The sequence below is a fragment of the Flavobacterium shii genome (genome assembly GCF_025847235.1).
Taxonomy (GTDB): domain Bacteria; phylum Bacteroidota; class Bacteroidia; order Flavobacteriales; family Flavobacteriaceae; genus Flavobacterium; species Flavobacterium shii.
The window spans coordinates 1-57671 of sequence record NZ_JAOZEW010000026.1 but is presented as its reverse complement, the minus strand read 5'-3'; the positions used below and the strand labels follow the sequence as shown (position 1 = coordinate 57671).

At 32.4% G+C, this 57671-nt stretch carries 59 protein-coding genes and 1 tRNA gene (1 of these 60 running past the window's edge); 31 read left to right on the top strand and 29 right to left on the bottom strand.

The window, feature by feature from the left end; translation table 11 throughout:
* Window positions 1-1048 carry the 3' portion of a sigma-54-dependent transcriptional regulator gene (locus OIU83_RS20405; RefSeq protein WP_264208114.1) on the top strand. Its footprint begins 302 nt before the window's first position, so 1048 of the gene's 1350 nt are visible here — the last part of the coding sequence; its start codon lies off the left edge, out of view; it ends in the stop codon at window positions 1046-1048.
* Window positions 1048-2373, top strand: coding sequence for a sensor histidine kinase (locus OIU83_RS20400; protein ID WP_264208113.1), 1326 nt, complete (start codon window positions 1048-1050; stop codon window positions 2371-2373). The genes OIU83_RS20405 and OIU83_RS20400 overlap by 1 nt, the downstream gene beginning before the upstream one ends.
* A gap of 84 nt (window positions 2374-2457) precedes the next feature.
* On the opposite strand, the gene OIU83_RS20395 is transcribed toward OIU83_RS20400, so the two are convergent.
* The 5 genes from OIU83_RS20395 to OIU83_RS20375 form a co-directional block, all read right to left on the bottom strand.
* Window positions 2458-2784, bottom strand: coding sequence for an MGMT family protein (locus tag OIU83_RS20395; protein WP_264208112.1), 327 nt, complete (start codon window positions 2782-2784; stop codon window positions 2458-2460).
* 22 nt (window positions 2785-2806) lie between these two features.
* On the bottom strand, window positions 2807-3442 hold the full coding sequence (locus OIU83_RS20390; RefSeq protein WP_264208111.1) for a LysE family transporter: 636 nt from the start codon (window positions 3440-3442) through the stop codon (window positions 2807-2809).
* Between the two features lie 50 nt (window positions 3443-3492).
* A complete protein-coding gene (gene trmB, locus OIU83_RS20385) occupies window positions 3493-4170 on the bottom strand; it encodes a tRNA (guanosine(46)-N7)-methyltransferase TrmB (RefSeq protein WP_264208110.1) in 678 nt (225 codons plus the stop codon).
* 289 nt (window positions 4171-4459) lie between these two features.
* Window positions 4460-5827, bottom strand: a complete 1368-nt coding sequence (locus OIU83_RS20380) for an ammonium transporter (RefSeq protein WP_264208109.1) — start codon at window positions 5825-5827, stop codon at window positions 4460-4462.
* A 242-nt stretch (window positions 5828-6069) separates the two neighbouring features.
* The gene (locus tag OIU83_RS20375; protein ID WP_264208108.1) at window positions 6070-6561 is read right to left on the bottom strand and encodes a nuclear transport factor 2 family protein; all 492 of its coding nucleotides are present in this window, start codon (window positions 6559-6561) and stop codon (window positions 6070-6072) included.
* A gap of 277 nt (window positions 6562-6838) precedes the next feature.
* Here OIU83_RS20375 and OIU83_RS20370 point away from each other — a divergent pair, with 277 nt between their 5' ends.
* Window positions 6839-7486 (top strand): hypothetical protein, encoded by a 648-nt coding sequence (locus OIU83_RS20370; RefSeq protein WP_264208107.1) that lies wholly within the window; start codon window positions 6839-6841, stop codon window positions 7484-7486.
* Between the two features lie 91 nt (window positions 7487-7577).
* Here the strand turns inward: OIU83_RS20370 and wrbA are convergent, their stop codons facing one another.
* Complete coding sequence (gene wrbA / locus OIU83_RS20365; protein ID WP_264208106.1) at window positions 7578-8744, bottom strand: NAD(P)H:quinone oxidoreductase; 1167 nt, start codon at window positions 8742-8744, stop codon at window positions 7578-7580.
* A 390-nt stretch (window positions 8745-9134) separates the two neighbouring features.
* On the opposite strand from wrbA, the gene OIU83_RS20360 reads away from it, so the two are divergent.
* On the top strand, window positions 9135-9791 hold the full coding sequence (locus OIU83_RS20360) for an oxidoreductase (protein WP_264208105.1): 657 nt from the start codon (window positions 9135-9137) through the stop codon (window positions 9789-9791).
* Between the two features lie 58 nt (window positions 9792-9849).
* On the opposite strand, the gene OIU83_RS20355 is transcribed toward OIU83_RS20360, so the two are convergent.
* Entirely contained in the window at window positions 9850-10164 is a 315-nt protein-coding gene (locus tag OIU83_RS20355; protein ID WP_264208104.1) for an HPF/RaiA family ribosome-associated protein, read from the bottom strand.
* Between the two features lie 633 nt (window positions 10165-10797).
* Between OIU83_RS20355 and OIU83_RS20350 the strand changes: the two genes are divergently transcribed.
* Window positions 10798-11031: a hypothetical protein gene (locus tag OIU83_RS20350; protein ID WP_264208103.1), complete on the top strand. Its 234-nt coding sequence runs from the start codon at window positions 10798-10800 to the stop codon at window positions 11029-11031.
* Window positions 11032-11072: 41 nt separating this feature from the next.
* Here the strand turns inward: OIU83_RS20350 and OIU83_RS20345 are convergent, their stop codons facing one another.
* The 10 genes from OIU83_RS20345 to OIU83_RS20300 all read right to left on the bottom strand — a co-directional run bounded on the left by OIU83_RS20345 (window position 11073) and on the right by OIU83_RS20300 (window position 25793).
* A complete protein-coding gene (locus tag OIU83_RS20345) occupies window positions 11073-11288 on the bottom strand; it encodes a very short patch repair endonuclease (protein ID WP_264208102.1) in 216 nt (71 codons plus the stop codon).
* A 1-nt stretch (window position 11289) separates the two neighbouring features.
* On the bottom strand, window positions 11290-12963 hold the full coding sequence (locus tag OIU83_RS20340) for a hypothetical protein (RefSeq protein WP_264208101.1): 1674 nt from the start codon (window positions 12961-12963) through the stop codon (window positions 11290-11292).
* Window positions 12960-14852 carry an McrB family protein gene (locus OIU83_RS20335; RefSeq protein ID WP_264208100.1) on the bottom strand — a complete coding sequence of 631 codons (1893 nt, stop codon included), beginning with the start codon at window positions 14850-14852 and terminating at the stop codon, window positions 12960-12962. The genes OIU83_RS20340 and OIU83_RS20335 overlap by 4 nt, the downstream gene beginning before the upstream one ends.
* Complete coding sequence (gene dcm, locus OIU83_RS20330) at window positions 14849-16105, bottom strand: DNA cytosine methyltransferase (RefSeq protein ID WP_264208099.1); 1257 nt, start codon at window positions 16103-16105, stop codon at window positions 14849-14851. The genes OIU83_RS20335 and dcm overlap by 4 nt, the downstream gene beginning before the upstream one ends.
* A 2-nt stretch (window positions 16106-16107) precedes the next feature.
* Entirely contained in the window at window positions 16108-16329 is a 222-nt protein-coding gene (locus tag OIU83_RS20325; RefSeq protein WP_264208098.1) for a helix-turn-helix domain-containing protein, read from the bottom strand.
* Window positions 16330-16515: 186 nt separating this feature from the next.
* Complete coding sequence (locus OIU83_RS20320; RefSeq protein ID WP_264208097.1) at window positions 16516-18987, bottom strand: AsmA family protein; 2472 nt, start codon at window positions 18985-18987, stop codon at window positions 16516-16518.
* A gap of 416 nt (window positions 18988-19403) precedes the next feature.
* Complete coding sequence (locus OIU83_RS20315; protein ID WP_264208096.1) at window positions 19404-20402, bottom strand: Gfo/Idh/MocA family protein; 999 nt, start codon at window positions 20400-20402, stop codon at window positions 19404-19406.
* A gap of 397 nt (window positions 20403-20799) precedes the next feature.
* Window positions 20800-22899 (bottom strand): prolyl oligopeptidase family serine peptidase, encoded by a 2100-nt coding sequence (locus tag OIU83_RS20310; protein ID WP_404827720.1) that lies wholly within the window; start codon window positions 22897-22899, stop codon window positions 20800-20802.
* Window positions 22900-23033: 134 nt separating this feature from the next.
* Window positions 23034-25241 carry a TonB-dependent receptor gene (locus tag OIU83_RS20305; RefSeq protein WP_264208094.1) on the bottom strand — a complete coding sequence of 736 codons (2208 nt, stop codon included), beginning with the start codon at window positions 25239-25241 and terminating at the stop codon, window positions 23034-23036.
* Window positions 25242-25448: 207 nt separating this feature from the next.
* Window positions 25449-25793 (bottom strand): hypothetical protein, encoded by a 345-nt coding sequence (locus OIU83_RS20300; RefSeq protein WP_264208093.1) that lies wholly within the window; start codon window positions 25791-25793, stop codon window positions 25449-25451.
* Between the two features lie 532 nt (window positions 25794-26325).
* Between OIU83_RS20300 and OIU83_RS20295 the strand changes: the two genes are divergently transcribed.
* Window positions 26326-27081 carry a porin family protein gene (locus OIU83_RS20295; RefSeq protein ID WP_264208092.1) on the top strand — a complete coding sequence of 252 codons (756 nt, stop codon included), beginning with the start codon at window positions 26326-26328 and terminating at the stop codon, window positions 27079-27081.
* Here OIU83_RS20295 and OIU83_RS20290 read toward each other — a convergent pair.
* On the bottom strand, window positions 27076-27684 hold the full coding sequence (locus tag OIU83_RS20290; RefSeq protein WP_264208091.1) for a hypothetical protein: 609 nt from the start codon (window positions 27682-27684) through the stop codon (window positions 27076-27078). The genes OIU83_RS20295 and OIU83_RS20290 overlap by 6 nt on opposite strands.
* Before the next feature lie 324 nt (window positions 27685-28008).
* Here OIU83_RS20290 and OIU83_RS20285 point away from each other — a divergent pair, with 324 nt between their 5' ends.
* The 18 genes from OIU83_RS20285 to OIU83_RS20200 all read left to right on the top strand — a co-directional run bounded on the left by OIU83_RS20285 (window position 28009) and on the right by OIU83_RS20200 (window position 41046).
* Window positions 28009-30480, top strand: coding sequence for a bifunctional UDP-N-acetylmuramoyl-tripeptide:D-alanyl-D-alanine ligase/alanine racemase (locus tag OIU83_RS20285; RefSeq protein WP_264208090.1), 2472 nt, complete (start codon window positions 28009-28011; stop codon window positions 30478-30480).
* 85 nt (window positions 30481-30565) lie between these two features.
* Complete coding sequence (gene mscL / locus OIU83_RS20280) at window positions 30566-30934, top strand: large conductance mechanosensitive channel protein MscL (protein ID WP_264208089.1); 369 nt, start codon at window positions 30566-30568, stop codon at window positions 30932-30934.
* A gap of 164 nt (window positions 30935-31098) precedes the next feature.
* Complete coding sequence (locus OIU83_RS20275) at window positions 31099-32088, top strand: aspartate-semialdehyde dehydrogenase (protein WP_264208088.1); 990 nt, start codon at window positions 31099-31101, stop codon at window positions 32086-32088.
* A 121-nt stretch (window positions 32089-32209) separates the two neighbouring features.
* Window positions 32210-32731: an SMI1/KNR4 family protein gene (locus OIU83_RS20270; protein WP_264208087.1), complete on the top strand. Its 522-nt coding sequence runs from the start codon at window positions 32210-32212 to the stop codon at window positions 32729-32731.
* A 28-nt stretch (window positions 32732-32759) separates the two neighbouring features.
* Window positions 32760-33224, top strand: a complete 465-nt coding sequence (locus tag OIU83_RS20265; protein ID WP_264208086.1) for a DUF4265 domain-containing protein — start codon at window positions 32760-32762, stop codon at window positions 33222-33224.
* 10 nt (window positions 33225-33234) lie between these two features.
* Window positions 33235-33906: a DUF2625 domain-containing protein gene (locus OIU83_RS20260; protein ID WP_264208085.1), complete on the top strand. Its 672-nt coding sequence runs from the start codon at window positions 33235-33237 to the stop codon at window positions 33904-33906.
* A gap of 43 nt (window positions 33907-33949) precedes the next feature.
* Complete coding sequence (locus tag OIU83_RS20255; protein WP_264208084.1) at window positions 33950-34450, top strand: hypothetical protein; 501 nt, start codon at window positions 33950-33952, stop codon at window positions 34448-34450.
* Between the two features lie 113 nt (window positions 34451-34563).
* Entirely contained in the window at window positions 34564-34926 is a 363-nt protein-coding gene (locus tag OIU83_RS20250; RefSeq protein WP_264208083.1) for a hypothetical protein, read from the top strand.
* Between the two features lie 36 nt (window positions 34927-34962).
* Window positions 34963-35499 (top strand): GNAT family N-acetyltransferase, encoded by a 537-nt coding sequence (locus OIU83_RS20245; protein WP_264208082.1) that lies wholly within the window; start codon window positions 34963-34965, stop codon window positions 35497-35499.
* A gap of 96 nt (window positions 35500-35595) precedes the next feature.
* Window positions 35596-35970: a DUF1801 domain-containing protein gene (locus OIU83_RS20240; protein ID WP_264208081.1), complete on the top strand. Its 375-nt coding sequence runs from the start codon at window positions 35596-35598 to the stop codon at window positions 35968-35970.
* 1 nt (window position 35971) lies between these two features.
* Window positions 35972-36580 (top strand): DapH/DapD/GlmU-related protein, encoded by a 609-nt coding sequence (locus OIU83_RS20235; RefSeq protein WP_264208080.1) that lies wholly within the window; start codon window positions 35972-35974, stop codon window positions 36578-36580.
* A gap of 2 nt (window positions 36581-36582) precedes the next feature.
* Window positions 36583-36996 carry a tautomerase family protein gene (locus tag OIU83_RS20230; RefSeq protein WP_264208079.1) on the top strand — a complete coding sequence of 138 codons (414 nt, stop codon included), beginning with the start codon at window positions 36583-36585 and terminating at the stop codon, window positions 36994-36996.
* Window position 36997: 1 nt separating this feature from the next.
* Window positions 36998-37507, top strand: coding sequence for a hypothetical protein (locus tag OIU83_RS20225; protein WP_264208078.1), 510 nt, complete (start codon window positions 36998-37000; stop codon window positions 37505-37507).
* 125 nt (window positions 37508-37632) lie between these two features.
* Window positions 37633-37995: a glyoxalase superfamily protein gene (locus OIU83_RS20220; protein ID WP_264208077.1), complete on the top strand. Its 363-nt coding sequence runs from the start codon at window positions 37633-37635 to the stop codon at window positions 37993-37995.
* Window positions 37996-38168: 173 nt separating this feature from the next.
* Complete coding sequence (locus tag OIU83_RS20215; protein ID WP_264208076.1) at window positions 38169-38957, top strand: PhzF family phenazine biosynthesis protein; 789 nt, start codon at window positions 38169-38171, stop codon at window positions 38955-38957.
* Window positions 38958-38972: 15 nt separating this feature from the next.
* A complete protein-coding gene (locus OIU83_RS20210) occupies window positions 38973-39503 on the top strand; it encodes a GNAT family N-acetyltransferase (protein ID WP_264208075.1) in 531 nt (176 codons plus the stop codon).
* A gap of 35 nt (window positions 39504-39538) precedes the next feature.
* The gene (locus tag OIU83_RS20205; RefSeq protein ID WP_264208074.1) at window positions 39539-40225 is read left to right on the top strand and encodes a DUF6058 family natural product biosynthesis protein; all 687 of its coding nucleotides are present in this window, start codon (window positions 39539-39541) and stop codon (window positions 40223-40225) included.
* A 29-nt stretch (window positions 40226-40254) separates the two neighbouring features.
* Window positions 40255-41046: an arylamine N-acetyltransferase family protein gene (locus tag OIU83_RS20200; protein ID WP_264208073.1), complete on the top strand. Its 792-nt coding sequence runs from the start codon at window positions 40255-40257 to the stop codon at window positions 41044-41046.
* Between the two features lie 115 nt (window positions 41047-41161).
* Here the strand turns inward: OIU83_RS20200 and OIU83_RS20195 are convergent, their stop codons facing one another.
* From OIU83_RS20195 to OIU83_RS20165, 7 genes are read right to left on the bottom strand one after another with little or no spacing between them, the layout of a single operon-like run.
* Window positions 41162-42184 (bottom strand): hypothetical protein, encoded by a 1023-nt coding sequence (locus OIU83_RS20195; RefSeq protein ID WP_264208072.1) that lies wholly within the window; start codon window positions 42182-42184, stop codon window positions 41162-41164.
* Entirely contained in the window at window positions 42162-43790 is a 1629-nt protein-coding gene (locus OIU83_RS20190; protein WP_264208071.1) for an NAD(P)/FAD-dependent oxidoreductase, read from the bottom strand. The genes OIU83_RS20195 and OIU83_RS20190 overlap by 23 nt, the downstream gene beginning before the upstream one ends.
* A complete protein-coding gene (locus OIU83_RS20185) occupies window positions 43765-45285 on the bottom strand; it encodes a polyamine aminopropyltransferase (protein ID WP_264208070.1) in 1521 nt (506 codons plus the stop codon). The genes OIU83_RS20190 and OIU83_RS20185 overlap by 26 nt, the downstream gene beginning before the upstream one ends.
* Window positions 45278-45493 carry a DUF350 domain-containing protein gene (locus OIU83_RS20180; RefSeq protein WP_264208069.1) on the bottom strand — a complete coding sequence of 72 codons (216 nt, stop codon included), beginning with the start codon at window positions 45491-45493 and terminating at the stop codon, window positions 45278-45280. The genes OIU83_RS20185 and OIU83_RS20180 overlap by 8 nt, the downstream gene beginning before the upstream one ends.
* An 11-nt stretch (window positions 45494-45504) precedes the next feature.
* Entirely contained in the window at window positions 45505-45684 is a 180-nt protein-coding gene (locus OIU83_RS20175) for a hypothetical protein (protein ID WP_035622103.1), read from the bottom strand.
* Between the two features lies 1 nt (window position 45685).
* Window positions 45686-46918: a DUF4178 domain-containing protein gene (locus OIU83_RS20170; RefSeq protein WP_264208068.1), complete on the bottom strand. Its 1233-nt coding sequence runs from the start codon at window positions 46916-46918 to the stop codon at window positions 45686-45688.
* A 3-nt stretch (window positions 46919-46921) separates the two neighbouring features.
* A complete protein-coding gene (locus OIU83_RS20165) occupies window positions 46922-47338 on the bottom strand; it encodes an S-adenosylmethionine decarboxylase family protein (RefSeq protein WP_264208067.1) in 417 nt (138 codons plus the stop codon).
* 177 nt (window positions 47339-47515) lie between these two features.
* Between OIU83_RS20165 and OIU83_RS20160 the strand changes: the two genes are divergently transcribed.
* From OIU83_RS20160 to OIU83_RS20140, 5 genes are all read left to right on the top strand, one after another.
* Window positions 47516-48343, top strand: a complete 828-nt coding sequence (locus OIU83_RS20160; protein ID WP_264208066.1) for a helix-turn-helix domain-containing protein — start codon at window positions 47516-47518, stop codon at window positions 48341-48343.
* A gap of 256 nt (window positions 48344-48599) precedes the next feature.
* A complete protein-coding gene (locus OIU83_RS20155; protein ID WP_264208065.1) occupies window positions 48600-49565 on the top strand; it encodes a nitrilase family protein in 966 nt (321 codons plus the stop codon).
* A 74-nt stretch (window positions 49566-49639) separates the two neighbouring features.
* Complete coding sequence (locus OIU83_RS20150; protein ID WP_035622114.1) at window positions 49640-50146, top strand: GNAT family N-acetyltransferase; 507 nt, start codon at window positions 49640-49642, stop codon at window positions 50144-50146.
* Between the two features lie 246 nt (window positions 50147-50392).
* Window positions 50393-51013 (top strand): hypothetical protein, encoded by a 621-nt coding sequence (locus OIU83_RS20145; RefSeq protein ID WP_264208064.1) that lies wholly within the window; start codon window positions 50393-50395, stop codon window positions 51011-51013.
* A 99-nt stretch (window positions 51014-51112) separates the two neighbouring features.
* Window positions 51113-52243 carry a Fic family protein gene (locus OIU83_RS20140; RefSeq protein WP_264208063.1) on the top strand — a complete coding sequence of 377 codons (1131 nt, stop codon included), beginning with the start codon at window positions 51113-51115 and terminating at the stop codon, window positions 52241-52243.
* 208 nt (window positions 52244-52451) lie between these two features.
* Here the strand turns inward: OIU83_RS20140 and OIU83_RS20135 are convergent, their stop codons facing one another.
* The gene (locus tag OIU83_RS20135) at window positions 52452-52628 is read right to left on the bottom strand and encodes a hypothetical protein (protein ID WP_264208062.1); all 177 of its coding nucleotides are present in this window, start codon (window positions 52626-52628) and stop codon (window positions 52452-52454) included.
* Window positions 52629-52834: 206 nt separating this feature from the next.
* Between OIU83_RS20135 and OIU83_RS20130 the strand changes: the two genes are divergently transcribed.
* On the top strand, window positions 52835-53233 hold the full coding sequence (locus OIU83_RS20130) for a helix-turn-helix domain-containing protein (protein WP_264208061.1): 399 nt from the start codon (window positions 52835-52837) through the stop codon (window positions 53231-53233).
* Between the two features lie 180 nt (window positions 53234-53413).
* Here the strand turns inward: OIU83_RS20130 and OIU83_RS20125 are convergent, their stop codons facing one another.
* The 3 genes from OIU83_RS20125 to OIU83_RS20115 all read right to left on the bottom strand — a co-directional run bounded on the left by OIU83_RS20125 (window position 53414) and on the right by OIU83_RS20115 (window position 56261).
* Window positions 53414-54949, bottom strand: a complete 1536-nt coding sequence (locus OIU83_RS20125) for a Fic family protein (RefSeq protein WP_264208060.1) — start codon at window positions 54947-54949, stop codon at window positions 53414-53416.
* 290 nt (window positions 54950-55239) lie between these two features.
* Window positions 55240-55326, bottom strand: a tRNA-Ser gene (locus OIU83_RS20120).
* Between the two features lie 59 nt (window positions 55327-55385).
* The gene (locus OIU83_RS20115) at window positions 55386-56261 is read right to left on the bottom strand and encodes a LysR substrate-binding domain-containing protein (RefSeq protein ID WP_264208059.1); all 876 of its coding nucleotides are present in this window, start codon (window positions 56259-56261) and stop codon (window positions 55386-55388) included.
* Window positions 56262-56351: 90 nt separating this feature from the next.
* Between OIU83_RS20115 and OIU83_RS20110 the strand changes: the two genes are divergently transcribed.
* On the top strand, window positions 56352-57584 hold the full coding sequence (locus tag OIU83_RS20110) for an MFS transporter (protein WP_264208058.1): 1233 nt from the start codon (window positions 56352-56354) through the stop codon (window positions 57582-57584).
* The last annotated feature ends 87 nt before the right edge of the window (window positions 57585-57671 follow it).

The following is a 57671-nucleotide window of genomic DNA, read 5'->3' as shown; positions in this document are numbered from 1 at the left end:
AAAAATTGGCGCATTCGATTATGTTCTAAAACCTTGGAACAACGAAAAACTATTAACCACAATTGACAATGCTGTTGATGAAAGTCGAAAAAAATCAAAAAAAGTAATTGCAAAACCCGAAGGAAAGAGATATTTCACAGGAACATCTACCAAAATAAAACAAGCTTATACAATTGCCGAAAAAGTAGCCAAAACTGATGCCAACGTACTTATTCTGGGAGAAAACGGAACTGGAAAATTTGTCTTTGCACAACATATCCATCAAAACTCGCAACGAAAAGACAAACCTTTCGTTCATGTCGATTTGGGCTCTTTAAGTGATAATTTATTCGAAAGCGAACTATTCGGCTATTCCAAAGGTGCTTTTACAGATGCTAAAACCGATACTCCGGGACGATTTGAAACTGCCGCAGACGGGACTATTTTTCTAGACGAAATCGGGAATATTCCGTTGCATTTACAATCAAAACTATTACACGTTTTACAAACAAAATCGGTCACTCGCTTAGGCGAAAGTAAACCAAGACCATTAAACGTTCGGATAATTGCCGCAACAAATAGCGATATAAAAGCCGAAGTAAAGAACAAAACATTTCGTGAAGATTTACTGTATCGTATCAATACTATGGAAATTACATTACCATCTTTGCGAGAACGAAAAGATGATATTGTCCCGATGGCTGAATTCCTACTTACAGAAATTGGAGAAAAATACAATCAAACCAATATTACTTTTGACACCAACGTCGCTAAACATTTAGAAAAATATCCTTGGAAAGGAAACATTCGGGAAATGGAAAACAAAATCGAAAGAGCCTTGATTCTATCCGAAAACAATACAATTTCTGTAACCGACCTGGATATTCTTGATTTTGAAGACTTGGAAATAAATGATGAAAATCCACTATCGGAAATTGAGAAAAATGCCATCGAAAAATCCTTGTTCAAGAACAAAGGAAACATCAGTAAAACAGCCGAAGACTTAGGATTATCAAGAGCTTCATTATACAGAAGAATTGAAAAATATGGTTTAAAAAATATCGAATAATGAAAAACTGGAAACTCTATAACGCCTTATTTTTACGTATTTTTATTATCATAATCATTCTTTTTGCTTCGCTACTTCTTGCACAAAAAGAACTATACTACAATAGTATTTTAGTTGGTGCTGTCGTTATTATTGCTTTCGCAGAAATGTATTTCTTCATCAAAAACAAAATGAGTTTTTACGATAAAACAATCCTCTCTATTCTTCAAAATGATTATTCAACGAATTTCCCCGAAGAACAAAAAAAAGGCAGTTTCAAGAACTTATCTCTTTTGTACGATACCCTAAAAGAAAAACAACAAGAACAAACTTCCAAAGAATTGATTTATCGGTCTATTTTAAACAATATCGATACTGCTACTTTAATTCTGGAAAAAGACAATGACGACTGGAGCATATTCCTCATGAACGATTGTTTCTCCTCCTTATTCAATGTTCCTAAAGTAAGTCATTGGAATTATCTTAAAAATTACCTCCCATCACTTTGCGAAGAGATTGAGAACACTCATTTTAGCGAATTAAAAACCACTGTTAATATCAAAATTGAACAGCAGGATTTACAAACATTCATACTTCAGACTTCATTAACAAAATCACTCAATAAAGAATATTTCATCATTTTACTAGATAGTATCCAGCGTGTTATTGATAAAAAGGAAAAAGAAGCGTGGATTACTTTAATGAAGGTTATTTCGCATGAGCTAATGAATTCTTTAACTCCGATTCGTTCACTTTCTCAAAATTTACTTCAAATAATAGATCAGGAAAAACTCGAAGAAGACGATTTTGATGATATTAAAAGTAGTATTTCTACCATTATAAATCGAAGCGATCATTTGCAGATTTTTGTCGAAAACTACCGAAAACTAGCCATGCTTCCTACTCCAGACAAAAAACCAACATCGATTAATGTACTTTTTAATGATTGCCTAAAAATCATGGCACCAATCTTAAAAGAACAAGGAATTGAACTAATAAACAATATCAATAGTTCCCGTTCTATTTTAATAGATAAAAGCCAAATGGAACAAGTTATCATCAACTTGATTACCAATAGTATTTTTGCTTTAAAGGAAAAACAAGAAAAGAGAATATTCCTATCGGCATTAACCGAAAACAATCGTTTTTTTATCACTATTTCTGATACCGGAAAAGGGATTGAACCCCAAATAAGAGATAAAATATTCCTCCCTTTTTTCACAACCCGAAAAGATGGTGCTGGAATCGGACTTACGCTTTCTAAGAATATTATCGAAGCGCACGGAGGATATTTAAGCTACCAAAGCGATGAGAACAAAACAAACTTTGTGATTTGCTTAATTTAATATATAAGTAATATAAGAACATATAATAACTTAACGCTTAACAGTAGAACTTACATTACTTATATGGTTACCCGTTTACAAAAACTACAACTCAATTTCTGGTTGCCAAAAATGTTTTTCAAAATCTACAACTTGATTGTCTCTAACTTCGATTCCTTCATTTTCGAGTAATTGTTGCATTAGGTTAGTTCCGTCAAAATGGTGTTTACCGCTAAGTAATCCTTTTCTGTTTACCACACGATGTGCAGGAACATCATCCATGTTATGACAAGCATTCATCGCCCAACCAACCATTCTTGCAGATCGTGCCGTTCCCAAAGCTTTTGCAATAGCGCCATAGGAAGTTACTTTCCCGTACGGAATCTGTCTTGCAATTATATATACTCTTTCGAAAAAATTATCTTCAGCCATGCCTTTATTTTTAAGTAAAAAATCAAGCGAAATAATATCGTATAATATTGAAAAGTGTAGTTATCGAAATTAATCCTGTGATACTTCCGATAATAGTATTCATATTTTTAAGAAGGTAATCTGTTTTCCTTTCGATCTTTTCGAAAAAAGCAATATAACAGTAAAAAACCGTAAACGATCCCAATACAGAACCTGCAACAAACACGGAAATAAAGTGATTTTCGAACAAAAACAATTTATAAGAAGCTAGTGTAACACTAACGAAAACGTAGTACGGAATTGGAAAGAAATTAAGAGCCGAAAGTAACATCCCCAGAAAGAAGCGGCTTTTTTTACTGTTATTCTTAATTTTATTTTTTTTCTTTTTAGGCTGTTTTGCAATCCACAGAAAATAAACGGTTAAAACAGCAAATATTCCGAAACCAATCTCACGTAATAAAACGACAACATCTGGTCGCTGATCAATGATTCTTGCTGATAAAATCGCCAAATATACCTGGCAGAAAATAATAAGTACTGCTCCGGCAACAAACCATAATGCATTCTTTTTCCCCTCTTTTAAATTCACTTTGGCTGCTGTCATGTTAATTAGTCCTGGCGGAATAATACCTATGAAAGCCGTTAGAAAACCTAAAAGTAAAGGGATAATAAAAGTCATGCGTTGCGAATCATGTATTAAAAAATGGGGATTGTAATTAAAAAGAAGTATTACGCTTTAATTCTAAAACGAATGTACGTAATTGCCTTATTAATTTCTAAATATTGCTTCTCATAAAATGTCTGAAAAGCTGTTACTTCTTCAGGACTTCCTTCATTTACATACACATTATGGTTGGCATATAAAACCTCATGACCTTCACCATGAAGTAACCCTAGTGTATAACCGTGCATGAATTCACTATCGGTTTTTAAATTTACAACACCGTCTTTTTTAAGGATTTTTTTATACAATTGTAAAAATTCCGAATTGGTCATACGGTGTTTAGTACGTTTGTATTTTATTTGAGGATCCGGAAAAGTAATCCAGATTTCATCTACTTCATTTTCGGCAAAAATATGATTGATTAATTCGATCTGAGTACGAATAAAAGCAACGTTATGTAAACCTGTTTCCACAGCAGTTTTAGCACCACGCCAAAAACGAGCTCCTTTAATATCGATTCCCACAAAGTTCTTGTTTGGATATCTCTCGGCCAATCCTACTGAATATTCCCCTTTTCCACAACCTAATTCAAGCACCAACGGATTATCGTTTTTAAAGAAATCTGTATTCCATTTCCCTTTAAGCGGAAATAAATCGCCTACAACTTCTTCTCTTGTTGGTTGAAAAACGTTATTGAATGTTTCGTTTTCTTTGAATCTCTTAAGTTTATTTTTACTTCCCACTTTTTTACAAATATTTCGGCAAAATTAAGCAATATATACGAATGAATGGCATCGGATTTCAAAAATGAAAAAAACCACCTCTAATAGCTTTTTTCTACCTAAATATTGAGTGTGGTTTTCTATATAAAAAAGGGCTAAACGTATCCTCACAGATTATTTTTTTTGCCACAAATCACACTAATTAGCACTAATTTTAAAACTTTGTACCCTTTGCGTAAATCCTTGTGACCTTGCAGTTAATTTTTCTACCACAGATTAAAAGGATTTTATACCGTTGCTATATACAATTTTAATTAGCCGTTTTTATTTTAGGATCGAGCGTTTCATCATGCTGAGATAAGTCCAATCCGATATGTTCCGACTCTTCCGATACTCGCATTGGGATAATTACATTCGTAAGTTTAAATAAAAGATAAGCTCCAAAAAAAGTAAAAATCGAAACCAGAACCAATGCCATCATATGGTGTGCAAAAACCATCCATCCGCCATGAAGTAAACTTGCTTTATCGCCATGTGCAAAGATTGCCGTAAGAATCATTCCCATAATTCCGCCTACACCATGACAGGCAAAAACATCTAGTGTATCATCAATTTTCTTTAAGAAAGTAGCATTTACGACCATATTTGAAACCAAGGCTGCACTAAATCCAAAAAACATACTCTCGGGAACAGATACAAATCCTGCAGCTGGCGTAATCGAAACCAGTCCTACAACCGCACCGATACAAGCTCCTAAAGCCGAAACTTTACGACCATTGATTCTATCAAAAAATACCCAGGTTAACATTGCTGCCGCAGATGCCGTTGTTGTCGTAGCAAATGCCATTGCTGCAACACCATTGGCTGCCAAAGCCGAACCTGCATTAAATCCAAACCAGCCAAACCACAGCATTCCGGTTCCTAATAATACAAAAGGAATATTAGTTGGAATATGTCGGCTATTTTTTCTTTTCCCTAAAACCAAAACTCCTGCCAATGCTGCAAAACCAGCACTCATATGCACTACAGTTCCTCCAGCGAAATCTTTAACACCAAAATAAGTTCCTAAAATCCCTGTAGGATACCAAACAGCGTGACATAAAGGTGCGTAAATACATATCGTGAACAAACATATAAATAGTAGATAGGAAATAAATCGAACTCGTTCGGCAAATGACCCAGTAATAATTGCTGGTGCAATAACTGCAAATTTCATTTGAAACAAGGCAAATAACATAAACGGAATTGTATTGGCTAATTGCTTATGAGGTAAAACCCCCACATAATCCATAAAAGCAAATGTTGTTGGATTGCCTACAAAACTATAAAAATTTCCTCCCGAATGAATTCCTAATGGTTCTCCAAAAGCAAGGCTAAAACCTACCACAACCCATAGAAGTGTTACAACTCCTAAGCAAATAAAACTTTGAAGCATGGTAGAAATTACATTCTTTTTCCCAACCATCCCTCCGTAAAAAAAGGAAAGTCCTGGTGTCATGATTAAAACCAGACAGCAAGAAGTAAGCATCCATGCAACATCGGCAGGAACAATATGATCTGTAGTTCCAAATTCCGAAAGAACATAATCGGTTCCGCTAACTGTTGGCCACAAAGCACCAGTTATACACACAATACTTATAATAATAAAGGAAATGACCCAGCGCTTTTCTATTTTCATTTTTCAGATACTTTACTTTAACCCTGTTTTTTTAGGGGTCAAAGTTATAAAAAAATAAGTATTCTGCTTTTTAAGGACTAAAAAATAGCAGTCAAGACCAAATTATAACCAATATTTCATTTTTAAAGGCTTTTTATTGAGAGTATTCTATTTTGAGGTTCCAATTAAGATCTGGAATTGCTAATTATATTATAACAAAATTAGAACCTCATTTTATAAAGCATTTAAAAACAACGTCTTTACTACTTTTTGTGAAATTTCTCTATTATTACATCTTCTGCGGGTGCTTTTATTTTAACAACATCATCAACATTATCATTTGGTACGGTCATAGACAAAACATAATGTTTTACTTTCCATTCCTTCCCTACTTTTACCATAACGCCAGATCCGCGACAAATTTTCATTTGCGTATCAAGCAATTCATCAAACCAAGCCGTTTTTCCTGATACATCAAAAAACACATGACGTTCCAATGTTTTAAAATTCCACGTTTTCCCTTTATCAAAAAATGGTTTAGCCCAAACTTTAAAATCTGCTTTATTCCAATTTTCGGTTGCGTCTGTTCCAATAAAAATCGCATCATCGGTCATTAAAGCAAAATAAGGTTCAAAACTAGCGTCGGCTGCGGCTTTATGCCAAGAGTTAAGTGTTTTGTTAATTTTATCCGTGTCGGATGTTTGTGCTTGCGCAAAAGAAGTAATGAATAATAACAGCAAAATTGATTTTTTCATGGTAAATGGTTATTTGTTTTAAGGGTGAAATATAGTAAATCTCGAGTAAAAAAATTAACCGCAAAGGGTGCAAAGATTTACGCAAAGAGCGCAAAGTTTTAAATCCTTTTAATCTGCGGCTAGAATTTAACCGCAAAGTTCGCAAAGCTTTGCGCTCTTTGCGTAGCCCTTTGTGAACTTTGCGGTAAAACAGCAAGCTAAAACCTGTTTTAACAAAGACGGATTACAAAATCGATCAAAAAAACGAGTATATTTGGGAACTTTAAAATCCTACCCCATGAATCCGAAAATCTTTATAAGTACATTAGTCATTTCCTCCGTCCTATTTATTTCTTGTAAAAAAGAACTAGAGCCTCAGGAAAGTACTCCAACCTCTGAATTGGTAAAATTAGGATTGGCAAAAGATACAACAAAAGCAAATTCGACTGTTCAGACACCAGCACCGGCAGCAAATCCAAACACGGTAATGGGTGCCACTGGAGGAATTAATCCTGCACACGGACAACCTGGACACCGTTGTGACGTTGCAGTTGGTGTACCTTTAAATTCTGCTCCTACCCAAACGACGCAACAAGTTACAACACAAACGCAAACCACAACAGCAACGCCTGTAGTAACGACTACATCTCAGCCGACAACTGTTACCGCCAAAGGCATGAATCCGCCACACGGACAAAAGGGACATCGTTGCGATATTCCTGTTGGAGCACCATTGAATTCTCCTGCAACAAAAACAACGGCTACACAACAACCCGCTACTACACAATCTGCATCAGGCACAGTTAGCCAAGAGATGACTGTACCAGCAGCCATTAGCACTAATACACCTAGTTATACAGTAACTGCTCCAGGAATGAATCCTCCACACGGGCAAGAAGGACACCGCTGTGATATTGCCGTAGGTGCAGCATTACCTAAAACATAAAAACAACGAATTCAATTCGATTTCATATAAAAACAGAAAACCCGAATACATTAAGTTGCATTCGGGTTTTCTGTTTTTAATTTAGAGCTATTTATTCGATTTCAAAAATAGCCTGAATTTCTACAGCTGAGTTTATTGGTAACGAAACTGCACCAATTGTTGCTCTGGCATGTTTTCCTTTTTCCCCAAAAACCAATGCTGTCAAATTAGAAGCTGAATTCATGATTCCCGCATGTTGTGTATATTCAGGAGTTGTATTAAAATATCCCGTTAACTGCACACATTGTTTTACTTTATTCAAATCACCTCCACAAGCTTCTTTTAACACTGCTATAACATTAAGCATCGTTTGATATGTTGCTTCCTTCGCTTGTTCCTCTGTAACGGTTGCACCAACTTTACCTGGGTTTAGGATTTTACCCTCTTTTAACGCTACTTGATTAATATATACTTTATGATCCGAAATTGTGTAAGGCACATAATTCCCAACTGGCTTAGGAGCTTCTGGAAGCACAATATTATTATCTTTTAGTGTTTGATTGATATCTATACTCCCTTTACTTTCTACCGAAGTTGTTTTTCCTTCTTTTACGTTTTCCGCATTTTTTAATCCCGAAGCAACTCTTGCCAAAGCTTTACCTTGTTCTTTTGCCAAATTCAATTCGCTTACAGATGGTCGTGTCCCAACAGATCCTGCCAATGATGTTGCTCCAAAAGGTGTGTTCCCCTGAGGAACTGACTTATCTAGAGTAGCTGTTCCCATAATCCCTGTAGGTACAATTACCATTCCGTGAGAAGCAAGGATATTCCAAAACGACAATATTGCTGCTTCTTTTCCTGCACCAGATCCAGCCGACATAAAAACTGTTGCTGGTTTTCCTTCTAAAGCTCTGGAAGTCCAAAGCGGAATACTCTTACTGAAAAAGTAATTCATATCTGCGCTTATATTAGCAAAATGAACTGGACTTCCAAATGCAATTCCGTCATAATTTGTCAATTCCTCAATAGTTGCAATTGGTAATTTCTCAACGTCTGCATTTAATTTCTCTTTTGGATTAATCGAAGCCACACGTTTTATTGTCGCCTTTACATTGGGATATTCCTGAATTCCTTCGGCCATAGCTTTCGCCATTTTATACGTTCCTCCATTTTGAGAATGAACAAGGACAAGCACATTTGTTTCGGATGGTTTTACTTGCGCATTTACACCAAAACCTATAAGAATAACGGTTAATAATACGAGTAGTTGCTTTTTCATGAATTTATTTTAAATGATTTATTAAGTGATACCCAAAATCAAGTTACTCGCTTTTTTCACAAAAAAAATCTCTTGTTTTAGGACTGCAAAATTACTTTATACAATGGCGAAAAGCGTTATTATTATCTTAATTGATGATTTTTTTTCTTAAAATCGCATACAATTATTTCGCAAAGGTGCGCTAAGAAAGCACAAAGTTTTTCATTCTAGAATACTTAAAAAAAGCATTTTATTTGTATAAACACAAGCTATGCGAAAGAAATATGTTTCTTTTTGTAATCTTCTTTTAAAATATAAATCTATGTTTCTATGTGTTAAAAAAAATTCATCTCAAAAGTTAATTATAAAGTAAACCATTAATTTTCTAACTTCGAGCAAACAAATCATCTTATGAAAAAAGTAATTGTTTATGGAGCAAGTGGATTAGTTGGATCTTATATCCTTGAAAATTTACTAAACAACACTTATTATGAACAAATAATAATCGTTGTTCGGAAAGATTTAAACATTCAACATCCAAAACTAAAAACTTTAATCGGTGATTTTAATTCATTGGCTGATGTAGTTAAAGACATAGAAGTTGATGAAGTTTTTATTGCTCTTGGAACTACCCAAAAGAAAACACCTGATAAAAAAGAATACTACCAAATAGATCATGATTATCCAGTATTGGCAGCAAAACTAGCTAAAGAAACTGGTGCGAAATCTGTTTTTCTAGTTTCTGCAATTGGAGCAAATCCAAATTCATCGGTATTTTATGTTAAGATGAAGGGAGAAACCGAAGAAGATATTATTAATCTAAATTTTGATCATACTTATATCTTTCGCCCTTCGATGATTTTGGGAAATAGAAAAGAAAACCGACCTCTCGAAAAAGTTTTTAAAGGAATATTTAAATTGATCAATCCATTATTTATGGGAGGATTAAGCAAATACAAAGGAATAGAAGCAAGTGATATAGCCAAAGCAATGATTAATGCTGCTAATAAACTAAATGAAAAAGTCAAAATACTTCATTGGGAAGAAATGACTGTTTTGTTAAAATAAAAAATGGCATTATCTAAATTTGAGATAATGCCATTTTTACATTTGCTTGGTATATGAATTAGTACTCTTTCATTTTTTCGAAAGTTGTAGTAAGTGATTTTTTAACTTTGCCCAAAGCACCTTGAAAAGCTTTTTCAAGCGTATCGGCGTGTTCTGTAACGGTAATGGGTTGTAATTTTACAGGACGAACTTCAATCACACATTTTTTATCGTTTAGGCTAAATTTCTCTCCGTTTTCGTCTCCGAAATGCACTTCGATGCGGGTTATTTTTTCTTCAAAACGAGTTAAACCTTTTTCTAATTCACCAGAGAAATAAGCTTCTAATCTTTCGTGTCCCTCAATGTTTTTGTCGGTGTTGATCTGAATTTTCATCTTACTATATATTTAATGTTTGATTCTCAAAGCTATCAATTTTTGAATAAAAAAACGAACGAGTTAATAAAACATTATGAAAAATTTCAAGGTTTTTTCGCGTTCATATTGTTATCCCAAAGTATAATTTTTAACACGTTAAAAAAGTCAATAGTGCGGTAACAATTATTACGTCATATTCGTAGAGGCGCACCGCAGTGCGTCTTCACGAGAAACTCCGCAATCTTATATCCAGAACGAAGGCTTACGGTGAATAGGACACGGATTAAACGGATTCTCTTTGCGAAGACGCGGATAAAACGGATTTTTTTCTCTTTTTGTCATTCCGACGAAGGGGGAATCTCATCAATATTGTCAGACTGAGCGATCCTGATCCCGAAACTTCAGGAAGGGAGAAGTCCCGTAACTATATGTAACCCAAAATTACCCATAACTTTTTTGATTGATGATTAAACCGGTGCTAATTCCCCGTGTTTAATTGGTATCTTTGCAGTCCTAAATGTTCAAATTATGATTTTCGAAAAAACTTTTGCCCACGCAGAATGGTGGCGGTATTGGAAACAACCGCAACGCTTTGAACAGCGTAGGACACCTAAAATGCGTGGGTTTTATATTTTCCTAAATGTTCAAACTATGAGTACAAACACCCTTACAAAAGAAACCCAATTGCGGTTAACCGATTTCTTCAACAAATCAATCGACCCGATAAGTATGGCAAAAACAATTAGACAAGTAAATTACATACTTGCTCTAAGCCTAATGCGAGAATCCGAAACACTGAAATTCGAGAAAACAAGCCTTGAAAATGGTTTTTATTGGTTGAATGAATTAGCAGAAACTTTAAATCCTTATTTGGATGCTGAATAGTTAAAATAGAAAAAGCCACTACAAAGTGGCTTTTTAAGTTTTCAATATTTACTGTGAAAGAATTCTGAATGTACGAAAATGACAATTTTCAGTTTTTTAAAGGTAAAGTCTGGTTTGCCAAAAACTTTTTTGTTGTTTTTTCTATATCTATAACCAAGATTCCATAATCCTTTTGCTAAAGTTACTTCGGCTTTTGTTGCCGTGCTTTTGATGGCACGCATGTTTTTGGAACGTTGTTCTGGATTATGGACATCCATTTTAAATAAATATTTTAGGTATAAAATCTTTAATTAAATTATGAAGTAAATCTTTTTTCTTGTCTTCTTTATGAATTGCAATTAGTAAAGTATTTTCTCTTATTTTTATTACTTTACCATTTAATAGCCTAAAATTTTCATTTACAAATTCACTTAAATTTTCTTCTCGAAAATCTTTTTCATAAAATTTAAACTCGCAATCACTAGGAGAATTAAAATATTTCAAAAACTCTTCTCTAAAATAATTTTTAGTACCAATTCTAAAAGCATCTATTTTGTCTGTATTTATACTTGTATAAGATTTCAAAACAAATAGAAAATTAATTCTGTACTGCAAAACAAATAAAGTATCTCTATCAAAGATCCTATCTTCAAAATGAGATGATTTTTTTACTATTTGAAATTTTTTTAGAATTGGGTTGTCAAAATTGCTTTTATCAGTCAAATGCCCATAAATAAAAAAATTTGGGGAAATATTATATCCCTCAGTTATATCATCACGATAGCGAATATCATCATATGGCTTCTTTTTATTTAATAAATCTATATTAAACTGAATTACATTTTTTGCGTATGTAAATTGTTTGTACGTAGATAATTTTCCTGCTAAAGAATCTGATTTATAATATTTAGAATCTCCTATATAAAAGATATTATCTGTGTCAATAATCGATTTGTAATCAAAAATATGATCAATTATTTTACCATCATTATTGTTTTTTAATTTTTCAATTGAAATTTTATTAATTGATTTGTCATATGTTTTGTCTGTAAAAAGTTTGTCAATCATATCTTCAAAAACTATATTATAGTTTCTAACAGAAATAAATTCTTCATTTTTTCTTTTTGGACTGCTTAAATCTGTTTTGTCGAAATATAATTCACATAACTGATATATTCTTTTTAAAGTATCAGCAAAGTATCGATGTTTGATTTTCCTGAGTTTAGCAAGTCCTGTTCTTTGCAATTTCTCAAATTGACTTCCAGTTATAAGTTTGTAGCTTTTATCTATACTAACAGGTAAATCATGTTCCGTTTTGAAGTGATTAAGAATTGAGAAAAAATAACTCAATAATTCTTCTTCATCATTTACTTTTTTCTGTTTATTCCTAATATCAATATAAAGAGGAGAATTATTTGAAATAAGTATAGGTAATGATGTTCTGATTGTTTTATCCCATTTGGCTTTTTTAGCCTGATTCGAAATGAATTCTATATGATGATAAAGAATTGTGTTTTTGTTTTTTTTGTAAAAATTCACAAAACTTAAAATTAAATCTAAATAAGAGTATTCTTTTAGACCTAAATTCGAATTTAGTTCAAAGCTTTGACTAGTTTCAACTATTAGTGTATTTCTGTGGCGATTTCTAAATTCTGCTAAACTATTATAGAAATAAATTAAAAGCTGCCTTACCCAAACATAATCCGCATCATGTTTAATAGATGCTTTTAAATCTAAATCAAATAATTGTTGAGGAGATAATTTAAAAGCTTTTCTGCCTTTAATAAAAACTTTCGGAAGGATATATATTAATTCATTTTTAATGAACGAATGATAGTAGCCCACACAATTTATTGTTCCAAACATTTCTTCTTGAATAAAGAATTTTGGATCATCAAAGACTTTTGTTAAAGAGTCTAAATTGTATTTTTCTCCTTCAATTAATATTTTCATTCTATTGGCTCTTCTGTATTTTCATTTTTTTTTCTTTTGTCAGTTATTTCAATGTTTAATATTTTTGGAGATAATAATTTAATTAAATTATCTTTTCCATTAGAATTTATCGGGAAAAAATTCTCATATGAAATATTTCTTTCAATTAATGAAAAAATTGACTCATCTTCATCTTTAAAAACATCTATCCATAAATAGAAAATAGCTTTATTAATGAATTCATCTAATGAAATTTCTATGTTGTCGGGTTTGATGAAATAATTACCAATGCATTTGTCAGATCCTAAATTACGATTAAATGTGATTTTTTTATTTACATTTATTATGAAATCAATCCATTTAAATGATAGATTATCATCTATTTTTACAATGTAATCATAAGAATTGTTTTTTGTCGCTTCACTTGTTTCAGTAGCGTCGTCGTTAAATTCTTTATCATTTATAGGTATGTATTCCCAATCCCATCTTCTTTTAAATGCACTATCCATAGGGAAAAGCGATTGATCGGAAGTATTCATAGAAGCAAGGATGTGAAGATTTGAAGGTAATCTCATTTTTCCTCCCTCAATTCCTTTTGTGCCAACCAATAAAAGTTCAAGATGCTCTTTTAACTCTTTCGAAGGAGATATAGAATAGTCGCTCTTTCGATCTAATAACTGAAATAAATCACCAAAAATTTCTGCACAATTTCCCCTATTTATTTCTTCAATAGCTAAAAAGTAATCTTTGGATTGATTTTTCCATGCTTTAACATATATATTAGTAAATACCTGAGGTACGAACTTATAGGTAATTTCTAGCTTTCCATTTTCTTCGTTTACCTCTGAAGTTGGTCTATATCCTCCCACGAAGCACGAATAATCATATTCTGGATGAAAAGTTATTCTTTCTTTCTCATCGTCTAAATAATTTTTAAGAATATTTTCTATTTTATGCGATTTTCCTGTTCCTGGCGCACCGTAATAGATTTTTTGCAAAATATTTCTATTAAGTTTCGTTTTTTGAAATAATGAATATTTATCATCTTGTTTTTTTGCTTCAAAGGAGCCTTTTGAGAAATCAGCAACAAAATTTTTGAAATTATTAAAGGATAAGTTACCATTATCTACATCGCCCCACTGAGTTGAAAAATAAGAATATGGATAATCTTGTAAATTTAAATTTTCAGGAAAAAAGCGTTGAGTATTTTGATTTCCAGAACTTAAACTTTCTCTAGTTTGCTCCTGATCGAAAGAGCCAATCAAATTACCTGATCCAAAATAAGGTTTCATTTTTAAACCCACATATTCCGTTTCGTTAATTTGTGAATTTTTCTCAATAGTATTTTTTAAAATTTCATTTGACCCAAATTGATTCAGGAGGAATTTAAATGCACTGAAAGCAAATTGTTTTAAATCTTTTTCAGAAACAACAATTGCACTAGTTTCTGTTGTGTTTATTTCATCTATAGGCTTTTGTTTTGGAGTATATAATTCAGCTAACAGTTCAAGTTCATGGATTGTTTTTTTTAAAGACTCTTTATTTAGATTTATTTTATTATCTGAATATTTACTGACATCATAATTATTGCTCCAGCAAATTAGTTTACTAATTGTTGTAAAAAGAGGCTTTGTTTGAACTGTAGCCATAGCGTTTGCTGCTGAATCCTTAAAATTTGCAGCAGATAAATCACGCCATTTTTTTTCATCGTAATTTGAATTGTTTTTAAATTTATCCAAATTGGCTAGTATATCTTTTACTATTGATATTACAGAATCTAAACCTAAAGTAAAAGATTTACCACTAGTATTGCCAAAAGTGACGTATCCTCCTCTTTTCGCTAAAGTAGCTTCAAATTTCGAGTTTTGTTTTATAGTTTTAAAATATTCAGATAAATCTATTGGTTTCATAAAAGTTGTCTTTTAATTTCATTAAAAATAGTTTGTATAACGGGAACTGAAACACTATTTCCAAATTGCTTGTAAGCTTGATTATCTGATACTGGAATAATAAACCTTTCAGGATATCCCTGAAGATTCGCTGCTTCTCTAGGTGTTAATTTTCTTGGATTTGCATCTTTTTGTTCAATCAAAATTTCGCTACCATCTTTGTAATATCTAGCAGATATTGTGCTTGTATAATTAGAATCCATATTGAAAGAAGAAAAGCCAAAACCATTTCCTTTTTCGGCATGCTCTTTTCTTCTTCTAATATGGCCCGCATAAAGTTTATCTGAAATCGTATATTTTGAATCGGCATTATTGGATAGTATATCTCCAACTTTTGTTTTTCTAACTTTTGTCAAATTTTTTAAGTCAAAGATCATATTATTATCTTCATCAATCCCCAAAGGAAATTTGAATTCTCTTTTAATATCTTTAAGCCATGCCACAATAAAAATACGCTCTCTGTTTTGAGGTAACCCAAAATTTTTAGAGTTCAATACTTCCTTTTCAACATTATACCCTAAATCCTCAAAGGTTCTTATAATAGTTTTTAAAGTGTTTCCTTTATCATGGTTTTTTAAACCTTTTACATTTTCAAGAAAAATTACTTTTATTGGTTTTTTATTTTCAATTCTTCTATTGATTATATCAGCAACATCAAAAAATAAGGTTCCTCTAGTATCTTCAAATCCTTTTTTTAAACCCGCATGCGAAAATGGCTGACAAGGAAATCCTCCACACAAAACATCAAATTCTTTAGGGATATACATTTTTGTGCTTTCTTTAGTAATATCGCCGAAAGGTGTCTCTCCAAAGTTTGCACGATAAGTTATTTGTGAAAACTTATCCCATTCACTTGTAAATATGCACTTTCCTCCTGCATTTTGTAATGCAATTCTAAAACCTCCAATTCCTGCAAAAAGATCTATAAATTTAAAAGTGTAGTTTTCTGGTGTGGGAAAAGGTACATTTTCAACTTCAAATAATAGTTGTTGCAATGCAACCTCAGCAACAAGATTTAACTTCTCCTCCTCATTTTTATATTCAACAATTTCATTTAAATATTTTATTGCTTCTTTTTCGTAATGCTTCTTTACTCCATTATGATAATTATGTAGATAATGCGTTACAACAGCTTTTTTATTTCCCTCTTGTTCTACAGTTCTTATTTTAAACTTTTTTCCATCAAATTCTTCAATTGATATTTGCTCTTTCATTTTCATTTCTTAAATTCATTATTGTTAAAAAAAGTTCCAAAATCAGTATCAAGAGCAATAATTATTTTCTCTAAAATCTTAACTGTTACATTCCTTTTTCCTGTTTCTACTTTTGTCATGTAGGTTCTATCTACTTCAGCAAGGTTAGCCAATGCTTCTTGCGAGATTTCTTTTCTCTTTCTCAATTCTCGAATTCGGTCGCCAATTTTAATATTGATATCCATTAATTTGTATTATTGAAGTGAAACAAAACTATCTAAATGTTGCTTTTTGTGCAACGGCATAAGAGTCACTTTTCATCAAAAAATGACGCTAATAATTGTAAATTTTAAAACAAAAAAAACGCCAATCTCTCGATTGGCGTTTAAGTCATTTTACAAGAATGACAATACTATATTAAAGCTAAAATCCTACTTATTCGAATCATTCTTCTTCCCCCATTTAATCTTAATTTTTCCGCCATCATCAACAGCTAATAAGTGCAACACGATTCCTCTTTCGCGAACAGCATCCCGTTCGGCTTTGGTGGCTAGTTTTACATCATTTTTGGAATTTCGGAGTGGGATCGTCAAAGCTAGATTCGTATCATTTCCGAGGGAGTAAACTCCATCAACATCGAAATTCAAAACACTTGAACTTACTTTTAAGTTATTGACATTTACATTTTGCCCTTTCAAAATAAGGCTTCCAGACAAATCGCTGAATGTAATATTATTCACATCACGAAACGGAAATGCAAATTTTCCAATTTTTACAATCGGCTCAAAGTTTATCAATGCACCATTATTGACTTTAAAGTTAATATTTCCAGTTGCCGATTTTGGAATCAAGTCTCCTTTGGAATCAATCACTCCAGCAACACTTGCTTTGGTGGTTAGTTTTCCTTTTATGTCTTTGGCATCGAATGATTTTATATTAAAATTATTGAACGAAGTTAGAAACCTTGAAATATCCACATTATTTACCTGAGCATCAGATTGGAAATTATACCTGTTTCCCGTTGGATTCAATGTAGCCGAGAAAGCAATTGTCCCTCCCGCCGTTTGCAAAAACCCATTTTGAACCGTTACATTAGAGTTTGTTAATCGTACAGTAGCTTTTGCATTTGTCGCTGCTAATTTGGCATAAACAAGCTTATCCATATTAAGCTGCAAAACTACTTGGCACTTATTTATAACCGTATGGAGCTGATCTGAAAAACTCTGGCGACTCGCAGTTTTTTTACTCGTTTGTTTGCTTTTTTGCGATGTGGCAATTACACCCAAGAATTGTTTTATATCAATACTTGGACTATAAATATTCCAATCTATCAGCATTTTTTCGGGAGCATCGTAGTACAGATTCAGAAAATTATCGATTCTTCCTTCTACAAAAATGGTATTGTGACGATCCTTAAATGCAAACTTCTTGATTAAAAGTGCCTGCTCGGTAAAATCCAGCTGGATATCTGTTTTTTCGAAAGTAAGTCCCTTTGGAACATAACTCAAACTGGTATTTTTAACTTCAACGTTCCCTATAAATTTGGGTTTTCGGAAATATAAATCGACTATATCACACTCAAATTTAAAATTGACTTTGGCTTGACCACTTGAAAAACGCATTAAATCGGCATTAATAATTCTATTAAGATTAGTAACATCAAAATTGGCATTTAAAGTTCCTGTTGCAACTGGTTTATCCAAATTAAGAATCATTGCATCTGGAATTAGAAAAGGAATTTTATTGTAAGCTCCTTTAAATCCATGTATTATCACTGCCGAATTTTCATCGTTACAACCTAACTCATCCTTGAATGTATTTGTAAATTTTCCGTTAAAAGTACAGTCAGAAATTAATCCGTCGGGAATATGCAATTCGTTGTCCTTAACTTCGGCAACTACATTAATTTTGGGATCTCCTTCGGCGTTTAAATCTCCATCGATCGTACAAGTTACACCGATTGGGTCTTTTAAATCATACCACTTAAGCTTGGAACTAATATTATTGGCGAGCAAATAGGTAGCATTCTTCCAGAGGATTCTTGTTTTTATTTCGATTCCAAAATTAGAACTCGTCTTACCTACATCAAAATAAGATTTAACATCAAATTTATCTCCTCCTATTTCGAGTCCGTCAACATTTGCAGTGATTTTATTTTTGTCGGTATTATAAGTAACTGCAATAATTCCTCTGATTCGTTTGTCTTTGGCAAAACTTCCTTTCAAGCTATTAAAAGCCATACTTTTTACATTGGTATCTACAAAAAGATTGGTGCTCCAATCGCTTCCATCATAATCGATATTGGCTTTTAAAGCTGCAACTTCAAAATCGAACAGTTTATTTCGTGGTTTATTTTCGGAAATAAAATGCACATTGGTCATGTCAATTTCATCTACCAACGTAGTTTTACTCTTGTCTTTTTTATCTTTATTGGACTTTTTCCTAAAAATATCCGAATTTGTTATTCCGTTTGGTCCTTTATAGAAATCGACTGTAGCATCATTGATTTCGATTTTATGAAAGTCGATTTTATCAGATATTAAACTCAAAATATTTAATCGTACTTCTATTTCCTTTGCCGTAAGAAATGTTTGTTTATGCAATGCCCACAAACTATCTTTTAGTTCGACATCTGTTAATGCTAAAGTAAGATTGGGAAATCCTGTTAGGAATTTATACTGGATGTCTCCAATATGGATTGTTCCACTAATATTATCATTTATCTTATTGTTTATCTTTAGAACGATTTTATCTTTATTGTGGTTAAAATAATACGCCAATCCTCCCGATGCAAGTAGCAATAATGCGATAAGACCTAAGATGAAAAACCCAATGCGCTTTGCATATTTTTTAAAATGACTTGTTTGTACAAAGTATTTTATTTTATCAATAATTTGTTTCATAGGAAGTAATTTTAAAATGGGAATATTAAAGATACTCTAAAAACATAAGAAATAGCAGTGTTTTTATACAGAAAAATGCCTTTATAGAAAACAAGTCCTACAAAGGCATTATATTATTACTCGTTGTTTATTATTTTTTTTAACACATAGAAACTTAGTTTTTGTACCCTCTAAAAAGGCGTTTCACTTATCTATAACACACATAGCTAGCTATGTGAAAGAAATGTATTTCCTTTTTTGTTCTTTTTTCACACAGACAACCTATGTTTCTATGTGTTAAATGAAATTTTATAAATTGTACCTACCACTCTACAGCTCTAGCCCTGATGGGAACGACATCCTTTTTATAAGGTTTTTTTGCCTTATAAAAAGATATAGTGGACAGCAGGAGATTGCTACTAAAAACTAAAACACTATTACTTAACGAGATGTGCTTGTCTAAATTCTTTCAAGACTTCATCGATAACCCAAGTTGTTCTTGCTGCCGAAACACCATTGGACGGGCAACCTGGGGTACCAAGCAATTCCTGTACGACGCTTTCAATAAACGGTTGCTGAATGTGCAGTGGATTTTCTATAGGAAAACTTTCTATTTTTCCCTCTTTATCTTCGAGTAATATTGGATCATTGCCGAAGGTTGAAAAGGAAATTTTGCCTTTATCACCTACAATTTCTACAATATCATGGCGTCTGTGACTTCCGAAATTCCACAATCCTGTGCCGTGGATTCCGTTTTCGAATAGGAACGACATCGAAACACTATCCTCGGCTGGATATGCCATAAGTTGCGAAGTGGCATGACCACGAACCGACTTAATGGGTCCGAAAACAAAATCTAGAAAATCTAGTGTATGACAAGCTAAATCGACAAATATTCCACCACCGGAAAGATGTGGCAAAACAGTCCAAGGCAAGTTAATTTCGTCGTCGTATCTTGCTTCAAATGGATGATATAAAACACAGTTTACGTGTCTTGGCATTCCGATGATTCCGTTATCGATTAATTCTTTTATTTTTAAGAAACGTGGCAAACATCTTCTATAATATGCTACAAATAAAGGCACATTATGTTCTTTGCAGGCGCTTATCATTTCGTTGCATTCTTCGAAGTTTAGCGCCATTGGTTTTTCGACATAAACAGGTTTTCCGGCTTTGGCGCATAACAAGGCATATTCTTTGTGCGAAGATGGCGGCGTTGCAATATAAACTGCATCTACGTTTGGATCGTTTATTAAATCAACAGCATTCGAATACCATTTAGGTACATTATGGCGTTTGGCATAATCCTCTGCCAAGGCAGCATCTCTGCGCATTACAGCTACTAATGCTGAGTTTTTTGCTTTTTGAAATCCAGGTCCGCTTTTAACTTCGGTTACGTTGCCACAGCCTATAATTCCCCATCTTACAATTTTCATTTTTTTGGTTTTTAGTTGTTCCAAATTTAGCTTAAACTACATAAAAGTTAGCCACTGATTTTAAACTTTGTGCTCTTTGAAGGAAATTTTCTTGCCACAGATTAAAGGATTAAATGGATTTAAAAACTTTGCATCCTTTGCGAACTCTGCGTTTATTTCTTTGCTACAAACCACAATCTTGTCACCCTGACGTAGGAAGGGTCTCATCAAGTAGCTCGACAAAGATTATGGTCCTTCGACTCCGCTCAGGATGACAAAATTGAGGAGAAGCTTTGCGTCCTTTGTGTAAATCCTTGCGAACTCTGCGGTTAATTTTGTTTCGAACTTTGCGGTTAAATTTAATCCTAAAAAAACAGGCTTCTCTAAATTAGAAAAGCCTGTTTTAAATATTTAAGTCTTACTTTTTAGGTAATGTTTTAAATCCCATATTGTACAATGTAAATGCCTGAATATCGACATTTTCCTGAATTGTAGCTGCTACAGATTTTCCTGCTCCATGTCCTGCTTTTACATCGATACGAATTAAAACCGGATTGTCTCCTGTTTGTTTTTCTTGTAATTCGGCTGCAAATTTAAAACTATGTGCCGGCACTACTCTATCATCATGATCTCCTGTAGTTACCATTGTTGCTGGGTAGTGAACTCCTTTTTTTACATTATGAACCGGAGAATATGCTTTGATGTATTCGAACATTTCTTTGCTATCCTGAGCTGTTCCGTAATCGAATGCCCAACCCGCTCCTGCTGTAAATGCATTGTAACGCAACATATCCATAACTCCTACTGCCGGCAAAGCAACTTTCATTAATTCCGGACGTTGTGTCATTGTTGCTCCTACTAATAAACCTCCATTTGAACCTCCACGAATTGCTAAGAAATCTGAAGATGTATATTTTTGAGCGATTAAATATTCGGCGGCTGCGATGAAATCATCAAATACGTTTTGCTTTTGCATTTTAGTTCCTGCATCATGCCATTTTTTACCATATTCACCTCCGCCACGAAGATTTGGTACTGCAAAAACTCCTCCGTTTTCCATCCATACAGCGTTGGCAATACTAAATGCTGGCGTTAAGCTTATATTAAACCCTCCGTAACCATATAACATAGTTGGATTTTTACCGTTTAATTTCAATCCTTTTTTATAAGTAATAATCATTGGTACTTTTGTCCCATCTTTGGAAGTATAAAATACTTGTTTAGATTCGTAATCAGCACTTTTAAAATCAACTTTAGGTTGCTGATAGATTTCTGATTTTCCAGATTTAACATCAAATGAATAAATAGTTCCTGGAGTTGTGTAATTTGTAAATGAATAATACACTACTTTTTCGTCTTTTTCTCCGCTAAAACCACCTGCTGTTCCTACTGCCGGAAGTTTTATTTCGCGAACTAATTTTCCTGTATAATCATATTGTTTTACTACAGATACTGCATCTTTCATATAATTTGCAAAGAAATAACCTCCACCAGTTGATGGCGAAAGTACATTCTCGGTTTCGGCGATAAAGTTTTTCCAGTTTTCTGGTTTTGGATTGCTTATATCAGCAGTTACAATACGTCTGTTTGGTGCGTTTAAGTCGGTTACGATAAATAATTTTGTTCCTTCATTTTCGATAACACTATTATCACTATTAAAGTTATCTACTACAGTAATAATCGGACTATTCTCTTTGGTTAAATCTTTAATATACAACTCATTTCCGTAAGTAGAATTAGCCGCTGTAATTACCAAATATTTCATATCATCGGTTACAGTACCTCCTACATATCTTCTTTTTTGGTCTAAGCCAAAGACAACTTTATCCTCTTTTTGAGGAGTCCCTAATTTATGGAAATACAATTTATGCTGATCTGTCTTAGCAGATAATTCACTTCCTTTTGGTTTATCATAACTAGAATAGTAAAATCCTTCTTTTCCTTTCCATGAAATTCCGCTAAATTTCACATCTACCAAAGTATCTTCTAATACTTTATGAGTTTCGGCATCCATGATAATTACCTTTCTCCAATCGCTTCCTCCCTCCGAAATCGAATAGGCTACAATAGAACCATCTTTGGTAAAATCTAATCCTCCCAGAGAAGTTGTTCCATCCTTAGAGAATGTATTTGGATCAAGGAAAACTTCATCTTTTCCGTTTTCTCCTTTTTTATAGAATACAGATTGATTTTGTAATCCGTTGTTTTTAGAATAATATGTAGATTTTCCTTTTACAAAAGGCGCACTTATTTTCTCATAGTTCCATAATTTTTCCATTCGTTTTTTTAGCTCTTCACGAAAAGGAATTTGGTCCAAATAGGCATATGTAACTTTATTTTCTGCTTTAACCCAAGCAGCAGTTTCTGCCGATTTATCATCTTCAAGCCAACGATATGGATCGTTTACTTTAGTATCAAAATAAATGTCAACGGTTTCTCCTTTTTTTGTCTCAGGATATTTTATTGCATTTGTTTTTCCGCTTTGTCCAAACGCGACAGTTGTAGCAGTTATAGCCATTAGAATACTAATTTTTTTCATTGTTATAATATTACTGTTTCAAACAAAAATAGTTATTTTTTCACTCTTATTGATATAAAAAACGCCAACGATATAGTTGGCGTTTTTAGATGTGTTCCTTAAAACTTATTATCTTATAAATTGAAGTTAACCCCTAGAACTATGTTTCTTCCAATATTAGGAATCCCATCAGTTTTTAATCGGGATAAGTGTGCAATATACTTTTTATCGAATAAGTTATTTCCGTTTATATTAAGGTCAAAAGCCGTTTTACCGAATTTTACTTTTCCTCCAAATCCTAAGTTAACCAGAGTATATCCTTTGGAAGCAGTTTCAAAACCACTCACATTATCCTGATTAAAAGTAGAGCTCACATTTAAAGTTGCAAATCCTTCCTGAAACCAATTATTGATTTTAAACTCTGTTCTTATCGTATTATTCCAATTGTTTGCTGGAATTAATGGTAAGTAATCTCCATTTTGTTTTTTCCCAGTTACGGGTTCAAAGCTAGTTTCAAAATGCAACCAATCTAAAGGATGTGGATGAAAATGCAATCCGATTTCTCCTCCATACAAATTGGCATTATCCTGAATATAGGCAAAAACATCATTATTATCCAGAACCTCTCCTGTAGGCGAAGTATAGATATAATTGTTTACATGGTTATAGAATCCGTTTACGAAAAACTCAAAATGGCTGTTTTTATATTCTAAGTTTAAATCTGTTTGTACGTTTTGTTCTGTTTTTAAAGCACTATTACCTATTTCATAACGATTTGTTCCTTCATGAACCCCATTGGATGTAAGCTCTGCCAAGTTTGGCGCTCTAAACCCTGAAGCTACATTTAAACGCATTGTTAAATCGTCGGCTAGATTGGTTTTATACCCCAATGATGCATTAAAACTATCAAACGATCTGTCCAATGCTTGAAAATAACCTTCTTCACCTTCGATTCCATGTGCAATCGAAGTTACATTGCGGTTATCAAAACGCAAACCTGCTTGCAATACATTACTTTTCCACTCGTAATTTGCCGTTCCAAAAACACCAAAATCATTTGTTGTTGCATCCGGAATTAAATATTCTTCTCCCGAATTTTTATTCGTTTGGTGCATTCCCTGAACTCCAACAATAGTTTCTATTTTACCCATTTTAGGCAAATGGTACTTTACATTGTAATTAAAAGTTTTCAGTTTCATATGTAATGAAGCTTCATTACTATCTTCGAACTCACTTCTATCATTTGTGATATAACCTAAATCAACATCTAATTTTGAATTCTGAAAAAAGAAAACATTATTCAAACTCAACAAATGATTAAAAACACCTTGTCTTGGAAATTCCGTATTCTTACTTGTTGTTTGCTCTCCAAAACCTTCTTCGGGAATTCCTAAATCCAGTTTATTATAATTGTAACGTAAAACACTCGAGAAGCTAGAATTACTATATCCTATTCCGGTTTTAAAATCGGTCTCATTATATCTTGTATTTGTTACACGTTCACTATCACCAGCTTTATAATCGGAGTGTGAGTTGAAACTTCCGCGGGCTAAGAACTTCCAGTTTTCTGTAGATGTTTTTAATCCGATAGAAGAATTACTTCCTAGTGTGTTGGTAAAATACTTCTGACTGAAATTAGCCTTAAAATCTCCTGCATCGGCAAATTTTTCTGGGTTAAAATACAAAACTCCTCCCAAAGCATCAGATCCATATAATAAAGATGCTGGACCTTTTATAACCTCAACACTTTCGATTCCGGCATCATTTAATCCTAAACCATGTTCATCTCCAAATTGCTGATTTTCCAATCGAACTCCTTGTGAATAGACCAAAACACGATTCCCACTTAATCCTCGAATTACTGGTTTCCCGATAGAAGTTCCTGTAGATATTTGAGAAACCCCAGGAATCGTCGCCAATCCTTCTATCAATGTCGAAGTCCCTTTTTGTTGCAATGATTTGATAGTTTCATGCTCTACTTTCATTACGTTTTGCGATTGTAATTTGCTAAAAGCTGTGGAGACAATTACCTCATCCATTTCAAAAGCGGCTTGTGTAAGTAAAACATCAAGCGTGTTTTGTTTTAATACTTTATCGATATTTTTATTCTGGGTTGTATATCCCACATATGTAAAAGATAAACGCAATCCCCCTTTTGGAAGATTATTCAGTGTGTATTTTCCGTTTTCATCCGTGGTAGTTCCTTTATGCAATTCTGGCGCATAAACCGAAACTCCCGGAACTGGTTGGTTTTGCAAATCGGTTACGGTTCCAGAAACAGTATTTTGGGCATTAATCAAGCCCGAAAACCCTAAAATAAGGGCTATTATAATTTTTTTCATTGAAAATGATGCTATAGTTAGATAAATTCTTCTTTTAAAAACAATTCAAAGACAATGTATAAATATGCTCAATAACACCGATAACAATCAGAATTAGTAAACCATTTTCACAACTTGAATTCTTTAAACAAAGATTTTGTTTGATTTTTCATAAAATCAAAACTGTATAAATATGTTGTTTCCGAAAATATCAGAATACAGATAATATTAAACTACAGGCGGGCCTCGGAGGGAATATAAACTTCCAGAAAAAGAAATAGAAATTTCCGAAAATGTAAAGAAATAAGGAATTTCTTCATGAAAAGTAGGTAACTGAAAAGTGAATTTTTCAGGTGTAATATAGGTGCTTAAAGCAAAATGACAAATGTAACAATAATCGAAATTATGATGCTGATGCGTTATTTCGGTATTTGTTACGTTATATTCGTGATGGCATTGTTTTACTGAAAATTCCTGTACAATATGCTCATAACTATGAAATGACTGAAACAGCATTGAGAACAATACTGTCATCGTCAAAGAAATACTTAATATGAGCTGCTTCTTTTTCATGCTTTGCAAAGGTATAAAAAACATATAAGCGAAATGAAATCTACAGGAGTTTCATTAAAAAACTATAATTAAAGATAAAAAATTAACCGGAAATATTTTTAACCGCAAAGATGGCAAGGTTTTGAAATCTATTTAATCCTTTAATCTGTGGCAAAAAAAATTAACCGCAAAGAACACAAAGGTTTACGCAAAGGTCGCAAAGCTTCTCCTCAATTTTGTCATCCTGAGCGGAGTCGAAGGACCATAATCTTTGTCGAGCTACTTGATGAGACCCTTCCTATGTCAGGGTGACAAGATTGTGTTTGTGGCAAAAAAAATTAACCGCAAAGAACACAAAGGTTTACGCAAAGAGCGCAAAGCTTTTCCTCAATATTGTGGCTTATTTGTATTTTGAGTTTAAATACTATATATGTAGTTTTTACTCTCAACAAAACATTCGTGTTAATTCGAGTAATTCGTGGCTAAAAAATTAACCACAATCAAACCACAACCGAAACCCTCAAAATCTTATATTTGTAAGGTAAATATCAAAATGCAAAAACCACATATATTCTTGGAACAATCATTAAAACCAAAATCCAAAATGCGATTATTTTTTAGTTGTTTATTTTTAGTATCGTTTCTGAATGTTTTTTCTCAGGAAGAGAAAGCTCCTGCTACAGAAACTCCAAAAGTAAAGATTGATTCTCTGTACCGAGAAGATCAGTTTTATTTTGCTGTTACCTATAACGCATTAAATAAAGGTCCGGACGGATTATCTCAAAAAAAGTTTTCGGCGGGATTAAGTTTTGGTTTCTTGAGAGATATGCCTATCAATAAAAATAGAAACGTTGCAATTGCTGCAGGTTTAGGTTTTAGCTATAAAAATTACTTTCAGAATCTTGGTATAACAGGTACAAGTGATGCTCCTGTTTATAATGTTGTAAGCTATTCTGATGTTAGTACAAATAAATTCACTCAGTATTTAGTCGATTTACCAATAGAATTCAGATGGCGAACTTCAACATTCGAAAGCTATAAATTTTGGAGGATTTACGGTGGTATAAAATTTAGTTATGTCCTATTTGACCGATCAGTTTATAAAGATTCCGATCAAAAAGTTGTTATTAAAAACAATCAGGATTTCGAGAAACTTCAATACGGTGTGTATATTTCATCTGGTTTCAACACTTGGAATTTCTATGCTTATTATGGCTTAAAACCATTATTTAAATCATCGGCCAAAACACCTACAGAAACCATTGATATGAGAACGATGAATATTGGTATTATTTTTTATATCCTATAGCCAAAAAAACACAAATAGTAACTGCGGAATTACTCCTATCAGCAATCCTATAACAAGTTCTTTATTGGTATGTGCATTCATTTCCAGACGGGATGAAGCGACAAAACCATTGATTAAAATAAAAAAAGCGACCCAATATATCATATTTGGCACTTGAAGGTGTCGACTTAAACCAATAGCAAATATCGTTAACCCGCTAATGGCGATCATATGCAGACTTGCCTTTATTTTAAAAAATGACAAAACCAGTGCGATTATTGTACTAAACAATGCACCTAAAAAAAAGAAATGCAACTCTGGATAACGTACAATTACTACACTACGTTTCACTAATAAAATAATTAAAAAGCAATGAAGTACCAGCGGAATCTTTCGCTGTGAAGTTTCATGAATCATAACCGAATCTACATTTCCTGTGGAACGAAGCAGTAAAAAGAACAACATAGGAACCAAAACCGTGATAATCAATATCTGAAAAAGGATAAAGAATTTCTCCTGATTAACAAATGCATCACCTTTAAAAAAAAGATAAAACAAGCTGGCATACATCGAAATAAATAATGGATGAAATAAATAAGAAAATATAGGAAGATTTTTTTTCAACGGCTTGGTTTTATTGTCTCAAACAAATATAAAAAAATATATGACTTTCTATAAAATGCTCAAAATTTTAACAGCAACTAAAAATGGACCGCAGATGACACAGATTCGCCAAGGCGAAAACGCAGATAAAAACGGATTTTTTTATTTTTATTGTTTTCAAAATCTACCTATATCCGCGTTCCTCTTATAGACAATCTTTGCATTTTTAAGAAAATATTAAAAACTCTTTTCTACCTTTAATGTTTCAAATTATATCATGATTTCTAAATCATATTTATCATCAATTTGCGTTTTACATTTCAACACAAAACATTTCACTATATAATGCCAATAAATCTTAAAAATATAATTCAGATCCTTCATGCACAATGGCTTGGAGGGAATTCCGATATAAACATCGACCATATTTCTATCGATAGCCGTTCGTTACAAAATGGTCCGAAAAGTTTATTTTTTGCTTTAAGCGGACCTAATAATAATGCTCACGACTATATTCCGGAGTTAATCGAGAAAGGTGTTCAGAATTTTGTAGTAACTCAAATCCCCGAAAAATATAAACAAAGAGCCAATTATATAGTTGTCGAAAACGCATTAACGGCATTACAAACTGTTGCCGGCTATTATCGTAGTCATTTTAATTTTCCTATTATCGGATTAACCGGAAGTAACGGCAAAACGATTGTAAAAGAATGGCTTAACTTCTTACTAAGTCCCGACTATAATATCATTCGAAGCCCAAAAAGCTACAATTCTCAGGTTGGTGTTCCGCTTTCGGTTATTGCCATAAATGAAAAACACAATCTGGGTATTTTTGAAGCTGGAATTTCGACGGTTTCAGAAATGGATAAACTAGAAAAAATCATCAAACCTACTATCGGACTTCTTACCAATATTGGTTCGGCTCACGACGAAGGTTTTTTAAATCTTGTACAAAAGATAGACGAAAAGTTACTTTTATTTAAAGAAACTCCTGTAATTATTTATCAAAAAAATGATGTTGTTCATTCTTGTTTAACTCAATTTGCTGCTGAATATTTACTGGATTCCAGAGCGTTATTTTCTTGGAGTTTTACTGATAAAAAAACCGATGTTTTCATTTCTAAAAAAGAAACTCATAACGAAAACACACTGATTCGATATGAATACAAGGACGAAATAAACGAATTTACGATTCCGTTTCAGGATGATGCTTCGATAGAAAATGCGATTTCTTCACTGATGGTTTTATTGTATTTAAAATACGATTCGGCTACGATCCAAAACCGAATGCATTTATTGTATCCGGTAGAAATGCGCCTGGAAGTAAAAAATGGAATCAACAATTGTAGTATAATTGATGATAGTTATAGTTCGGATTTTCAATCCCTAAAAATTGCATTGGATTTTCTGGAAAGTCAACATAAATTCAAGAAGAAAACCGTGATTTTATCCGATATTCTTCAGAGTGGATTTTCTAATGAAGAACTATACTCGAAAGTAGCACAACTTATCGAGACCAATAAAATAAGTCGTGTTATTGGTATTGGCTCGACCATTACAGAATATAAAGATAAATTTTTCAATTGCATTACATTTCCAAACACAGCCGAATTCATTGCACATTATGAATCGCTTGATTTTGAAAATGAAACCATTCTTATAAAAGGAGCGCGTTCCTTCCATTTTGAAGAAATTGTGACGTTACTCGAAGAAAAAACCCATGAAACAATTCTGGAAATTAACCTCAACGCTATTGGTCATAATCTTAATTTCTTTAAATCCAAAATAAACCCAACCACCAAAATGATGGTGATGGTTAAGGCATATAGTTATGGTAATGGCGGACTGGAAATCGCCAAATTATTAGAACATCATAAGGTAGATTACCTTGGTGTGGCTTTTGCCGATGAAGGAATCTCACTTAAAAACGGCGGTATAAAACTCCCTATTATGGTGCTTAATCCCGAATCGACTAGTTTCTCTGCTATTATTCAGCATCAACTGGAACCCGAAATTTACAGCTTGAAAGGCTTGAACGCTTTTTTAAAAATTGCAAAAGAGAAAAATTTACATCATTTCCCGATTCATATAAAACTAGATACAGGAATGCACCGATTGGGTTTTGAAGCCAATACCCTCGATGAGTTAATTGCAACTTTAAAAGGAAATACAACCGTTGAGGTAAAAAGTGTATTATCACATTTGGCGACAAGTGATGAAGAGAAGCATTTTGATTTTGTTCTTTCTCAAATCGCCTTATTCGAAAAACTGTCTTCAAAATTATTGGCAGCATTAGATATTAACCCGATTCGTCATATCCTTAATACATCTGGAATTAGCAATTTCCCACAGGCACAATATAATATGGTACGTTTGGGAATTGGTTTATATGGAGTTTCGAATGATCCTGCAGAGCAAAAATATCTGGAAAACGTAAGCACATTAAAATCGATTATTTCGCAAGTAAGAACTATTCCTGCCGGCGACAGTGTAGGTTATGGGCGTCGTTTTATGGCCGAAAAAGAAACCCGAATTGCGACAATCCCAATTGGTTATGCCGACGGAATAGCCAGACTTTGGGGCAACGGAGTAGGTTTTGTAACTATAAAAGGTCAAAAAGCACGAATTGTTGGAAACGTTTGCATGGATATGCTTATGGTCGATGTAAGTGCTATTGACTGTAAAGAAGGTGACGATGTAATCATCTTTGGCGAAAGCCCGACTGTAGTCGAAATGGCACAAGAATTACGCACGATTCCGTATGAAATCCTAACAAGTATTTCGCAACGTGTGAAGCGCGTATTCTTCCGCCAGTAATATTTTATGCCAATTTATGTTAAAATGTGCGAAATATTACTTATTTTCGAGGTAAGAAAAATTTTAAACTAAAACTATATTAATTATGGGAATGTTATCTGAATTTAAGGAATTTGCAGTAAAAGGCAACGTGGTAGATTTAGCTGTCGCAGTCATAATTGGAGCTGCTTTTGGTAAAATTGTAAGCTCGTTTATCGAAGATGTTATTACACCATTGATATTAAAGCCGGCATTGGATGCTGCGCATTTATCTTCAATCGAACAGTTAACCGCTTTTGGAGGTGTAAAATATGGTTTATTCATTTCGGCAGTAATTAACTTTATAATTGTTGCATTTGTACTATTCTTGATAATCAAAGGTATAAATCATGTTAAGAAAAAAGATGTTCCTGCACCAGCTGGACCTACGCAAGAAGAATTATTGACACAAATTAGAGATTTATTAAAAAAATAATCCGCTACACTATTGTCTAACTAAACCGTTCAAAATCTGAACGGTTTTTCTTTTTTGTTACAAATATAACTTTTTGTTATTTTTTGTGAACGCGCTTGTTTTAATCTCCATTATACCTATTTTTGCATTTTAAATAATAAATATTCATAATAAAAAATATAAAAATGAGAATAGCGATTGTAGGCGCTACCGGTATGGTTGGCGAAGTAATGCTAAAAGTGTTGGCAGAAAGAAATTTCCCTATTACAGAATTAATTTTGGTTGCATCTGAGAAATCAGTTGGAAAACAAATCGAATATAAAGGAACAAATTATACGGTTGTTGGATTGCAAACCGCAGTAGACCTGAAAGCTGATATTGCAATATTTTCGGCTGGTGGAGAAACTTCATTGGAGTGGGCACCAAAATTTGCAGCAGCAGGAACAACTGTTATCGATAACTCATCGGCATGGAGAATGGATCCTACAAAGAAATTAGTTGTTCCAGAAATTAATGCTTCTACATTAACCAAAGAAGACAAAATTATAGCAAACCCAAACTGTTCGACTATCCAGATGGTTCTAACATTGGCTCCATTGCACAAAAAATATAACATTAAGAGAATTGTTGTTTCTACTTACCAATCTATCACAGGAACTGGTGTAAAAGCAGTAAAACAATTAGAGAATGAATACGCTGGAATAAAAGACGAAATGGTTTATAAATATCCTATTCACAGAAACGCTATACCTCATTGTGATAGCTTTGAAGAAAATGGATATACCAAAGAAGAAATGAAACTGGTTCGTGAAACACAAAAAATCCTTGGCGACAACACTATCGCTGTAACAGCAACTGCGGTTCGTGTTCCTGTTGTTGGTGGTCATAGTGAAGCCGTAAACGTAGAGTTTACAAATGATTTTGATGTAAATGAAGTACGCGAAATTTTACATCATACCGATGGCGTTACCGTTCAGGATAACATCGACACATTCACCTACCCAATGCCTCTTTATGCCGAAGGTAAAAATGATGTTTTTGTAGGTCGTATTCGTCGTGACGAAAGCCAACCAAACACTTTAAACATGTGGATTGTTGCTGATAACTTAAGAAAAGGTGCCGCAACAAATACAATCCAGATTGCTGAATATCTTATTGCTGCAAAACTGGTATAAAACCCATAATTATATTTCAACAAAAGCCGTAATTACAAATTGTGATTGCGGCTTTTTCACATAAAAACTTTATTCTCAACAATAAAAAAGCCATATCTTAGCTATTAAAAATACAAAACGCATGAACTTCGATAATTATAAAGTAATTCCGAATTACAACACTAACAAAACCGACTTGTTCCTTGCTGAATATGAAGACATTGAAGCTTGTGAGCAAACACTAAACATTAGTTTTGATGATGATTATAAAGAATATGTTTTAACCTACGGAAGCGGAATTCTTGGCGGAACATATGTAAGGATATATCTTCCTGAAACAATAATAGTAACCATCGATGAGTGGAAAAACCGACTTACCGAATATTGGTTTTGGGATGAAGGAAAGGATGTTTTGACAAAAGAAGAAGTTTTATCCCGAGGCTTTGGGACTGTAAGAATTGGAGATACATTTGATGGAGATGAAATTATTCTTTATAAAAACGAATATTACGTTTTGCCAAGAAATAGCGGAAAGATATACAAAGCAGGAAAAAATCTAGAAGAAACCATAACTTGGTTGTGTTCCTCGGGAATTTTAACCGATGCATTTTCCGAAAGAGAATTCGAACCTTTTGACCCTAGTGAATGGGGAGACAAATTATAATATAATAATACCATAGCATTTAAATAAAATGACTCAAGAACAAGACAATTATGTCAAAATACTTTTTAGATTTTTCAGCAATGTCCTTAACGAACCAGCTGTAGAAACATTATGGGCAACCATTGTAGATGCCGAAAAAGGATTATACAAACTAGATAACATTCCGTTTTACGCACCCGTTTCTTTCGAAGATGTTGTGTTTGCAGAATTTGATGAGAAAGAACAAAAATTAACGTACCGAGAAACAATTGAACACTCGGGAAATTCTACAATTCAAGTTATTGTATTGGACAAAAACATCCTAGCCAACGATTTACGTGAAATATTCAACACACTCGGTTGTGAGTCTGAAAAATTTAATGATGACTATTTTGTGGTACAGATTCCTGCTACCGTAAAATATGAACCAATAAGAGAAAAACTAATTGAGTTAGAAGATAACAAGATTATAAGTTATGCCGAACCCGATTTGTCAGATAATCATTGGTATTAAAAATCGACAAATGAAAAACATAGAAGAATTAATAAATAAAGAAGATCCAGGTTGGGAGATTGTAACCGAGTGGATTAATGATGCCAAAAACAAAATAGAAATCCTAGCAGTTGATGATGCAAAGGCAAAAGAGGCATTATATAAAACTCAGGTTTCTACACGTTCCCCAATGGGTGCTATTATTTTCAGTACAGGAGGAATATTAGTTGATAATGGCTGGATTAGAATCCTTGGCTCAGGAAATGAAAAACTAAATCGTTCGTTACCCGATTGGAATATCGGGAAATTTACGGAGGAGTTTGGCGAAAATCCGAGATTATTATTAATTGCTGATGATGCTATTGGAGGATTTTTTATTTTGAATGGAGGAGATTTAGGAAGTGATTTGGGAAATATATATTATTTCGCTCCAGACAATCTAGAATATGAGCCACTAGAAATAACATACAGCGAGTTTTTATTGTTTTGTTTTAATAATGATTTGGATGAATTTTATAGAAATCAAAGATGGGAAAACTGGAAAGCTGAAGTTTCTAAATTAGATGGAAATAAGGTTTTTAATTTTCAACCCTTTCTTTGGAGTAAAGAAGGCAAAGACATAAACAAAAATAGCCGTAGAGAAATCCCAGTTGAAGAACAATTCAGTTTTAATATTGAAATGAAAAAGCAATTGACAGAATAAAATTTATATTCAATCGGGTTTATTAATAATTATTCTTTCTAAAATGAGAAAAACATTTACACTTTTTGCTATTTTATTATTCGTTGTATGCAACTCACAGAATACAAAAACCAATAGAGATTCTTTTAAATTGGAACTAATCGCAGATGCTAAAAATAATTATACTATGCAAGTTCCCAATTCGCCCTATTTTGTTAAAGAAAAAGTTCTTCAAATATACCCTTCCGAAAAATTATATATCGAAACAATAATAAAGGACAATTCTATTTATTCGATGACAGTAGTTAATAAGAACCTAAATCCAAAAAGAACAATCGAAATTGATTTTTCCCAAAACGCAACAGACAGGACAAATAAACAAATGTTATTAAAGGTTACAAATCCATTTAATAAGAAACTTAATTACGATGCATCAATGTATATTATAGGACATGATAAATGGATATCAACAAGTATAATCCCCATACTGCCTAATTTGGTTAATTATGAAACTTGGCCAGATGTAATCATTACATTAGCATTAGAAAATTGGCGTTTTGAGTAGCTTATAATTCACTTAATGTATCGCAAATAAGCATTGTGATCTTCAAACATTTCTTAGGAATACAGAAAATTTTCACATTATCTTTTATTTAAAAAAGAAATTAAATCTAAACTATGGGAATACTTGACAGATTATTTGGAAAATCAGAACCTAAAAACCCTGAGGATGAATATCATATAACAACAACCGAAGAATCCATAAAAGTGGAACATCCCAGAAGAAAAACAGAGGAGATTTTATGGAAAGATATTGAGGCAATAAAATTGATAAATACTGATGAAGGTCCTTTTGCTCCTGATGTCTGGCTAGCATTAATTGGCAAGAATTCTGGTTGTTTAATTCCTCAAGGATCAAAAGGATTCGAAAGAGTTTATGATATCGTGTCAAAATATGAAAATTTTAATTTTGAAAACTTCATTTATTCAATGTCAAGCACAGATAATGAAGAATTCTTGCTTTGGAGAAAAGAGGAATAAATATTAATTTAGTAAAAAAAAATTTATCACCAATCCATGGAATCTATTAGAATCGAAAAAGTAACAATTGCAGATATTGAAAAGCTGCAAAATATCGGGAGACAAACTTTCTTAGAAACTTTTTCATTACCTAATACTGAGGAAAACATGAACAGTTATCTGTCTAGTAGTTTTGCCTTTGATAAACTTAAAAATGAAATCGAAAATCCAGATTCTAAATTCTTCTTTGCAGTATTGAATGATGAAGTTATTGGGTATTTAAAGATGAACTCAGGAAAAGCACAAACTGAACTGGGAGACAATAATGCCTTAGAAATAGAACGTATTTATGTTTCGAGAGAATTCTTAGGAAAAAAGGTCGGACAACTTTTGTATGACAAAGCACTACAAATAGCCAAAGAAAGAAAAGTAGGTTATGTATGGCTTGGCGTTTGGGAAGAAAACCATAGAGCATTGGCTTTTTATAAAAAAAATGGCTTTGTCGAATTTGACAAACACATTTTTAAATTAGGAAATGATCCGCAAACAGATATAATGATGAAATTGATTATTGATTTTTCTGCCACAGATTAAAAGGATTGAAAGGATTAAAAAACTTTGTGAACCTTGCGTAAATCTTTGTGACCTTTGCGGTTAATTTCCCCACCACAGATAAAACAAAAACACAAAATGAGTTTAGAACTTGATAATTTCTACCTAAAACAAGAAGAACCTAATAAAGGTTGTTTGCTTGCATTACGACAAATTATTCTTTCGCAAGATTCTGAAATCACCCATACTTTAAAATATGACATGCCTTTTTTCTGTTATAAAGGAAAGATGTTTTGCTATTTGTGGGTTCATAAAACAAATAACAAACCTTATCTCGGAATCGTCGAGGGAAAACACTTTGATAATCCTGAATTAATAGCCGGAAAACGCTCGCGGATGAAAACAATGTTACTTGACCCAAACGAAGATTTACCAATAGACACCCTAAAGTCAATTTTAAAGAAAGCAGTTGACCTTTACAAAAGTGGAGAAATCAAAAATAAATTAGATTGAAATGATACATATTGATGATTATATAAACGATTTTTCTTTACTATTCTCAAACCTGACCAACTTACAACCTTGGAATATTACCGATAATCTTAAGGAAATTATAAAAAAAACAATTCTAACACTCGACGACAATTACACCATAAAAGACAACGTTGCTATTCATAAAACCGCAACAATCGAAAATGGTGTTACTATAAAATCGCCAGCAATTATTGGTGAGAATTGTTATGTTGGTGCACATGCTTATTTTAGAGAAGGTGTTTATCTTGGGAATTCCGTAAAAATAGGTCCCGGTTGTGAAATTAAAAATAGCATTATATGCTCTTTAACAGCTGTTGCGCATTTTAATTATATCGGGAATAGTATCATTGGTAGCAATATCAATTTTGAAGCAGGTTCTATCGCTGCCAATCATTATAACGAAAGAGCGATAAAGAAGATTTCGGTTTTGTATAATGATGAAATTATCGAAACAGGAAGTGAAAAATTTGGCTCATTGGTTGGAGATAATTCCAAGATTGGGGCAAACGCCGTATTATCGCCCGGAACGATATTAAAGAAAAACACAATTGTAAAAAGACTCGAATTAATTGAACAAGTAAAAGGATAATTATGCCATTTGTTAGAATAAGTTTACCAAAAAAATTATCGCAAGAAACCAAAGAGAACATTTCAATCTCGATACATGAATCATTAATTCAGGAATTCAATATTCCGCAAGATGATTATTTTCATGTAATCGAAGAACTAGAAACCTCTCAGATTAAATTTCCGAAGAGTTATCTTGGCATTACCCATTCAGAAAACATTATTTATGTTCAAATAACCGCTGGACAAGGAAGAACAAAAGAGCAAAAAACAAAATTATATGCTCCGATTGCAACTAGAATTTCGAGTACAACCGAGATTTTAAAAAGTGATATTATTATAATTTTACTGGAAAATAATGGTGGTGAAAACTGGTCGTTTGGAAATGGTGAAATTCAGGAACCAAAGCATTTAAAGCAATTAAGTAACAATCAATAAAATGGACAATTACCTAAGACAATTAATTTCAATCGAATTTGAAGACAGAAAAGAAATATTCACTGGTTTTCTTATTGATTATACCGACGATTGGATTTTAATCAAAAACAATCCCGTTGACTTTATAATTGATGGTTATGTAATTTTGAAAAACAAAAATATACAGTCTATTACTCGAGATAGCGATAATGTATTTACAGAAAGTGTAATTAGATTGAAAGGCTTAAAAACCAACTCAGATGAAATAATTCCGCTACGAGATTTATCTTCTATACTTACCTTTATAACAAATAAATATGAGATTTTCCAGATTGCAAAAAAATCTGAAAAATCCGTTTATCTAGGTAAATTAATAAAACTGGATGATGAAGAACTGGTTATCGATTTTCTTGAAACAAGAGGCAAATTTGGTGGTGAACTAAGTATAAACCCAAATAAAATAAGAGTGATAGAATTTGATACTGATTATATCAATTCATTAAAGCTTCTTGTTAATGAAAGAAAAAAGTAATTGATACTGAATTAAGAGTAAATAAAACATTGGCATATTTAGGATTAGACCTAACAGGTTTTTGAAACCTGTTAGGTCTGCATTGAAAACAAAAAACATCATTTTAATCATCTAAAAAACGAATCATGGCAATTATAAGACCCATTTTTAGAATTTTTGATTATAAAAAAGCTGTCGAATTTTATGTTGATTGGCTTGGTTTTGAAATTCTTGACGAACATACTTTTGAAGAAAATTCGCCATTATATATTCGCATTTCTCTCGACGGAATCGAAATTCATTTAAGTGAGCATCATGGAGATTGTTCGCCTGGAGCAAAAATAATTATTAAAGATTTTGTTGGTTTAAAAGACTATCATCAAAAACTGATTCAGAAAAACTATAAATACAACAAACCCGGAATTGAAAAAGCTTTCTGGAACGAAAAAATCTACTGTGTAGAAGTTATTGACCCTTTTGGCAACAAAATAATATTTACTGGAGAGTAATTTCACCACATAGAAACATAGTTTATTGATGTATTCTGAAGTCGTTTCTCTCTCTTACATTAAAACACAATAGAGTAACTATGAGAAAAAGCATAGCTTTCTTATTTATCTCTTTTTAGAAAATTCATTCTATCTTTCTATGTGTTAAATAAAAAACACAAAACTAACTTACAATGAAATTAAACTTATATCAAATAGACGCATTCACAGATAAAATCTTCGGAGGAAATCCTGCTTGCGTTGTTCCATTAGAAAATTGGTTGCCTGACGAAATCCTTTTAAAAATTGCAAAAGAAAATGCCGTTCCTGAAACTGCTTTTTATGTTGTTAACGATAAAAGAGTTCACTTACGCTGGTTTACACCCGAAATTGAAATGGATTTATGCGGTCATGCAACTTTGGCAACGGCTCACACTTTAAAATCGATTCTTAATTATCCCGAAAACACAATCCTATTTGATACTTTAAGCGGTGAATTAATCGTAACTATTGATAAAGACATGTATACTTTGAATTTTCCGTCTAGGAAACCTGTTCCTAGTGAACTTCCGGAGATTATCAGAGATTCATTAAACATTCAGCCTAAAGCGGTTTTAAAATCGAGAGATTACGTTTTAATCTACGAAACCGAACAAGAAATTAGAGACATCGTAATCGACAGACAAACTTTTGATAAATTAAACCTTGATCCAGGCGGAGTTATAGTAACTGCAAAAGGAACTCATTGCGATTTTGTTTCGCGATTTTTTACCTCACAAGCCTCTATTCTCGAAGATCCTGTTACAGGTTCTGCCCATTGTTCGTTAATACCCTATTGGAGCGAACAACTTGGTAAAAAAGAAATGCATGCAAAACAACTATCGGAACGAGAAGGCACCTTGTATTGTGTTGATAACGGCGAAAGAGTTTTAATAAGCGGAAAAGCAAAAACATATTCTACAGGAACATGCTGGATAGAATAAAACATTTAAACAATCATGGAAGTTACCATACGCCAAGAAAATAAAGACGATTACGCAAAAGTTTTTGAAATCATTGAGGAAGCATTTAAAAATGAAGAGCACAGCGATCATAAAGAACAATTTCTGGTAGAGAAACTAAGAAACTCGGATGCATTTATCCCAGAATTATCACTTGTTGCCGAAGTCGACAATGAAATAGTTGGACATATTTTGCTAACCAAATTACAAATCGAAAACAAAGACCAAACATTTGATTCTCTTGCTTTGGCTCCAGTTTCGGTAAAACCAGAATTTCAAGGAAAAGGAATTGGTGCAAAACTGATTCTAGAAAGTCATGCTATCGCAAAAAAATTAGGTTACAAATCGATAATTCTTTTGGGTCATGAAAACTATTACCCAAGATTTGGATATGAACTAACGAACAAATATAATATCGAAATGCCGTTTGACGTTCCTGCAGAAAACTGTATGGTAATTTCGTTAACCGAAAATGGATTAGATGGCGTAAGCGGAATGGTGAAATATCCAGCGGCTTTCTTAGAATAATTTTTAATCGCAATAAAACGATAAAACCAAACAAAATGGCGGATTTAAATTTAAAATACATTGCAGAAAATTATATTGAACTCGAAGAAATATCAAGAACAGTACGACTTTCTGTAGATAAATTACATCAACTTATTGAGGCTAAACTCATACCTGAACCGTCTTACATCATAAATTCGGAAATAACAATAAGTTCTTCTTTAAATGATAGTCATAAAACTACTATCCTAAGAAAATACTTTCCTAAGAATATTTTGGAACTTATAAAAGCAAATGCTGAAAATGCAAACGCTGACGAATTCAAAACAAAGTTTAAGGAAAAACTATTATCACTTTTAAAAAATCACGACCATAAAACATTTGCTTATGGAAATGTTTTTGATGAAAATCAGAAAATAGACCACAATAAAGCCGAAGAAGCTCTGGAAGAAGAATGGGATTATTACTGCAAAGGTGTTTATGGAATTTGTACGATAAACAATAACGAAAATGCCATAATCGAAAAAGAAATTGCTGTAAAAAGAATCCTTGATTTTATCGAAAAGAAGTCTGCAATATTAACTCCCGAAGAAAAAGTAAAACTAGAGGAACTGAATACCGAATTTAACAAAGTTACAAGTTCATTTGCTCCTTATCAGCGAGAATTAAGTAGTAGAGGTAAATATCTCGACAAACTACTAAAAGAATTCTCTCTGGATGAATTAATTCAAAAATACAATTAAGCAAACGGTTAATTAAAACTTATAACGAGATGACGAAACAAGCAAAATCAAATCCGATAGATTCAAGTAATTTTGTTTTACAAGATTATTTGGACAGAATACATTTTGTTGGCGATGTTAAATCAAATATCAAAAGCATTAGTAAATTAATGCAATGCCAATTGTTTACTATACCATTTGAAGACTTAGATGTTCAGGCAGGAAAAACCATTTCTTTGCAAGGAAACGATATTGTCGATAAACTCATTAATCGTAAGCGAGGTGGGTATTGTTATGAACTTAATGGTTTGTTTGCTCTAATGCTCCAAAAAATGGGTATTTCGTATCGTTTTGTTGCCGCTCGTCCATTGGTAACTCTTACTGAAAATCCTAAAACGCATATAGCAATTATTGTAACTCTTGAAGACGAAGAATATTTGGTCGATTTAGGCTTTGGTGGCAACGGAATAAGAGAGCCTTTAAAACTAAATGATTCTACGGCTGTACAACAAGGTTCTGAAACTTTTGCTATAGCAAAAGCTGAAAACGGAGATTATATATTGCAAAATTTATTACATAACGAATGGAAAGACTTGTATTCTTTTGATTTATCACCTCAGGAATGGATTGATTTTAAACCTGCTAATCATTATAATTCCACCCATCCGGATTCCTTTTTTACCCAAAATCTTGTTGTTGTTTTACAAAATGCATTAGGCAAAAAAATACTATTTAAAAACACATTCAAGTCTATTGAAAACGGAAAAGCCCAAAGTTATATTTTCGAACCAGAAAAACTTGATAGCATATTGGCGACTGAGTTTAATTTGACAAAGTCGTAATAATTAAAACTATCTAATGATTGATGATTGGCTTGTATTAAAATAAAAACCTATTAATAAATTTATATTTTGATACCGAAACGCAACAAGTTGCACAACAAACAATATAACAAGATTAGGATTTCTTAGACTTCCATATAAACCCATCGAGTAAGTAATGTGTAAACTGAGGCACAGTTAACAACGGGACAATTACAAATTGCCAACTAGAAAAATCAAACGTTTTTAGTGAGAAGTTATCATTCCAAACCAAAATCTCCCATAAAAACTCTTCTGTAAATGCTATCACTAATAAAATCCCCACATAAATAAAGATTGCGTTATAGCTTTTTAAATAACTAAAAACTCCCGAGTTTGTGTTTGTCTTGTTTTCGATTTCTCTAAAGTAAACCAGCGCCATATAAGGAATTCCGTGAGAAACTACATTTAATAAAGTAAAAATAAGATCATCATTAAAATAAACAATTCCAAAATACCATGAAAGTGCCGTTCCTAGAATAATTGCGTTTTTAGGAACATTAAAAAATCTATTCGTTATACTTTTATAAACCGTATAGATTACGTAAATCGTTATAATAATGACATAAATCCAGAATAATACGTCTAATAAGAATGTGTTATGAAAACGAAAAAACTCATTTTCGACAAACCAATTGAATTTTCTTTCTGAAGAAAAGAACCAATACAACATCGGATAACCTGTTGAAGCATAAATTGCACAATTATCTATACAAACCGAAAGTCTTGTTTTCTCTTCTGTCCTGGCATACAATCGCATAAAACCATATTGCTGCCTTATAAAATGAAAAACTGCCACATAAGCTAAAAAGGACCAGAATACTAAACTTCCAAAAGAGAAAAGAACGATACCAATAGCAAAACAAATTGCGGGTAAAAGCAATAATCTTTTCTTATTCTTCCTGAATTCATCGGCTACAAAATAAGTTTTAAATAAAGTTGCATAAACATGGGCAACATCAATAAAAACGATTAAAAAAAGCCACGTATAAAACGAATACTCATTTTCTATTTGAGTAATATAATCTTGAAATAAGAAAATAATAGCCAACACAAAAAAAGATGGCCCAATGATAAAAATCAGATCAGTTTTGGCTTTATGAATCCAAGGTTGTTTCATCTAAAATTTGATTTACGACATTAATTCCGTGATGAAAGGCTTCCTCAAAAATTGATATTCCTGACAAATCTGTATGGGCAAAATAGATAGAATTTTGGATAGTTTTTGAAGCTTGTTTTTTAGCTTCTCCAAAAATAAATCCTGGTGCCGGACTAACCATTCCGTGTCCTAACAAAAAAACTTCCATTTCTTCAGTACTATTTTCAATATCAGGATGTGCTATTTTTAAATCATCTAAGACAAATTGTTTCCAATACTCTTTATCTTTTTTATAGAGTTCTTTTCTCGTTTTTCTTAAATCCGAAGAAGAAAAACTATAATAATAAGTAATTACTTTTTTGGTCTGAATCTGGTTTAAAGATTGATGCTGATCATAAACATATCCTAATCCTTTTGCGCCATAAATAACATTGTCCCAAGAAAGAGGAAAACTAAAATTATCGGATAAATTAGTTAAGGTTAAAGTTGCTAGAAGCCAAGGTGTGTACTGAAAATCTTTAGTATATTCTTTTCGATCTTTAATAAGATACTGGTTTACAAACTGTGGTGTTGCCATAATTACTTTGTCTGCAACAATCTCTACCGAAACCTTTTTAACATCATCAAATACTTTGGCAATAACCTTATTGTTTTCGGTCTTTACTTCATAAACCAAATGATTTTTCAATGTTTTTTTATCGGTGTATTTTTTTAGATGAGTCGCTAATCTTGCGTTTCCTTCTGGCCAGGTTAAAACACTTTCTTTTTTATCAGAATTAGCATCTTGCTTTCTTCCTGCAAAATAATGGATTCCAGCCCAAGCCGAAACATAATCTATACCAAGACCAAAATCATCTTTACAACAATAATCGATATAATGAAATAAAGGTTCGGTTTTAAAATCATTCTTTTCAAACCATTCTTTCATGGTCATCTTATCCAAATTTCTGGTTTCAATATCATTTGAAGAAAGATAAACAGGAATATCAAATAAGTACTTTTCATCTTTTCCTTTTCCTATCCGAAAAGCATCCATTAATTTAAAAAACCTTTCTAATTCCAAATCCTGATCTTTAGAATTCCCTTCTTTGGGAACGACCCCATCTTGCCAATTATTTTTATAAAACAAACGCTCGTCTGGAGCAAAAGACAACTGTAATTCATCAAAAACGGGAAGTCCTTTCTGATCGTATCCTACTATGATTTTCTCTTCTTCTAAAAATTGTAATAATTCTTTATCCTTAAAATTAGGCAATGGCAAATAATGCGCTCCAAGTGGAAATTTAGAATATTGATTTTCCCCATTGGAAGAATTCCCTCCCAAATGTCCTTCTAATTCAACCAGAAGAAAATCTGAAATTCCTTTTTTCTCAAATTGCCTGGCAGCACTTAAACCCGAAATCCCACCTCCTACAATAAGATATGGAATATGAATTTGACTGGTTGGTTTCGGAAAATCTTTAATCCAAAGTCGATGTCCTAAAAGATGATTAGTTCCCGACAACCGAATTAATAACTGGATTATTTTATCTGAACAAAATTGTAAAAAAGGGATTAACAACAAAGAAGCGCCAATTCCTTTTACAAAATTCCGCCTTGATTTACTGTAGTTTTCCCCATTCTTCATCAAAATAACGTACTAAAATTTGGTTGTCTAAACGATTGATTTCAATTTCATTTGAGATCATATCTTTGGTAAAATAATTAAATCTATCGAATTGATAATTGTAGAATTTTAATCCCAGAGCTTTTCTAATTACTTGATTAAAAGTAGTACCAAAACCATTAATCGCGATTGTATACCCCCATTCTCCAAACGAAGGTACATAAGCATGATACGCATCGACCTGAGGAAAAACCTGCATTACGGTTTTATTGATACACCAAAATGATTTTGGAGCAAAATAAGGCGATGTAGTCTGGATGACAACAGCTGCATCGGGTTGCGAAATACTTTTTATCGTTTGATAAAAATTAAGAGAATATAACTTTCCTAAACTATAATTAGACGGGTCTGGAAAGTCGATAATTACAACATCAAATTTTTCCTGACAACTTTTTGCCCAAATGTATGCATCTGTATTAATGATTGTTACTTTAGGATTATTAAGCGAGCCTTGATTAAAACCTGTTAATATTTTATTGACTTTAAACAACTTTGTCATTCCTTCATCCAAATCAACTAAAGTAACTTTTTCTACTTCTTTGTATTTTAAAATTTCGCGTACTGCCAAACCATCACCGCCACCTAAAACCAAAACATGTTTTACACTTTTGGCAATAGACATTACAGGATGAACTAAAGCTTCGTGATAGCGATATTCGTCGGTAGAACTAAATTGTAGGTTGTTATTTAAATACAACCTATAATCGCTCTTATTATGCGTAAGAACAATACGCTGATATTGAGTTGAATTAGTGTAAATGATATTCTCTCCATAAAGCTTTCCTTCTGAATAAGACAAAATAGAATCTGAAAAAACAAAAACACCTAATAAAATCAAAAATGATGTAACTGCTTTTGCTTTTAAGAAATAACCATTCTTTAATTCTTTTTTTAGAAGAAAACACAAAACAATTGCAATACTCACATTAATCATTCCGAAGAATAATGATGTCCCCATAATTCCTAACTTCGGAACTAAAACTAACGGAAAGAGTATCGATGCCAATAAAGCTCCGATATAATCAAAAGTAAACACATTAGAAACTAAGTCTTTAAAGGCTACTTTATCTTTTAAAATATTCATTAGTAACGGTATTTCTAATCCGACTAAAAAACCTGTTACAAAAACAAGGAGATATAAAACGAATTGAAAATACTCGACACTTTCGAACAATAAAAACAAAACAACAGAACTCAATCCGCCAATTAGTCCAACTAATATCTCGATTTCAACAAAAGTATTGAGTAAGTTTTTATGAAAAAACTTTGAAAAGAAAGAGCCTATACCCATTGAAAACAGGTACACTCCAATAATAAATGAAAATTGTTTTACTGAATCTCCTAATAAATAACTAGCCAGAGTACCCGCAACAAGCTCATAAACTAGCCCGCAGGTAGCAATAATAAATACTGCAAACAGCAATAAAAATTCAAATTTAAGAAACTTTTTACCCATGAATTGCGGCACTTATAATCATTGAGATACCAATGATAAATGCTGCAAACACAATTGCAACAGCAATATTATTTTTCTGAGCTACCTCTTTCCAGGTATTCTCAGGAGTAATTTTTTCGATTATGAAATAGGCAACCAATAAGATTACGATTCCTATAAGAGAAAAAATGATCGAATTAACGATAGGTTGTAAATGTATTAAGTCCATACTTTATAGGTTTATTTATGATAAAAGCGGTTAACGGAACTACGATTTCCTGATGTACTATATTTTTCTGTTGTTTCGCAATCGCAAATTCTGTTTCCTGAATAGGCGAAATACAAATAGGTTGCAAAGCAAAATAGTCCTATTGCTAATGCAGCTAAATTATTCTTTATAAAATCTAAAAAATCTTTCATATTACTCGTCTTGATAAGGTGAATAATCGCTATACTCCCATCTTTTCTTTTCAAAATTTATTTTACAATATCTAATAACAATAAAAACTACTATCATAAACCCAATAACTATCCATACGTTGTAAAAGGATGGTTTATTCCAAACTGCGTTTACTTTTATTACATTATTGCTTATATCCTCAGGAGCTTTTTGTGGAGTAATTACAAAATGGTATTTTCCTGCTTTAACTCCGCATATATTAAACTCTACCGATTGGTCTCCTTCAGTCCAATTTTCGCCATCTGTATAACCATGATAATACTCTACATCTTTATTAGCATGTAACTCTTCATTTGTATTTTCATCGACCAAAGCAATATCTACGTTTGCCCAAGAATTATCTACATCAGAAGATACACGAATTGTCATAGGCGCAGATCCGCCTTTTAAAACAAACGAAGAACCAAAGATTTCTTTGTTATTAAATTCATTAAAAGTGGCTTCTTTATAAAACACACTTTGTTCTGATTGATCTTTGTATATAAGCCAGTTAACACATACAATTATTAAGGCAACGAAACAAAAAATTATTGCTGTATTTCGTAAATCAAAATAGTATGGTCTTGTAATATTTACACCCGTCTGGTATGGTAAATTAACCGCCGGAAATCCTTTCCTTATTTCAGTTTTACTAATATATTCTCCAAGAAAGGCAGTTTCAACACCATTAATTTTTTCAACAGAAATCATTAACGGAGGGTTAATATATTCTACCATATGAATTTTATAGACAGGCAAAGAGAAATCAAAATATCCCTGAGCATTTTCTATATCTACATCGCAATACTCGTAAATATCAAATACAATCCCGTTATGAGTTACTATTTCAGGATGTTGTTTTGCATTAAATTGATCTTCTATTTCGGTTAAAAAGATCCAGTTTCCATCTGATTCAGAAAGATAAACCAAATCCCCCTTTGGGCTTTCCAAAATGTATTCTGTCCAATTATAGCTTTGAGATACTTTTTTAACTATTGCAGCAATAACGGTATATTCTATTCCTTTAAGAATTCCTTTATCTCCAATTTTAAAAGCAAAATCATTTACTTCAAGTTTAAACTTTGATTTTAAACGAAGTTGTCCATCGCCATCAGATGAATATAAGCTATGACAATTCGGACAAACAAAATTTACGACTTCAAAACCAACCTCTAAATCGGTAACGGTATCACAACTGAAACAAGGAACTTTCATATACTAACGATTAATTTCAAAATCTTTTATAATTGTTCCTTCAAAATAATTGATATAATCGGCCATAACGTCTCTTACTTTTTTAGAATTATCTTGCTGATAATTACACAAATAAACATCTAAAGTTAACTGATTGTATTCTGGCCAAGTATGTATACATATATGAGATTCTTTTAAACAAAATGAAATAGTAAAGCTATCATTATCGAAATCATGGACAATAACACCTACTTTTTCTAATTGATAAGCCTCCAAAATTGAATTGGTAATAGCAACAAAACCATTGCTATCCTTTAGTTTTTGAACTTTATCTACATGTAGGGTTACCAGTTTATGCAAGCCTGGTGAATAAGCGGGTAAATCCATTAAAATATTTATATACGCCCCAAATGTATAATAATTTTTGGATAATTTTAACAAGAAGGATATGATTTAGACTCTCCATACAATTACCTAAAACAGCCCAGATTCTACAAGCTATTTCAAAACCAACTAAAGCTTTATGTTTAAATTATAAAGTAAAAAAGAGTTTAAGGAAATAAGATTTTTTAAATTTGCATCTAAACTTTTTTGAATTTAATAAACAAATAGGTTTTTATGCAAGTTTTACCTCCAAAGGAATTATCGCCTTATATAAAACACTATCTTTTTTTAGAAAATAAAGGTAATGATACTCAGAAGCTTCGTTTGTTTTCTGATGGTAATACTGGTGTTGTGTTCTCTTTAAAAAGTAAGCTTATTTCTGGTTTCAGTAATTATGAAGCGCAGAATTACTTGCCAAGTTCGTTTTTGTATGGCCAACTAAATGGGTTTAAAGACATTTATTCGGGCAGCGAAATGTCTATTGTAATTGTCGTTTTCCAACCTAACGGAATCAACCAATTACTAGGTATTACAAGTAGCGAACTCCGTGATACCATAATCACTATCGATGATATTTTTGGGTTGGAAGGAATTGAACTTCAGGAAAAACTATCCGAACAAGCTACTATTCAGGAAAAACTAAACCTTTTGAATCATTTTTTTAAAACGCTTGAAGCGAAAAAACCACTATCAAACCAATTGATTGCTGCGGCTTCGTTAGATTTTATCATCAAAACCAAAGGGCAGTTTTCGCTCAAACAATTGGTTGATTATACAGGTTATACTGAAAGACATATCGAAAGAAAATTTACAGAATGCGTTGGATTAAATCCAAAGAAGTTTGGCAATATTGTAAAGATTCATGGCTTTTTAAAACTACTCAAGAATAAATCAGAAGATACAAACCTTACCACGATTTCTTATGACGCAGGATTCTCGGATCAATCCCACCTTATACGAGAATTTAAAAAACATACCGGAATGACTCCCAAAGAATATTTGTATAATGCCGGAAAACTAACCAACAACTTTATAGAAACTGTTCCTGCTAAAAATTTATAGACCACTTTGCGATTAATTTCTTAGCCACAGATTAAAGGATTAAATGGATTAAAAAAAATTAACCACAACCCGAGCCTGAAAGTGCGAACAGGCGAAGCAATTACGCCAATTAGCACAAATTAAAAGCTTTGCGACCTTTGCGTAAATCCTTGTGCCCTTTGCGGTTAATTTTTTTTCTACAGATTAAAATGTCGGTTTTATACAATTTGTAAATTATCGGCAGCGCTATTTTTGCCTAAAATTAATAGCGTATAATATGAAAAATCTAAAAATAGCCACAGCTCAGTTTGAGAATAAAAGCGGCGATAAAAACTATAATTTATCTGTAATCGAGAAACTTTCGCAAAAAGCAGCTAGCGAAGGTTGTGATGTAATTGCGTTTCACGAATGTTCTATAACCGGATATACATTTGCAAGGCATTTATCGAAAGAACAAATGCTGAGTCAGGCAGAAGTTATCCCAAACGGAGAAAGCGTCTTAAAACTTACGGAAATAGCCAAAAAGAATGATATCGTAATATTAGCCGGACTTTTTGAAAAAGATGAGAACGATAATTTATTCAAAGCCTATGTTTGTGTAGATAAAAATGGTTTGGTTGCCAAGTACCGAAAACTACATCCGTTTATAAATCCTTACCTAACACCCGGAGATAGTTACTGCATCTTTGAAATCAAGGGTTGGAAATGCGGAATCCTAATTTGCTACGACAACAACATTATCGAAAACGTACGTGCAACAACACTTTTAGGTGCTGATATTATTTTTATGCCACACGTAACAATGTGTACTCCTTCTACCCGACCTGGCGCTGGTTTTGTTGCACCTGAGCTTTGGGAAAACCGCGAAGCCGACCCAACTTCGTTACGATTAGAATTTGACGGAATGAAAGGTCGTGATTGGCTAATGAAATGGTTGCCTGCAAGAGCATATGATAATGCTATTTATGCCGTTTTCTCAAACCCAATTGGTATGGACGACGATCAATTAAAAAATGGTTGCTCGATGATTATTGACCCTTTTGGTGATGTAATCACCGAATGCCGTTCTTTTGATGACTCTTTTGCAACAGCAATAATTACTCCCGAAAAATGTATTCAGGCTGGTGGAAATCGTTACATAAAAGCTAGAAGACCAGAATTATATCGAGATATTATTGGGCAAGAACACAAATCGGAACAAAATGTAGTTTGGCTAAACACCGACGAAAAAAGTAAAAACTAATAATTTTACAGACGTAAAGCATCGGAAAGATTTATCTTTGGGGAATTGATTAATCTACAGAATAAAACACTACAATGGAATTTTTTAAAACTACAAACGAAGATATCGATGCCGTTTTCGATATCTATAATGAAGCTACGTCTTATCAAAAAACAGTTAATAATAAAAGCTGGAGAGGTTTTGAAAAAGCATTAATAGAGAAAGAAATCGCCGAAGACCGTCACTTTATAATCAAAGATGAAGGGGAAGTTGCCTGTACATTTGTACTTACTTTTAATGATTTGATTATCTGGAAAGAAGCTGCTCAAGATCCTGCAGTATATCTTCATCGTATTGCTACAAACCCAAAATTTAGAGGTCGCTCTTATGTTACAAAAATCATAGAATGGGTAAAAATATATGCCAAAGAAAATGGTAAATCTTACATAAGACTAGATACTCATAGCGGAAACGAAAGAATAAACAAATACTACACAAGTTGCGGTTTTGATTTTAAAGGTGTTAGCGTTATCGAGTGGACTAGCGAATTACCAGAACATTACAAAGAAGGTTCTTTTAGCTTGTTTGAGATTAAATTATAATCCTTTGATTATAATCATTTTAACACATAGAAACATAGGTTTAAAATTATAATTTAAAGATGTTTTTAGAAAATTATATTTTTTCACATAGTGCTATGTGATTTATCTTGAGTGAAACGTCTTTTTAGATTACAAAATCTATGTTTCTATGTGTTAAATACCATTTTGCGCCCCAAGCGAAGTGAACAGACGCAGCAATTACATACAACTTATTAAATTATAGTTTTAAATTATATCATTCAGAGTATGAATACACATAAAGATTTTCAGATTGGGCAATGGGTTAAATCCTATGCAAAAGGAATTCATCGAATTGAGAAATTTGTTCCTATTGAGTTTGAAGAATATCATTCCTTTGTTGGTGTTATAACAAAAGATAAGATTGGAACACTGGATGAACCTTTGGTAATACTGAAACGTCTTTTTAATTCAAAATTCAAAAAGCAAGTAGGAACAGATTTTTGCTCTAGCACTTTCTTGAAATCAATATCTGCTGAAGAAAAAGCCACTATTGAGGAACAATTAAAGCTAAATCCAAAATTCATAACAGATTTGGACAAGTATAACATTTCAAAATTTGAATCGAGATATGGATTAAACATTCATATTTCTGAAGAAACAAAATCTATTCTTCCAGAACTGGCTTCGTTTATAAGACAAGGAGGAAAAACATTTACAGAAATATTCGAATGGCTAGATACTAAAAACTGCAAAGAGCTTCTGGATGACAGAAGTTCTTCAAGTAATGATAATCCTTCGCATTATCTGCAATTTATAAATTGGAGCTATGAAACGAGAGATAACAAACTCCTGTTTACAGATTTACTAGCATTTACTCCTAACTTTGAAAGAATTGATTTAGGATAGACTTCTATGTTATAATAAAATAAAAACCCTTGTGAATAAAACTTCACAAGGGTTTTATATTAAATTTGTCTTACTCTAAAAGTTGACTATGATAACATTATGCCAACATTACATGAAGAATTAAAAAAACTTACCATGAATCAATATCAACTTCCAATGTTACCGCTAGATCAGGATGTAGAAAGCAAATTAATCCTAAAAAAATTAACCTTAGCTCATAAAGCACTTGCAGAACTTAATGGAGTTGCTGAATCAATACCAAATGAAGTTATTATTCTTAATACGCTGTCATTACAGGAAGCTAAAGATAGTTCGGCTATAGAAAATATAATCACTACACATGATGAGCTATTTAGTAGCGATAGTATTGCTCAACAGTTTGCTAGTACTGCCGCAAAAGAAGTATATAATTACGCCACAGCTCTGAAAGAAGGATTTGCAATTGTTCGTTCAAAGCAACTTATTACATCTAATCAAATTATAGAAATACAAGGAATTCTAGAAGAAACCAAAGCTGGTTTTAGAAAACTTCCTGGTACAGAACTTAAAAATGGTCAAACAGGTGAGATTATATATACACCTCCTCAAAATCATGATGATATTGTATCACTGATGAATAATTTAGAAAAATTCATTAATGATGACACTCTATCAGATATTGACCCCTTAGTCAAAATGGCAATCATTCATCATCAATTCGAAAGTATCCATCCTTTCTATGACGGTAATGGTCGTACAGGCAGAATTATTAATATTTTATATTTAGTAAAAGAAGATCTATTACGCTTACCTATTTTATATTTAAGTAGATATATAAATCAAAATAAAGCAGATTATTACAATCTTTTACAAGAAACCAGAGCATCAAAAAATTGGGAACCATGGATACTTTTTATGCTTGAAGCCGTTGAACAAACATCCATTCAAACGACAGGAATCATCAGAGGAATTAAAAAATTAATGATGGAATATAAGCAAAGAATTCGTTTAGAATTACCTAAAATCTATTCCCAAGATTTAATAAATAATCTATTTAAACATCCCTACACTAAAATTGATTTTCTAGTTCAAGACTTAGGAATTACAAGACAAACAGCCTCAAAACATTTAGATCAACTTATAGCATTAAAATTGATAACATTGCACAAAATCGGAAAAGAAAATTTTTATATTAACATAGCTCTGTATGATTTTTTACAAAATGCTTCACAACGCATTAAGTTTAAATAAGTCTTTTTTATTAACACGTTAATCACTTCATGTTAAAGAACACAGAAAAAGTTAACACGTTAATTTCGTCATGTTAAAAAAAATGAAGAAATAAAACATGTTAAATTGATTTATCGTAAATCCATATTTTGTGTTTAAAAAACAAAACCCTTGTGAATAAAACTTCACAAGGGTTTTTGGTTTGAATCTAAAATTGACCATTTCAGATTTATTTTGCTTCCCAAAAGCAACGTTTAGGAGAAACTATTAAACCTTCGTCCTTCAACATTTTCATTGCCTTATCTACTTCTTTACGGTCTAGTTTAGTTAACTCAACTACTTTTCCAGCGTTTACAGGCTGTTCAGCTTTTTTTATAGCATCTAATACTTGATTTTTGATTTCCATAATTTCTATATTTTGGTAAAATGTAAAAATAATCAATATTTTCTTATAAAAAACAAATACTGCTTTTGAGAATTGATGAACTGTGTTTTAATTAATCATCTGAAAAACTGTATTTTTGTGTAAATATTGAAAACCGTATCTTACAAAAGCAAGCCTGTTTTTTACTAAAATCTATTTTCTCTAAAAATTTTAAATATCTTTGATTTATGAGCGCAACAACAAAACCATTTCATATAGGGCGTAAAATAAGCCGTATTCGTGAACTTAAAGACATGAAACAAGAAGCACTTGCACAGGCTTTGGGAACAAATCAGCAAGCAATTTCTGCTATAGAAAACAGCGAAAACATAGACGAAGAGAAACTTAAAGAAGTAGCGAAGGCTCTTGGAGTTACTGTCGAGGCAATTAAAAACTTTTCAGAAGAAAATGTGATTAATTATTTTAACACAATTTACGATAATGACTTTAGTTATAGTAATGGAGCCATTCAATCAAATAATTGTTCATTCAATCCTCTTGACAAAGTTGTTGAGCTTTACGAACGTTTAGTTCAAGCTGAAAAAGATAAAAATGAATATTTGGAGAAGTTATTAAAAGGGAAGTAAATGTCCTTTTATGAGATATAATTTATTGTAAAAAGAGATTTCAAATTTGAAATCTCTTTTTTGTTTTATAAGATTAGTGTTGAGAAATGATTTCATGCTTTTTCAAAGAATTGATTTAGAGTGAATTTCACGCAATTAAAAAACAAAACCCTTGTGAATTAAAGCTTCGCAAAGGTTTTATTATTTCATTCTTAAATTATAATTATACTCTATTTCATTTATTTCTTCTTCTGTTAATAAAGAAAATTCCTTTTCGATAGCTCTTTTTGAAAACTTACCGTTATTCTGCTCTAAAAACCGAATAAGTAATGCTACTGTTTTATCTGGCATTTGAAAAACATCATCTAAATAACTTTTCATTTCATCGTATTTCTGAAGATAAGTTACTTCTTGCGGAATAACATTTTCAATCGTATCGTTTACACAATCGTACAAAAACTCCGCTTGTTTCGTTGCGTCAAAGTAGCGATAAAAATCAATAGTTTCATTCAGGACTTCCACATTATTAGATTTCGTCTTTTCCCATTCTATAAAATCAAGTAATGGATGAGAATGTAACTCTAACACTTTTCTATAATCATCAATATGATCTAAAATAGAAGCCGAAACAGGAAAAATAATTCCTTGATGTGCAAATTTCATTTTAGATAAAATATGATGAATTAAATAACGATGAATTCTACCGTTCCCATCTACATAAGGATGAATAAACACAAAACCGAATGCGATTGCAGCAGCAGCTAAAACAGGATCAAAATCAGATTCTTTCAACTTTTGATAAGTCGCAATCAAGCCATCAATCAATTTTTCTATATCTTCATTTTTTGCTGAAATATGTTCTGGAATTGGTTCGCCAGTAGTTCTTTCGTGCTCGCCTACAAAACCTCCTTCTTTTCTAAAACCCATTTCAAGAAAACGACTGTTTTCTATTACGATTTGTTGCAGACGAAGCAATTCTTCTTTATCCAATGCTTTTAAACCCGCCTGACCAATCGCTTTACCCCAACGCACAGCGCGATTAGTTGTAGGATTCTCTCCTTCTATTGTAAAAGAAGCTTTTGAATCTTTCAGCAATAAAAAAGCCGAAGCTCTTTGTAAAACATCTTTATGAAACGTATTTAAATAAGCATCTTTTTTTTGGGAAAGATTCTCTTCAATATAATTTTTTAATTTCTCTGTTTTAAAAATTAATGGACAAAAATCAATCGTCCCTGGTAAATTGTTTTTAATGCGGTGACGACTGAAATTAATACTTTTTGATACCCCAAATTGAATGTCTTCATCTACTAGCGGAATAAAATTTTTAATAGTCAGGCTCAGAATAGGAAGCTCTTCCTGCATAAGCCATTCGTACAAAAACCATATTTTTCTACTGTACTGCCCTGTTGGTTCATTTTGTATTATACTTGTTATTTCATCTTTTGAAATTTTTTGAAATAATTTCTTAAAGAACAACAGGTTTATTCCTTCATATTTTAATGCAAAAATGAGATGCTTATATAACGTATCTTCAAAATTGTTTCGGGACGAAAATACTTTCCATTCATTGGTTTCGTAGCTTCTCCTTTTTTCACTAATAAGAGACAATTTATTAGGAAAAGGAATTCCTAATCTTAATTTTTCAATAATGGCAGAATAACCAACTAATATTCCTTCTTCTGGAGCCTTTAATCCATGAAAAATATTTACCTGAAGCGAAAAATTGTTACTATCCATATCAATATTAAAAAAAAATGATTATTCAAATATAATGAAAAAACAGGTATCAACTAGGAATAACAGGTTTGTTATTGTTTCATTTTGGAAAAACAGGTGCTTTGTATTACTAAAGTAGATTATGAATTAATATAAACTATTATTTTTTTCATACACTAACTAGCCCTTTTCAAACTACTCATTAGGAGAATTGAAATGTAGAATTCAATATCCTTAGACGTATACTGAATTTTGTACTTTAAAAAACAAAACCCTTGTGAAGTCTTATTCACAAGGGTTTTGTTTTTTTGCAGAGAGGATGGGATTCGAACCCACGATACAGTTACCCATATACTAGCTTTCCAGGCTAGCTCCTTCAACCACTCGGACACCTCTCTATTTCGGTTTGCAAATAACATGAAAAAAATCGAGTTAATAAAATAAAATCGACTAATCCTTACATACTTTTTTTAAATTCTTCTATAAACAATTTTACTGCCTTTTTTTGGTACGCACCCTCTATCGTTAACATAAACGAATCTCGTTTAGTCACGACTCCCGTAATGTTAATCGCTTTTATATTATCCCAGCCTTTTAGAGCTTTCTCGGTTACAATTGTTGCCCAATAATCACCATCACCTACCAATCGTAATAATGCCTGAACTGCATTTAATTCAATAGAAACTTTAGGTTTCATGTTATTTTTCAAAAATAATTCATCAAGAAATTCTCTAGAATTAAATCCTTTCACAGGTAAAATAAGCGGAATATCTTCTATCTCTTTAAAGGGAATTTTATCTAAAACGGCTAAAGAATGTGTTTTTGAAACTGCCAACACCAACTTTGATGTAAACAATGGGAATTTATGAAAAGGGAGTTCTATTTCATTAGATGAAATGACCAAAACCAAATCTAATTCATTATTCAATAGTTTTTTTTCCAAAGGCTCAGTTGTACCATATTCGACAAGAATTTTTAAATGTGGATATGTTTTTGCAAATAAATCGACAATTGGTAAAACCAAAAGTCCAAAAATATAAGTAACCCCAATTCGGAGTTCTCCGCCAATCATTTCATTTAAATCATCAATAGCTTGCTTCCCACTCTGAACGTTTTCTATAACTTGTTTAGCATGAATGAGAAATACCGACCCCGCTTCGGTAAGCTGTACTTTCTTGCCAATCCTTATAAACAACGGCAATCCGAGCTCTTCTTCCAGTTTTTTTATTTGTTGCGACAATCCCGATTGCGTTACAAAACACAATTCTGCTGCTTTGGTAAAGTGAAGTGTTTCCGCAGTTTTTATAAAATATTCTAGTTGAAAGATTTCCATATCGATTAGAAAAAGTAATTATTATCAGTAAAATTATTAATTTTTCTAATGAAATCATAATTCCGAACTTTGTAAAAAAGTTTCACAATCATGTTTAAGGCATTAAAATCAAAGAACTTCAAATTATTCTTTTACGGTCAATCTGTTTCTGTAATTGGTACCTGGTTACAAAAAACTGCCGTAAGTTGGATGGTCTATAGCGTAACAGGTTCTGTTTTCCTATTAGGCTTAACTACTTTTTTAAGCATGATTCCGTCTTTGTTTTTAGCTCCATTAGCCGGAAGTATTATTGGTCGTTACGACAGACACCGTAGTATGATAGTATTACAATCTTTGGCAATGTTTCAAGCGGGAGCATTGGCTTTACTGATTTATTTAAAAATATACAACATCAACTATATCTTAGCATTAAGTCTATTACAAGGAATTATAAATGCATTCGATATGACTTGTAGACAAACCATGATGGTTGAGATTGTAGATAATAAAGATGATTTACCTAATGCAGTTGCTTTAAACTCAACTTTAAACAATTTTGCCCGAATAGCAGGACCTGCTTTGGCAGGAATCATTTTGCATAATTATGGTGAAGACATCTGTTTTATTGGAAACTTCTTAAGTTATATTCCAGTTTTAATTTCTTTATTAATGATGAAAATCACACCTCACATTAAAGCAACCGATAAGCTTAAAATGTTGGATGATTTAACCGAAGGATGGGATTATATTAAGAAAGAAAGCGAAATGGCAAAAATGCTTCTCATGTTAATGTGTAGTAGTTTATTTGTAATTTCTTTCAATACACTTATGCCTGTTTTTGCAAAGGATATTTTTAGCGGAAATGCGCAAACTTTTAGTTGGTTCGAAAGCGCTGCAGGAATTGGTTCCATTATATCGGCTATTTATCTAGCTAACTTAAAAACATCACAAAACATGAATAAAATAATGATTGCAGCCAGTTTATTATTAGGCTTTAGCATTATTATTTTGGCTTATTCAAACAGTTTAACAGTAGCGCTACTTTGTATGGCTTTAAGCGGTGTTGGGATGATGGCGCAAACCTCATCGATAAACATATACATCCAAACTCAAAGTGCTTCGCATATGCGTTCAAGAAGTATTAGTTATTATCTTATGGCATACCAAGGAATGATTCCAGTAGGAAGTTTAATAATTGGATATGTATCGCATATTATAGGAACCCGAAATACAGTTGCTATTCAAGGGATAATCTGTATAATTTCGGTAATTGTGTATGTTTATTACAAAAACCGTAGCACTCAAGAAGAATTTGGAAGTTGTGAGGTTCGTTATAAAAACTAGTTACTTTTACCATATAAGTGATATAAGAAAATATAAGCCTGGTTTAAATAACCTGAAGTGAAATCCTAATTATCGGCAAACTTGTCA

Excerpts from the sequence above, each read along its gene's own strand:
- OIU83_RS20400 (WP_264208113.1), top strand. The coding sequence starts at position 1,048 with ATGAAAAACTGGAAACTCTATAACGCCTTATTTTTACGTATTTTTATT.
- OIU83_RS20395 (WP_264208112.1), bottom strand. The coding sequence starts at position 2,784 with ATGGCTGAAGATAATTTTTTCGAAAGAGTATATATAATTGCAAGACAG.
- OIU83_RS20390 (WP_264208111.1), bottom strand. The coding sequence starts at position 3,442 with ATGACTTTTATTATCCCTTTACTTTTAGGTTTTCTAACGGCTTTCATA.
- OIU83_RS20380 (WP_264208109.1), bottom strand. The coding sequence starts at position 5,827 with ATGAAAATAGAAAAGCGCTGGGTCATTTCCTTTATTATTATAAGTATT.
- OIU83_RS20375 (WP_264208108.1), bottom strand. The coding sequence starts at position 6,561 with ATGAAAAAATCAATTTTGCTGTTATTATTCATTACTTCTTTTGCGCAA.
- OIU83_RS20370 (WP_264208107.1), top strand. The coding sequence starts at position 6,839 with ATGAATCCGAAAATCTTTATAAGTACATTAGTCATTTCCTCCGTCCTA.
- wrbA (WP_264208106.1), bottom strand. The coding sequence starts at position 8,744 with ATGAAAAAGCAACTACTCGTATTATTAACCGTTATTCTTATAGGTTTT.
- OIU83_RS20360 (WP_264208105.1), top strand. The coding sequence starts at position 9,135 with ATGAAAAAAGTAATTGTTTATGGAGCAAGTGGATTAGTTGGATCTTAT.
- OIU83_RS20355 (WP_264208104.1), bottom strand. The coding sequence starts at position 10,164 with ATGAAAATTCAGATCAACACCGACAAAAACATTGAGGGACACGAAAGA.
- OIU83_RS20350 (WP_264208103.1), top strand. The coding sequence starts at position 10,798 with ATGAGTACAAACACCCTTACAAAAGAAACCCAATTGCGGTTAACCGAT.
- OIU83_RS20345 (WP_264208102.1), bottom strand. The coding sequence starts at position 11,288 with ATGGATGTCCATAATCCAGAACAACGTTCCAAAAACATGCGTGCCATC.
- OIU83_RS20340 (WP_264208101.1), bottom strand. The coding sequence starts at position 12,963 with ATGAAAATATTAATTGAAGGAGAAAAATACAATTTAGACTCTTTAACA.
- OIU83_RS20335 (WP_264208100.1), bottom strand. The coding sequence starts at position 14,852 with ATGAAACCAATAGATTTATCTGAATATTTTAAAACTATAAAACAAAAC.
- dcm (WP_264208099.1), bottom strand. The coding sequence starts at position 16,105 with ATGAAAGAGCAAATATCAATTGAAGAATTTGATGGAAAAAAGTTTAAA.
- OIU83_RS20325 (WP_264208098.1), bottom strand. The coding sequence starts at position 16,329 with ATGGATATCAATATTAAAATTGGCGACCGAATTCGAGAATTGAGAAAG.
- OIU83_RS20320 (WP_264208097.1), bottom strand. The coding sequence starts at position 18,987 with ATGAAACAAATTATTGATAAAATAAAATACTTTGTACAAACAAGTCAT.
- OIU83_RS20315 (WP_264208096.1), bottom strand. The coding sequence starts at position 20,402 with ATGAAAATTGTAAGATGGGGAATTATAGGCTGTGGCAACGTAACCGAA.
- OIU83_RS20310 (WP_404827720.1), bottom strand. The coding sequence starts at position 22,899 with ATGGCTATAACTGCTACAACTGTCGCGTTTGGACAAAGCGGAAAAACA.
- OIU83_RS20305 (WP_264208094.1), bottom strand. The coding sequence starts at position 25,241 with ATGAAAAAAATTATAATAGCCCTTATTTTAGGGTTTTCGGGCTTGATT.
- OIU83_RS20300 (WP_264208093.1), bottom strand. The coding sequence starts at position 25,793 with ATGAAAAAGAAGCAGCTCATATTAAGTATTTCTTTGACGATGACAGTA.
- OIU83_RS20295 (WP_264208092.1), top strand. The coding sequence starts at position 26,326 with ATGCAAAAACCACATATATTCTTGGAACAATCATTAAAACCAAAATCC.
- OIU83_RS20285 (WP_264208090.1), top strand. The coding sequence starts at position 28,009 with ATGCCAATAAATCTTAAAAATATAATTCAGATCCTTCATGCACAATGG.
- mscL (WP_264208089.1), top strand. The coding sequence starts at position 30,566 with ATGGGAATGTTATCTGAATTTAAGGAATTTGCAGTAAAAGGCAACGTG.
- OIU83_RS20275 (WP_264208088.1), top strand. The coding sequence starts at position 31,099 with ATGAGAATAGCGATTGTAGGCGCTACCGGTATGGTTGGCGAAGTAATG.
- OIU83_RS20270 (WP_264208087.1), top strand. The coding sequence starts at position 32,210 with ATGAACTTCGATAATTATAAAGTAATTCCGAATTACAACACTAACAAA.
- OIU83_RS20265 (WP_264208086.1), top strand. The coding sequence starts at position 32,760 with ATGACTCAAGAACAAGACAATTATGTCAAAATACTTTTTAGATTTTTC.
- OIU83_RS20260 (WP_264208085.1), top strand. The coding sequence starts at position 33,235 with ATGAAAAACATAGAAGAATTAATAAATAAAGAAGATCCAGGTTGGGAG.
- OIU83_RS20255 (WP_264208084.1), top strand. The coding sequence starts at position 33,950 with ATGAGAAAAACATTTACACTTTTTGCTATTTTATTATTCGTTGTATGC.
- OIU83_RS20250 (WP_264208083.1), top strand. The coding sequence starts at position 34,564 with ATGGGAATACTTGACAGATTATTTGGAAAATCAGAACCTAAAAACCCT.
- OIU83_RS20245 (WP_264208082.1), top strand. The coding sequence starts at position 34,963 with ATGGAATCTATTAGAATCGAAAAAGTAACAATTGCAGATATTGAAAAG.
- OIU83_RS20240 (WP_264208081.1), top strand. The coding sequence starts at position 35,596 with ATGAGTTTAGAACTTGATAATTTCTACCTAAAACAAGAAGAACCTAAT.
- OIU83_RS20235 (WP_264208080.1), top strand. The coding sequence starts at position 35,972 with ATGATACATATTGATGATTATATAAACGATTTTTCTTTACTATTCTCA.
- OIU83_RS20230 (WP_264208079.1), top strand. The coding sequence starts at position 36,583 with ATGCCATTTGTTAGAATAAGTTTACCAAAAAAATTATCGCAAGAAACC.
- OIU83_RS20225 (WP_264208078.1), top strand. The coding sequence starts at position 36,998 with ATGGACAATTACCTAAGACAATTAATTTCAATCGAATTTGAAGACAGA.
- OIU83_RS20220 (WP_264208077.1), top strand. The coding sequence starts at position 37,633 with ATGGCAATTATAAGACCCATTTTTAGAATTTTTGATTATAAAAAAGCT.
- OIU83_RS20215 (WP_264208076.1), top strand. The coding sequence starts at position 38,169 with ATGAAATTAAACTTATATCAAATAGACGCATTCACAGATAAAATCTTC.
- OIU83_RS20210 (WP_264208075.1), top strand. The coding sequence starts at position 38,973 with ATGGAAGTTACCATACGCCAAGAAAATAAAGACGATTACGCAAAAGTT.
- OIU83_RS20205 (WP_264208074.1), top strand. The coding sequence starts at position 39,539 with ATGGCGGATTTAAATTTAAAATACATTGCAGAAAATTATATTGAACTC.
- OIU83_RS20200 (WP_264208073.1), top strand. The coding sequence starts at position 40,255 with ATGACGAAACAAGCAAAATCAAATCCGATAGATTCAAGTAATTTTGTT.
- OIU83_RS20195 (WP_264208072.1), bottom strand. The coding sequence starts at position 42,184 with ATGAAACAACCTTGGATTCATAAAGCCAAAACTGATCTGATTTTTATC.
- OIU83_RS20190 (WP_264208071.1), bottom strand. The coding sequence starts at position 43,790 with ATGAAGAATGGGGAAAACTACAGTAAATCAAGGCGGAATTTTGTAAAA.
- OIU83_RS20185 (WP_264208070.1), bottom strand. The coding sequence starts at position 45,285 with ATGGGTAAAAAGTTTCTTAAATTTGAATTTTTATTGCTGTTTGCAGTA.
- OIU83_RS20180 (WP_264208069.1), bottom strand. The coding sequence starts at position 45,493 with ATGGACTTAATACATTTACAACCTATCGTTAATTCGATCATTTTTTCT.
- OIU83_RS20175 (WP_035622103.1), bottom strand. The coding sequence starts at position 45,684 with ATGAAAGATTTTTTAGATTTTATAAAGAATAATTTAGCTGCATTAGCA.
- OIU83_RS20170 (WP_264208068.1), bottom strand. The coding sequence starts at position 46,918 with ATGAAAGTTCCTTGTTTCAGTTGTGATACCGTTACCGATTTAGAGGTT.
- OIU83_RS20160 (WP_264208066.1), top strand. The coding sequence starts at position 47,516 with ATGCAAGTTTTACCTCCAAAGGAATTATCGCCTTATATAAAACACTAT.
- OIU83_RS20155 (WP_264208065.1), top strand. The coding sequence starts at position 48,600 with ATGAAAAATCTAAAAATAGCCACAGCTCAGTTTGAGAATAAAAGCGGC.
- OIU83_RS20150 (WP_035622114.1), top strand. The coding sequence starts at position 49,640 with ATGGAATTTTTTAAAACTACAAACGAAGATATCGATGCCGTTTTCGAT.
- OIU83_RS20145 (WP_264208064.1), top strand. The coding sequence starts at position 50,393 with ATGAATACACATAAAGATTTTCAGATTGGGCAATGGGTTAAATCCTAT.
- OIU83_RS20140 (WP_264208063.1), top strand. The coding sequence starts at position 51,113 with ATGCCAACATTACATGAAGAATTAAAAAAACTTACCATGAATCAATAT.
- OIU83_RS20135 (WP_264208062.1), bottom strand. The coding sequence starts at position 52,628 with ATGGAAATCAAAAATCAAGTATTAGATGCTATAAAAAAAGCTGAACAG.
- OIU83_RS20130 (WP_264208061.1), top strand. The coding sequence starts at position 52,835 with ATGAGCGCAACAACAAAACCATTTCATATAGGGCGTAAAATAAGCCGT.
- OIU83_RS20125 (WP_264208060.1), bottom strand. The coding sequence starts at position 54,949 with ATGGATAGTAACAATTTTTCGCTTCAGGTAAATATTTTTCATGGATTA.
- OIU83_RS20115 (WP_264208059.1), bottom strand. The coding sequence starts at position 56,261 with ATGGAAATCTTTCAACTAGAATATTTTATAAAAACTGCGGAAACACTT.
- OIU83_RS20110 (WP_264208058.1), top strand. The coding sequence starts at position 56,352 with ATGTTTAAGGCATTAAAATCAAAGAACTTCAAATTATTCTTTTACGGT.